Source organism: Acidobacteriota bacterium, from assembly GCA_016716715.1.
In the GTDB taxonomy this organism is placed as follows: domain Bacteria; phylum Acidobacteriota; class Thermoanaerobaculia; order UBA5066; family UBA5066; genus Fen-183.
Window position 1 is genome coordinate 1 of record JADJVE010000004.1, and the last position, 55537, is coordinate 55537.

54 protein-coding genes and 2 pseudogenes (1 of these 56 cut by a window edge) are annotated in these 55537 nt (G+C 68.5%); 24 read left to right on the forward strand and 32 right to left on the reverse strand.

Annotation, left to right across the window (positions count from 1 at the left end):
• On the reverse strand, window positions 1-746 hold a 746-nt coding region (locus tag IPL89_07220; protein MBK9062972.1), incomplete at its 3' end, for an NYN domain-containing protein.
• 300 nt (window positions 747-1046) lie between these two features.
• Here IPL89_07220 and IPL89_07225 point away from each other — a divergent pair.
• The 3 genes from IPL89_07225 to IPL89_07235 all read left to right on the forward strand — a co-directional run bounded on the left by IPL89_07225 (window position 1047) and on the right by IPL89_07235 (window position 6951).
• The gene (locus tag IPL89_07225) at window positions 1047-2054 is read left to right on the forward strand and encodes a hypothetical protein (protein ID MBK9062973.1); all 1008 of its coding nucleotides are present in this window, start codon (window positions 1047-1049) and stop codon (window positions 2052-2054) included.
• A complete protein-coding gene (locus IPL89_07230; GenBank protein ID MBK9062974.1) occupies window positions 2047-2973 on the forward strand; it encodes a DMT family transporter in 927 nt (308 codons plus the stop codon). Before IPL89_07225 ends, IPL89_07230 begins: the two co-directional genes overlap by 8 nt.
• Before the next feature lie 171 nt (window positions 2974-3144).
• On the forward strand, window positions 3145-6951 hold the full coding sequence (locus IPL89_07235) for a DUF642 domain-containing protein (protein MBK9062975.1): 3807 nt from the start codon (window positions 3145-3147) through the stop codon (window positions 6949-6951).
• A 7-nt stretch (window positions 6952-6958) separates the two neighbouring features.
• On the opposite strand, the gene IPL89_07240 is transcribed toward IPL89_07235, so the two are convergent.
• The 9 genes from IPL89_07240 to nifJ form a co-directional block, all read right to left on the reverse strand.
• Window positions 6959-9952, reverse strand: a complete 2994-nt coding sequence (locus tag IPL89_07240; GenBank protein MBK9062976.1) for a protein kinase — start codon at window positions 9950-9952, stop codon at window positions 6959-6961.
• Between the two features lie 35 nt (window positions 9953-9987).
• Window positions 9988-11640, reverse strand: coding sequence for an EAL domain-containing protein (locus IPL89_07245; GenBank protein ID MBK9062977.1), 1653 nt, complete (start codon window positions 11638-11640; stop codon window positions 9988-9990).
• A gap of 23 nt (window positions 11641-11663) precedes the next feature.
• Window positions 11664-11975: an acylphosphatase gene (locus IPL89_07250; GenBank protein MBK9062978.1), complete on the reverse strand. Its 312-nt coding sequence runs from the start codon at window positions 11973-11975 to the stop codon at window positions 11664-11666.
• Window positions 11975-12775, reverse strand: coding sequence for a protein-L-isoaspartate(D-aspartate) O-methyltransferase (locus IPL89_07255; GenBank protein ID MBK9062979.1), 801 nt, complete (start codon window positions 12773-12775; stop codon window positions 11975-11977). The genes IPL89_07250 and IPL89_07255 overlap by 1 nt, the downstream gene beginning before the upstream one ends.
• Window positions 12667-13542, reverse strand: coding sequence for a 5'/3'-nucleotidase SurE (gene surE, locus IPL89_07260; protein MBK9062980.1), 876 nt, complete (start codon window positions 13540-13542; stop codon window positions 12667-12669). Before surE ends, IPL89_07255 begins: the two co-directional genes overlap by 109 nt.
• Window positions 13440-13883, reverse strand: coding sequence for a 6-carboxytetrahydropterin synthase (locus tag IPL89_07265; GenBank protein ID MBK9062981.1), 444 nt, complete (start codon window positions 13881-13883; stop codon window positions 13440-13442). The genes surE and IPL89_07265 overlap by 103 nt, the downstream gene beginning before the upstream one ends.
• Complete coding sequence (locus IPL89_07270) at window positions 13880-14281, reverse strand: hypothetical protein (GenBank protein MBK9062982.1); 402 nt, start codon at window positions 14279-14281, stop codon at window positions 13880-13882. Before IPL89_07270 ends, IPL89_07265 begins: the two co-directional genes overlap by 4 nt.
• A gap of 277 nt (window positions 14282-14558) precedes the next feature.
• Window positions 14559-15557 (reverse strand): dihydroorotate dehydrogenase-like protein, encoded by a 999-nt coding sequence (locus tag IPL89_07275; protein MBK9062983.1) that lies wholly within the window; start codon window positions 15555-15557, stop codon window positions 14559-14561.
• An 11-nt stretch (window positions 15558-15568) separates the two neighbouring features.
• Window positions 15569-19150 (reverse strand): pyruvate:ferredoxin (flavodoxin) oxidoreductase, encoded by a 3582-nt coding sequence (nifJ, locus tag IPL89_07280; protein MBK9062984.1) that lies wholly within the window; start codon window positions 19148-19150, stop codon window positions 15569-15571.
• Between the two features lie 162 nt (window positions 19151-19312).
• Here nifJ and IPL89_07285 point away from each other — a divergent pair, with 162 nt between their 5' ends.
• A complete protein-coding gene (locus IPL89_07285) occupies window positions 19313-19747 on the forward strand; it encodes a hypothetical protein (protein ID MBK9062985.1) in 435 nt (144 codons plus the stop codon).
• A gap of 18 nt (window positions 19748-19765) precedes the next feature.
• On the opposite strand, the gene IPL89_07290 is transcribed toward IPL89_07285, so the two are convergent.
• Window positions 19766-20197: a hypothetical protein gene (locus IPL89_07290; GenBank protein ID MBK9062986.1), complete on the reverse strand. Its 432-nt coding sequence runs from the start codon at window positions 20195-20197 to the stop codon at window positions 19766-19768.
• 35 nt (window positions 20198-20232) lie between these two features.
• Between IPL89_07290 and IPL89_07295 the strand changes: the two genes are divergently transcribed.
• Window positions 20233-21909: a tetratricopeptide repeat protein gene (locus IPL89_07295; GenBank protein MBK9062987.1), complete on the forward strand. Its 1677-nt coding sequence runs from the start codon at window positions 20233-20235 to the stop codon at window positions 21907-21909.
• Window positions 21910-21913: 4 nt separating this feature from the next.
• On the opposite strand, the gene IPL89_07300 is transcribed toward IPL89_07295, so the two are convergent.
• The 4 genes from IPL89_07300 to IPL89_07315 form a co-directional block, all read right to left on the reverse strand.
• Window positions 21914-22447 (reverse strand): peroxiredoxin, encoded by a 534-nt coding sequence (locus IPL89_07300; protein MBK9062988.1) that lies wholly within the window; start codon window positions 22445-22447, stop codon window positions 21914-21916.
• Between the two features lie 42 nt (window positions 22448-22489).
• The gene (locus IPL89_07305; GenBank protein ID MBK9062989.1) at window positions 22490-22975 is read right to left on the reverse strand and encodes a hypothetical protein; all 486 of its coding nucleotides are present in this window, start codon (window positions 22973-22975) and stop codon (window positions 22490-22492) included.
• A gap of 70 nt (window positions 22976-23045) precedes the next feature.
• A complete protein-coding gene (locus IPL89_07310) occupies window positions 23046-24725 on the reverse strand; it encodes a M28 family peptidase (GenBank protein MBK9062990.1) in 1680 nt (559 codons plus the stop codon).
• A gap of 43 nt (window positions 24726-24768) precedes the next feature.
• A complete protein-coding gene (locus IPL89_07315) occupies window positions 24769-25416 on the reverse strand; it encodes a hemerythrin domain-containing protein (protein ID MBK9062991.1) in 648 nt (215 codons plus the stop codon).
• Window positions 25417-25543: 127 nt separating this feature from the next.
• Between IPL89_07315 and IPL89_07320 the strand changes: the two genes are divergently transcribed.
• Window positions 25544-26794 carry an ammonium transporter gene (locus tag IPL89_07320; protein ID MBK9062992.1) on the forward strand — a complete coding sequence of 417 codons (1251 nt, stop codon included), beginning with the start codon at window positions 25544-25546 and terminating at the stop codon, window positions 26792-26794.
• 15 nt (window positions 26795-26809) lie between these two features.
• Here the strand turns inward: IPL89_07320 and IPL89_07325 are convergent, their stop codons facing one another.
• Window positions 26810-27091 (reverse strand): acyl-CoA-binding protein, encoded by a 282-nt coding sequence (locus IPL89_07325; GenBank protein ID MBK9062993.1) that lies wholly within the window; start codon window positions 27089-27091, stop codon window positions 26810-26812.
• A gap of 89 nt (window positions 27092-27180) precedes the next feature.
• Between IPL89_07325 and IPL89_07330 the strand changes: the two genes are divergently transcribed.
• The 3 genes from IPL89_07330 (at window position 27181) to IPL89_07340 (ending at window position 30441) form a co-directional block, all read left to right on the forward strand.
• Window positions 27181-28056, forward strand: a complete 876-nt coding sequence (locus tag IPL89_07330; protein MBK9062994.1) for a thiolase family protein — start codon at window positions 27181-27183, stop codon at window positions 28054-28056.
• The gene (locus IPL89_07335) at window positions 28053-28388 is read left to right on the forward strand and encodes a hypothetical protein (GenBank protein MBK9062995.1); all 336 of its coding nucleotides are present in this window, start codon (window positions 28053-28055) and stop codon (window positions 28386-28388) included. The genes IPL89_07330 and IPL89_07335 overlap by 4 nt, the downstream gene beginning before the upstream one ends.
• A gap of 139 nt (window positions 28389-28527) precedes the next feature.
• Window positions 28528-30441, forward strand: a complete 1914-nt coding sequence (locus IPL89_07340) for a carbon starvation protein A (protein ID MBK9062996.1) — start codon at window positions 28528-28530, stop codon at window positions 30439-30441.
• Window positions 30442-30504: 63 nt separating this feature from the next.
• Here the strand turns inward: IPL89_07340 and IPL89_07345 are convergent, their stop codons facing one another.
• Both IPL89_07345 and IPL89_07350 read right to left on the reverse strand, forming a co-directional pair.
• On the reverse strand, window positions 30505-30966 hold the full coding sequence (locus IPL89_07345; protein ID MBK9062997.1) for a hypothetical protein: 462 nt from the start codon (window positions 30964-30966) through the stop codon (window positions 30505-30507).
• Between the two features lie 13 nt (window positions 30967-30979).
• The gene (locus IPL89_07350; GenBank protein MBK9062998.1) at window positions 30980-31618 is read right to left on the reverse strand and encodes a hypothetical protein; all 639 of its coding nucleotides are present in this window, start codon (window positions 31616-31618) and stop codon (window positions 30980-30982) included.
• A gap of 43 nt (window positions 31619-31661) precedes the next feature.
• Here IPL89_07350 and IPL89_07355 point away from each other — a divergent pair, with 43 nt between their 5' ends.
• The 12 genes from IPL89_07355 (at window position 31662) to IPL89_07410 (ending at window position 41248) form a co-directional block, all read left to right on the forward strand.
• Window positions 31662-31964, forward strand: coding sequence for a hypothetical protein (locus IPL89_07355; protein ID MBK9062999.1), 303 nt, complete (start codon window positions 31662-31664; stop codon window positions 31962-31964).
• 88 nt (window positions 31965-32052) lie between these two features.
• Window positions 32053-32337: a hypothetical protein gene (locus IPL89_07360; GenBank protein MBK9063000.1), complete on the forward strand. Its 285-nt coding sequence runs from the start codon at window positions 32053-32055 to the stop codon at window positions 32335-32337.
• A 40-nt stretch (window positions 32338-32377) separates the two neighbouring features.
• On the forward strand, window positions 32378-33364 hold the full coding sequence (locus tag IPL89_07365; GenBank protein MBK9063001.1) for a TRC40/GET3/ArsA family transport-energizing ATPase: 987 nt from the start codon (window positions 32378-32380) through the stop codon (window positions 33362-33364).
• An 11-nt stretch (window positions 33365-33375) separates the two neighbouring features.
• Window positions 33376-34356 carry an ArsA family ATPase gene (locus tag IPL89_07370; GenBank protein MBK9063002.1) on the forward strand — a complete coding sequence of 327 codons (981 nt, stop codon included), beginning with the start codon at window positions 33376-33378 and terminating at the stop codon, window positions 34354-34356.
• 29 nt (window positions 34357-34385) lie between these two features.
• Window positions 34386-34805 (forward strand): DUF4019 domain-containing protein, encoded by a 420-nt coding sequence (locus IPL89_07375; GenBank protein ID MBK9063003.1) that lies wholly within the window; start codon window positions 34386-34388, stop codon window positions 34803-34805.
• A gap of 3 nt (window positions 34806-34808) precedes the next feature.
• Window positions 34809-35198, forward strand: a complete 390-nt coding sequence (locus IPL89_07380) for a hypothetical protein (GenBank protein ID MBK9063004.1) — start codon at window positions 34809-34811, stop codon at window positions 35196-35198.
• A 10-nt stretch (window positions 35199-35208) separates the two neighbouring features.
• Window positions 35209-35793, forward strand: a complete 585-nt coding sequence (locus IPL89_07385) for a lipid-binding SYLF domain-containing protein (protein ID MBK9063005.1) — start codon at window positions 35209-35211, stop codon at window positions 35791-35793.
• A 64-nt stretch (window positions 35794-35857) separates the two neighbouring features.
• The gene (locus tag IPL89_07390) at window positions 35858-36136 is read left to right on the forward strand and encodes a hypothetical protein (protein ID MBK9063006.1); all 279 of its coding nucleotides are present in this window, start codon (window positions 35858-35860) and stop codon (window positions 36134-36136) included.
• A gap of 70 nt (window positions 36137-36206) precedes the next feature.
• A complete protein-coding gene (locus tag IPL89_07395) occupies window positions 36207-37751 on the forward strand; it encodes a sigma 54-interacting transcriptional regulator (GenBank protein ID MBK9063007.1) in 1545 nt (514 codons plus the stop codon).
• Window positions 37752-38100: 349 nt separating this feature from the next.
• Window positions 38101-39690 carry an ammonium transporter gene (locus tag IPL89_07400; protein ID MBK9063008.1) on the forward strand — a complete coding sequence of 530 codons (1590 nt, stop codon included), beginning with the start codon at window positions 38101-38103 and terminating at the stop codon, window positions 39688-39690.
• Window positions 39691-39703: 13 nt separating this feature from the next.
• Window positions 39704-40069, forward strand: a complete 366-nt coding sequence (locus IPL89_07405; protein MBK9063009.1) for a P-II family nitrogen regulator — start codon at window positions 39704-39706, stop codon at window positions 40067-40069.
• Between the two features lie 9 nt (window positions 40070-40078).
• Window positions 40079-41248 carry a porin gene (locus IPL89_07410; protein ID MBK9063010.1) on the forward strand — a complete coding sequence of 390 codons (1170 nt, stop codon included), beginning with the start codon at window positions 40079-40081 and terminating at the stop codon, window positions 41246-41248.
• A 6-nt stretch (window positions 41249-41254) separates the two neighbouring features.
• Here IPL89_07410 and IPL89_07415 read toward each other — a convergent pair whose 3' ends face one another.
• The 6 genes from IPL89_07415 to IPL89_07440 all read right to left on the reverse strand — a co-directional run bounded on the left by IPL89_07415 (window position 41255) and on the right by IPL89_07440 (window position 47738).
• Complete coding sequence (locus tag IPL89_07415; protein ID MBK9063011.1) at window positions 41255-42196, reverse strand: ketopantoate reductase family protein; 942 nt, start codon at window positions 42194-42196, stop codon at window positions 41255-41257.
• Window positions 42197-42218: 22 nt separating this feature from the next.
• A complete protein-coding gene (locus IPL89_07420; GenBank protein MBK9063012.1) occupies window positions 42219-42407 on the reverse strand; it encodes a hypothetical protein in 189 nt (62 codons plus the stop codon).
• Window positions 42408-42587: 180 nt separating this feature from the next.
• Window positions 42588-44390 (reverse strand): ScyD/ScyE family protein, encoded by a 1803-nt coding sequence (locus tag IPL89_07425; GenBank protein ID MBK9063013.1) that lies wholly within the window; start codon window positions 44388-44390, stop codon window positions 42588-42590.
• Between the two features lie 94 nt (window positions 44391-44484).
• On the reverse strand, window positions 44485-45855 hold the full coding sequence (locus IPL89_07430) for a pyridoxal-phosphate dependent enzyme (GenBank protein MBK9063014.1): 1371 nt from the start codon (window positions 45853-45855) through the stop codon (window positions 44485-44487).
• Window positions 45856-45860: 5 nt separating this feature from the next.
• A complete protein-coding gene (moeB, locus tag IPL89_07435) occupies window positions 45861-46997 on the reverse strand; it encodes a molybdopterin-synthase adenylyltransferase MoeB (protein ID MBK9063015.1) in 1137 nt (378 codons plus the stop codon).
• Between the two features lie 39 nt (window positions 46998-47036).
• Window positions 47037-47738, reverse strand: a complete 702-nt coding sequence (locus IPL89_07440) for a CPBP family intramembrane metalloprotease (GenBank protein MBK9063016.1) — start codon at window positions 47736-47738, stop codon at window positions 47037-47039.
• Window positions 47739-47799: 61 nt separating this feature from the next.
• Between IPL89_07440 and IPL89_07445 the strand changes: the two genes are divergently transcribed.
• Complete coding sequence (locus tag IPL89_07445) at window positions 47800-48504, forward strand: SDR family oxidoreductase (protein ID MBK9063017.1); 705 nt, start codon at window positions 47800-47802, stop codon at window positions 48502-48504.
• Between the two features lie 10 nt (window positions 48505-48514).
• Here the strand turns inward: IPL89_07445 and IPL89_07450 are convergent, their stop codons facing one another.
• The 3 genes from IPL89_07450 to IPL89_07460 form a co-directional block, all read right to left on the reverse strand.
• Window positions 48515-49405 carry a hypothetical protein gene (locus IPL89_07450; GenBank protein MBK9063018.1) on the reverse strand — a complete coding sequence of 297 codons (891 nt, stop codon included), beginning with the start codon at window positions 49403-49405 and terminating at the stop codon, window positions 48515-48517.
• Between the two features lie 71 nt (window positions 49406-49476).
• Entirely contained in the window at window positions 49477-50523 is a 1047-nt protein-coding gene (locus IPL89_07455; GenBank protein MBK9063019.1) for an aspartate/glutamate racemase family protein, read from the reverse strand.
• Between the two features lie 27 nt (window positions 50524-50550).
• Window positions 50551-51501 carry an NmrA/HSCARG family protein gene (locus IPL89_07460; protein MBK9063020.1) on the reverse strand — a complete coding sequence of 317 codons (951 nt, stop codon included), beginning with the start codon at window positions 51499-51501 and terminating at the stop codon, window positions 50551-50553.
• Window positions 51502-51610: 109 nt separating this feature from the next.
• Between IPL89_07460 and IPL89_07465 the strand changes: the two genes are divergently transcribed.
• Complete coding sequence (locus IPL89_07465) at window positions 51611-52870, forward strand: hypothetical protein (protein MBK9063021.1); 1260 nt, start codon at window positions 51611-51613, stop codon at window positions 52868-52870.
• Here IPL89_07465 and IPL89_07470 read toward each other — a convergent pair.
• Both IPL89_07470 and IPL89_07475 read right to left on the reverse strand, forming a co-directional pair.
• Entirely contained in the window at window positions 52867-53364 is a 498-nt protein-coding gene (locus IPL89_07470) for a VOC family protein (protein MBK9063022.1), read from the reverse strand. The two genes, IPL89_07465 and IPL89_07470, sit on opposite strands and share 4 nt — an antisense overlap.
• 3 nt (window positions 53365-53367) lie before the next feature.
• A pseudogene (locus IPL89_07475) lies at window positions 53368-53740 on the reverse strand (DoxX family protein).
• On the opposite strand from IPL89_07475, the gene IPL89_07480 reads away from it, so the two are divergent.
• Window positions 53730-54062 (forward strand): hypothetical protein, encoded by a 333-nt coding sequence (locus IPL89_07480; GenBank protein MBK9063023.1) that lies wholly within the window; start codon window positions 53730-53732, stop codon window positions 54060-54062. The pseudogene IPL89_07475 and the gene IPL89_07480 sit on opposite strands and share 11 nt — an antisense overlap.
• Before the next feature lie 101 nt (window positions 54063-54163).
• Here IPL89_07480 and IPL89_07485 read toward each other — a convergent pair.
• The 3 genes and pseudogenes from IPL89_07485 to IPL89_07495 all read right to left on the reverse strand — a co-directional run.
• Window positions 54164-54538 (reverse strand): annotated as a pseudogene (locus IPL89_07485) (VOC family protein).
• A gap of 52 nt (window positions 54539-54590) precedes the next feature.
• Complete coding sequence (locus tag IPL89_07490; GenBank protein MBK9063024.1) at window positions 54591-54890, reverse strand: SRPBCC domain-containing protein; 300 nt, start codon at window positions 54888-54890, stop codon at window positions 54591-54593.
• Window positions 54803-55537, reverse strand: the 3' portion of a protein-coding gene (locus tag IPL89_07495; GenBank protein ID MBK9063025.1) for an SRPBCC family protein. It continues 87 nt past the right edge of the window; only the last 735 of its 822 coding nucleotides appear in the window; the start codon falls outside the window, past its right edge; its stop codon occupies window positions 54803-54805. The genes IPL89_07490 and IPL89_07495 overlap by 88 nt, the downstream gene beginning before the upstream one ends.

The window sequence follows — 55537 nt, forward strand, 5'->3', positions numbered from 1 at the left end:
CCAAAGCCGGTCACGATGTACGAGCCGCTCTTCGCGTCCCGCTTCAACGTGATGACCTTCGCCTTCTCGGCGGCCTCGAGCAGCTCGGAGAACGCGCGGAATCCGTAGTAGCTCTCGTTGAACGACGGGTACTTGCGCTGCATCGTCTGCTTGACCATCGAGCCCCAGAGGACTTCCTTGTTCTCGCGCTTGAGCGCGAGCATGGAGTCGATGAGGAGCGAGAAGGCCTCGGCGGTCTTCTCGGGGAGCCCTTGCAGGGACGGCGCCTTCGTCTTCTCGCGGATGAGGTCCTCGTAGTAGAGGAACTCGTCGCAGTTGTCGATCAGGAGCTCGGAGGTCGAGCCCTTCACGCCGAAGCCGAGGACCTGCTTGTTGTTCTCCTTCAGCTTCGAGACGAGCGGCGAGAAGTCGGAGTCGCCCGAGCCGATCACGAACGTCGTGATGTGGGCCTTGTTCGAGGCAAGATCCATCGCGTCCACGACCATCCGAATGTCGGCGGAGTTCTTGCCCGTCATGCGGTGCTGCGGGATGTCGATCAGCTCGAACGCGGCCTCGTGGAAGGCGCGCTTGTACTCGAGATAGCGGCTCCAGTCCGCGTACGCGCGCTTGTAGACGATCTTCCCCTTCTCGAGCAGGCGCGAGATCAGGAGCTTGACGTCGAACTTCGGATGGCCGGTCTCGCGGAGGCCGATCAGAAGGTTGTCGATGTCGATGAAGAGGGCGAGGTTCTGTTCTTCGGTATTCATGGCGGAAGAAGGGGGCGGGCCGCCGACTCCCTCGCCGAACCCCGCGGGCACCCAGCCCGGGGCGAACGGCAGGGCCAGAACGGCCGGCATCGGCGGGGGCGGAGGGGGAATGGGCGAAGGCTCCGCCTCGGGGAACGGCAGGTCGGTGGCGTCCGCGGCGGGCTTCTTGGCGGTTGTCCGGCCGCGTCCGCCTCGGCGGCGCCGCCGGACGGCGCCCGCCTTCGGGGCGGCTTCGTGTTCGGTCACGGGAGCGCATTGTCGCACGGATCGGCGGCCCGCGCCGGGTGCGACAATCGTGCCGTGAGCGCCGCTCCCCTCCTGTTCGACCTTGCGAACCGCGGGACCGTCGTCCTGACCGGCAAGGACCGCGCGACGTTCCTCCACGGCCTCGTCACGAACGACGTGAAGAAGCTGACGCCCGGGCAGGGCTGCGCGGCGGCGTTCCTGACGGCGAAGGGCAGGATGCTCGCGGAGTGCGTCGTCCTCTGCGAGGCCGAGCGCCTCGTCCTCGACACGCCGCCCGAGCTCTCGGCGACGGTGGAGAGCCTCCTCAGGACCTACCTCGTGTTCAACGACGTGACGATCACGAACGAGACGGAGGAGATAGCTGTCCTTCACCTCACGGGCGAAGACGGGGGAAACGCCGTTGAAGATTTTCTTAGAAGGTTGATTGGGCATGGCGCGGGCGGCCCCTTGCCGCTAGAACCCCACGCAAGCCACGCCGCGCAATTCACTTTCAAAGAAATCTCTTCCTCGTCTTCTCTTTCTCTCCTCCTCGTCCGCGAGAACCGCACGGGCGTCCCCGGCTGGGACCTCCGCGTCCCCTCTTCACTTTCAAAAGAAATCTTCTCTTCTCTACTCTTCTCCGGAGCACGCCCCGCGACGCCTGCCGAATTCGAGAGCCGCCGCATCGCCGCCGGCATTCCGCTCTGGGGCGCGGAGCTGACGGAGGCCGTCCTGCCCGACGAGGCCGGACTGCGCGAACGCGGCTTCATCTCGGAGAACAAGGGCTGCTACGTCGGCCAGGAGATCGTCGCGCGCATCAAGACGTACGGACACGTCAATCGCAAGCTCGTCCGGCTCGCCGTGACCGGGGGAATTCCGAGGGCCGGAGAGAAGATCTTCTTTGAAGGTGAAGAGTGCGGCGTCATCACGAGTGCGACCGCCGGCGGCGCTCCGGGCGGCGCCGTGGCCCTCGCGTACGTGAAGCGGGACCGCGCGGCGGCGGGTACTGCCTTGACCGTCTCTTCACTTGCAGGAACTCTCTCCGCGTCCGTCGCCCCCGGCGCGCCCGTGCCGCTTGGCTGAGCCCCTTCCCTCCGGGCGGCCGCGGGACTTCCGCCCCTACATCGCGCTCCTCGCCGTCCAGCTGTGCTTCGGCAGCTTCCCCATCTTCGGGAAGCTGGCACTCGCGGAAACGGCGCCGCTCGTCCTCGCCGCGTTTCGCGCCGTTGCGGGCGCCGTGGCCCTCACGCTGCTCGCCCGGATCCTCGACCCCGGCGGCGGAGCCTTCGACGCGAAGGACCGGCGCAGGCTGATCCTGCTCTCGTTTTTCGGCATCGTCGCAAACCAGGTTCTCTTCATCTTCGGTCTTTCGAAGACGACCGCCACGAACGCGACGCTCCTGACCGCGATGACGCCGATCCTGACGCTCGGAGTCGCGTCTTTCCTGTCCGAGCAGCGGCTTCCGATCCGCCGCCTTCTCGGAATTCCCGTCGCACTCGCCGGGCTCCTGTGGCTTCTCGACCTGTCCCGCCTCGACTTCGGCGACCGGACCTTCCTCGGGAACGCCCTCATCCTGACGAACGCTCTGTCGTACTCGGTCTTTCTCGTCCTCGCCCGCGACATCCTGAGGCGCCACTCGGCCATCCGGGTCACCGCGGCGATCTTCCGGTACGCGGCGCTCCCGATCGTCCTCGTCGCGCTCCCCGACCTGCTGCACTTCCGGCCCGCGGCCCTGACGTCCCGCGCATGGACGGGCATCGCCGGCACCGTCATCCTCGCGACCATCGTCTCGTACGCCCTGAACGCGTGGGCCCTCGCGCGCACGGGCGCCGCCACGACCGCGATGTTCATCTACGTGCAGCCCCTCGTCGCGATGACGCTCGCGAAGGTCGTCCTCGGCGAGTCCCCCTCGCCGCGCACGGCGGCCGCGGCGGTGCTGATCTTCGCGGGAATCGCGCTCGTGACGTGGCCGGGCGGCCGAACGCGACCCGCTGTGCCCTGATTTCGGCGCTGCGCTGGAATAGGACTGAGTCTCCGTCTTGACAGGTTCGGCCCGCGGCCCAAGAATGACGACGCGACTTTTCAGGAAACCGCATCGACCGCCTGTCCGGGAGTTCCTCCCAGCGCCTGGCCCAACTACTGGCCGATGCCCGCAACCTTTCGAAGGAGCCTCATGAACCGACGTCAGTCCATCGTCCGGCAGCTGCGCAGCGCGTCCGCCCTGTTCGTTCTGCTCTCAGCCGGCGCCCCGGCCGGCTTGCTCGCCCAGATCGCGGGCCAGAACGTCAACATGGTCTCGGGGACGCAGTGGCCCGGAGGCGATCCCTTCCTCCAGCGCCAGAACGAGCCGTCCCTCGACGTCTCGACGCGGAACCCGCTCCACCTCCTCGCGGGCGCGAACGACTACCGGACGGTCGACATCCCGTTCGACGCCGCGCTTCCCGGTGAAACGAACGCCGGCGACGCCTGGCTCGGGCTCTTCAAGTCGTTCGACGGCGGCCGCACGTGGCAGAGCGTCCTCCTCCCCGGCTACCCGCAGGACCGCTCGGCCGACGGCCTCGCGTCTCCGCTGAAAGGCTTCGCCGCCGCGGCCGACGCGACGGTTCGGGCCGGCGCCAACGGCGTCTTCCTCTACAGCGGCATCGCCTTCAACCGGGGAAACAACGCGCCCGGCGTCCTCTTCGTCGCCCGATTCATCGACAACAACAACAAGGAAAACGGCGAGGCCGTGCAGGGGCGCGACCCGATCAAGTACGCCGGCACCGTCGTCGTCGACACCGGAAACGCGGGCCAGTTCCTGGACAAGCCGACCCTCGTCATCGACGTCCCCCGGCCGGGCGACAAGGCCTGCACGTTCCGGACACCGAAGGACGGCGGCGGCACGCTCACACAGACGTTCGTGGGCGGCCGGGCCTACCTCGCCTACACCGTCTTCGTCGGCGGCAACAAGAACCTCCACACGAAGCTCCTCGTTGCGTCGTCCACGGACTGCGGCTCGACGTGGGGAAACCCCGTGAAGGTGACCGAAGGCAGCCACATCAACCAGGGCGCGGCCCTCGCGATCGACCCCGGCACGGGCGCCCTCACGGTCGCCTGGCGCCGGTTCGCGAACAGCAAGGACCCGAACGGAATCCTCGTCGCGCGCTCGACCGACGGCGGGAAGAAGTGGTCGGGCGAGACGGCCGTGGTCTCGCTGCCGTCCTTCAACGCCGCCAATCCAGGAGCGAAGACGCTCTTCGACCAGGGCACGACGTCGGGTTCGTTCCGGACGAACGCGTATCCCGCCCTCGCCGCCGACGGCTCCGGGCGCCTCTATCTCGCCTGGTCGATGCGCGGCGTCGGGCCCGGCGGGGATGCTCGCGTCGTCGTTTCGACGTCGGCGAACGGCACGACGTGGTCGGCGGCCATGCCGGTCGACAACGGCGCTGTCGCAGATGACGAGGGCAATCCGTTCTTCGGCCTCACCGGCCGCGGCCACCAGCTCATGCCCGCGCTGCGATTCGCCGCGGGCAAGCTCATGGTCCTCTACTACGACCTCAGGCTCGACCATACGGTCGGCGTCTTTACGCCGTTCAGGCCCGCACCGAACGCGTTTGGGCTCTTCTTCTCCGAGGCTCGCCAGCCGGCAGGCGAGTCGCTCTCGGATCCGAGGGTCTTCACGCCGTTCATCACCGACACGGGTCTCACGTCCCGGCGCCATACGCTCGACGTCCGCGTCGCACTGGCGAGCCCGGCAGCCTCCCCCGCCTTCACGTCCGCTCGTGTCTCGCGCTACGTCTTCGGGAGCCGCCCCAACACGACCACCATCGAGCAGCTCCAGATCAACCCGCCAAACCTGCCGATGTTCGTGCAGGGCACGGCGCCCTTCATGGGCGACTACATCGACATTGCCGGCCCGCCGCCGTTCGTCCCGCTGCCGAACGGCACCTGGGCGTACAACACGACGCCGTCCAGCGACGCTGTCTTCCACGCGGCCTGGACCGACAACCGCGACGTGCGCCCCCCGAAGGACTACAACTGGGCGAACTACACGCCCGTGGGCAGCACCGGCGGGGCCAGCGTGTTCGACCCCACGCAGAACAAGCCCGTTTGCGCCGAAGGACAGACCGGGATGCGCAACCAGAACATCTACACGGCGAAGGTGAACTCCGGGCTCGTCGTCTCGACCCCTTCGAACGCGAAGCCTTTGACCACGGGCTTCCCGCGCGTCTTCGCGGCGGTCGTCCAGAACACGACGGAGAAGTCGAAGAGCTACAGGCTCATTATCGCGAACCAGCCGCCCGGCGGCACGGCCTCGTTCCTGAGGGACGGCGCGACTCTCACGACGGTCGACGTCTCGCTAGCTCCGCGGTCCAGCGCGTCCCGCCCGGTCTTCATCACGTCCAGCGACCCCAAGGCGTCCGTGAAGGTGAACGTCGTGGAGATCTCCGCGCCTTCCGCGCCGCCGCTCGCGGGCGGCCTCACGGGCGCCGTGATCTTCAATCCCGACGTGTCGAATCCGGACGTCTCCAACCCGGACGTCTCCAACCCGGACGTCTCGAACCCCGACGTCTCGAACGTCGAGGTCTACACGCCCGACGTGTCGAACCCGGACGTGTCGAACCCCGACGTCTCGAACCCCGACGTCTCGAATCCGGACGTGTCCAACCCCGACGTCTCGAACCCTGACGTCTCGAACCCTGACGTCTCGAATATCGGCGTCGCCACGCCGGACGTTTCGAACCCGGACGTGTCGAACCCCGATGTCTCGAACCCCGACGTTTCGAACCCGGATGTCTCGAACACCGGTCTGACCGACGCGAACTACCGGATCACGAACACGGGCAACACGTCGGCCACGTACCGGATCCGCCTCATCGGCAACCCGCCGGCGAGCGCCAAGCTCCAGCTCATCCTCTCGAAGGTCTACGCCACGCCGGTCGCGGTCGGGTGCACGCTGACGCAGCAGCCGCAGAACACGCTCGTTGCGAACATCACGCGGCCCGTCTTCACGACGGACCTCACGACGCTGGCCGACCCGGGCACTCAGAACCCCGACGTGAGCAACGCCACGATGTCGCTTGCTCCGGGCGAGACGGGCCTCATCACGCTGCGCGGCACCCTCGCCAAGGGCCCGGCCGGAATCGAGCAGATGAAGGACCTCATCACGCAGAACGCTCCGGTCATCGTCCCCCATGCGCCACGCTCGGACGCGCCGCCGAACACCGCCCCGACCGTCGTCGCGCCGCTCTTCATCACGACGGCGACTCTTCCGGGCGGCGCCGTGGCCGTTCCGTACGCGGCGGCAGTAGAGGCCATCGGAGGCAAAGCGCCGGTGGCGTTCGCGCTCGCGTCGGGGAGCCTGCCTCCGGGCGTCGCCCTCCTGCCGTCGGGCTCACTCTCGGGGACGCCCACGGCGAGCGGCGCCTACGCCTTCACGGTCCAGGTCACGGACTCCTCGACGCCCACGCCGCGCGTCGCGACGCGCGCTCTCTCGATCCAGGTTGCCGCCGCTTCGAACCTGAACATCGTCACGAACGGAGACTTCGAGGACCCGGTCGTTCCATCGGGTTCCTTCCGGACCTTTGCCTTTATTTCCGGCTGGACGTCGACCACGCCGGGCTGCGGGATCGAGATTCAGAACCACACGGCCGGCTCGCCCAAGGCCGGCAACGGCGATCAGTTCATCGAACTGGATTCGGACTGCTCGAGCACCATCGCGCAGACCTTGCCAACGGTTGCCGGCGCGACCTACAGGATCCAGTTCGATTACTCGGCCCGGCCCGGCGTGGCCGACAACGGTGTCCAGGTCCGGTGGAACGGAGCGGTCGTCGCCGACCTGGCTGCGAGCGGAACTGGGCACGCCGACACGCAGTGGACGACGTACTCCTACACCGTCATCGCGACGGGTTCCTCCACGACGCTCTCCTTCGCGGACACCTCAGTCTCGGATTCTCTCGGCGGATACATCGACAACGTGAGGGTCGTGGCCGCCCCCTAGGGCCGCGCTACTTCGTCAATCCCAGGCGCCGCCGGGCGTCCGCGACGAGCGGATCCCCGGCGGCGTTTCCCTTGATGGCAAGGAACGCCTTGAACGAGTCGGCCGCCGCCGGGCTCTTGATCCCTTCCTGCGCGCGGCCGAGCGCGTGGAGCGCCGGAGGGAAGTAGCGCCAGCTCGGGACGTCGTCGAGGAAGACGGCCGTCGCCTCGCCGCGGCGCTTCACGCAGGCCTCGAGCTCCGTGTGGGCCTCCGTGAAGGCGCCGAGCTCGACGTACGCGCGGCCGAGGTCGTAGCGGCCCAGCCACGTGTCCGCGATCTTCCTGGCCTCCTCGAAGTCCGCGATCGCCTCGCGCGCCTTGCCCCGGTGGAGCTTCGCCTCGCCGCGGATCAGGCGCGCGTAGGCCTGCGCGTCGGGCTCGAGGCGCGCGGCGAGCTCGTCCGCAAGGGCGAGCGCCTTCGGCTCGCGGCCGGCCGCGAGGTAGATGCGCGCGACCGGGAACGCGACGCTGAGGTTCCGGCTCGCGGCGAGAGCGCGCTCGGCGGACGCGAGCGCGTCGGCGCTCTTCCCCGTGGCGAGCTGCGCATCCGCGAGCGCCGCGAGCTTCGCGCCCGCGGCCTCGGCGCTCTTGCCTTCGAGATCCGCCGCGCTTCCGGCGAGGAGAAGCGGGACCGCGTCGACCGGCCTGCCCTCGACGAGCGCGAGATCCGCAAGGCCCATGGCGGCGTACGAGGCGCCGCGCGTCCCCGTCGCTTCGAGCTTGCGGTAAGTCGAGGCGGCGTCCTCGCGCCGCCCGAGCGCCGCCTCGGAGAGCGCCTGCGCGACGAAGGCCTTCGGGAAGGCCGGGTTCATCGCGAGGACGGCCGCGCTCTCCTTGAGCGCCGTGTCGAACTCCCCCGCGTACATCGCGTAGAGCGCGACGTTGTTCCGCTGGATCACGTTCTTCGGATAGATCTCGATCGCGCGCCGCCCCTCGGCGAGCGCGCGCGGCATGTCGCGCCGGTAGAACTGCGCGAGCGCGAGGTTCGCCATTCCCGCGGTGTCCGCCGGGTAGAGCTTCACGAGCTGCTCGAGCTGCTCGATGGCCTTGTCGGGCTGCCGCATCACGATGTAGTAGGCGCCGCGCGTGCGGTACTTCTCGCGCTCGCTCATCCGGTCGATGCGCGCCATCGCCTCGCGGTAGGCCTTCTCCGAGTCGGACGCCTTGCCCTGGTTCGCGTACACGGCGGCGAGGCCCGCCCAGGCGCGGCCCATGTTCGCGTCCATCTCGGCGGCCCGCGTGTACGCTTTCCCGGCGTCGTCCCACTTGCCCGCCCACTGGAGCTCCTGCGCCTGCGCGTACTCGTGAGCGGCCGCGATCGACCCGGCCGAGTACGTCTCGGCGGCCGCGAGCTGGAGCGAGGCCGGGGTCGAGTCGCCGAGGGACGTCCGGACCGCGGCGGCGGCCTTCGCGATCGCGCCGAGGACGGCCTCCTTGCCCGCTGCCTGGACCTTCGCCGTCTCGATCACGCGGCCCGTCACCGCGTCGACCGCCCGGACCTCCACGACGTAGCCGCTCCCCGCGCTCGCGACGGACCCCGAGGCGACGACCTGCACGCCTTCGCGGACGGCGACGAGCCGCGCAACCGCGTCCGGGAGCCCCTCGGTGCCGGGCTGGAGCTGGACGGCGACTTTCCGCGCGGACGCGCGGCTGAACGTCGTGACGAAGGACGCGCCCTCGAGGGCGATTCCGAACGCCGACTCGAGCGTGCCGCTGAAGACGGGCTCGCCGGTCCTGTTCTCGAAGTCCGCGATGAGGATGGATTGCGCCTTCGGCGCCTCGGCGGGAGCGGCGACGGGTCGCCTCTTCATCAGCCAGAGGACGCCCCCCACCGCGATTGCGGCCACGACCACGGCCGCGGCCGCCATGAGCACCCACCGCTTCTGGAGCAGCTCGAAGCGGACATTGGTGGAAAACGTTCCCGTCGCGAGGTCGGCGAGCACCTCGTCCACGCTCGGGTAGCGCGCGGCCGGTTCCAGGGCCAGGCAGCGCTCGATGATCTTCTGGAGGAACGGCGGGATCTCCGGGTTCAGCTCCGCGGCCGGCTTCGGCTTGTGCGAAAGCCGCCGCATCATGACCTGGTAGGCCGAGTCCCCCGTGAAGGGCACGACGCCCGTCACCATCTCGTAGAGGATCACGCCGAGCGAGTAGATGTCCGAGCCCGGTCCGGCCTTCTCACCCTTGACCTGCTCCGGGGACATGTAGAAGGGCGTTCCGAGGATCGCCCCCATCTCCGTCATGCCCGTGCCGGCGAGGCTCTTGGCGAGGCCGAAGTCCGTCACGTAGGCCGTGCCCGCCGCGTCCAGCATGATGTTCTGCGGCTTGAGGTCCCGGTGGACGACGCCCTGCTCGTGCGCGGCCGAGAGGCCCTTGCAGATCTCGCCGAAGATCGAGAGCACGCGCGGGACGGGGAGGCGGCCTTCGCGCTTTATGAGGCTCGCGAGGTCGTCCCCGTCCACGTACTGCATCGTGAGGAACCGGATGCCCTCGACCTCGCCGAGGTCGTACACCCGGAGAACGTTCCGGTGCGTCACCCGGCTCGAGAGCTGGATCTCGCGCCGGAACCGGTCCAGGGTGGCGGGGTCCTCGGCGATCTCGGGACGGATCAGCTTGAGGGCGACGTCCCGGTCCAGCTCGAGGTCGTGACACCGGTAGACCGCACCCATGCCTCCGCGGCCGAGGAGCTTCGCGACGCGGTAGCGATGCCCGATCTCGAACCCTTCCGGAAGCGTCGACGGTCCCGAGAAGGACGCGAGGCTGCTCGAAGGCGTGCGCCGGGAAATCCCGGGGCCCGAGGGAGCCCGTAACGGCGTCGTCCGGGCCGGCGCGATGGTGGGTGTCGCGGTCAGCCCCGCCGCTCCTGAGGGGGCGAGAGTCGCGCCCGACTCGTCGAGATTCTGGTGGCACTGCAGGCACGTTGGCGCCCCGTCGGGATTCGGGGTCTGACAGTGAGTGCAGAGCATCAGGATCAGCAGGGATGATACCCGGCGATGCGGTATCAGAGCGTCGCCGGCCGCCCCAGCAGGTAGCCCTGCCCGTACGTGACGCCGAGACGCTTGACGGCCTCGAGCTCTTCCTCGGTCTCGATCCCCTCGGCGACGGTCGCGGCGTCGATGCGCGAGGCCAGCCGGACGAGCATCTCGACGACGTCCCTCTTGATCGAGTCGTGGTGGAGGCCCGTCACGAGGTAGTTCGAGATCTTCAGGTAGTGCGGCTTCAGCTCCGCGATCGACTGCAGGGAGGCGTAGCCGGAGCCCGCGTCGTCGATCGCGATCTTGAACCCGAGCCCGCGCAGGACCTGGATGCTCTCGCGGAAGAGCTCGTAGTCGCGGATGGCGGCGCGCTCGGTGATCTCGAGGACGACTCCGCTCCGGATCGCGAGGAGCGGCTGCAGAACCTCGTGCCCGCGGAGCTTCAGGTCGTGGATGAGCTCGGTCTCCACGTTCACGAACAACTTGCCCTCGCGCTTGCCGTGGAAGCGCTCCGCCGAGAACTGCATGCAGATCTTCTCGAGAGCCCAGACCTGGTCCGACTTGAGCGCGTAGTCGAAGAGGACCTCCGGGTTCTCGAAGGGAGACTCGGCCGGCCCGCGGGAGAGGGCCTCGTGCGCGTAGACGCCGCCCGTCGCGAGATCCACGATCGGCTGGTACACGGTGCCGATCTGCCGGTGCACGAGGATGTCCTTGAACTGCTCGCGCAGGAGGGCGGCGCGCTCCCCTTCCTTCGTCGAGGCCATCGAGATCGCCTCGCGGAGCGACCGGTAGACGAGCCGCTCGAGGCGGACCTGCGGCCTGTGCAGCAGCTTCGACCACCCCACGAAGAGCGCGATTTTCCGCTGGATGCGGTCCCGGAACTTCTCGTTGAGCTGGGTCCGGAGCGACTCCTCGACCTGCCGCGCCTTGCGCTGGAGGCGCTCGAGAGCTTCCTCGCTCCGGAGGCCGGGCGGGATCGAGAGGAAGACGTAGAACTCGGAGCCCGACGGCCGGTTCACGGCGATGAGGTCCTCCGCCGAGAACAGCGTCCCGAGGAGGCGCTTCAGCGCACGGGACGCCTCGCGCAGGACGTCGTCGAAGACCTCCCAGCCGTAGAAGTCCTCGATGTGGGCGTAGTTCTCGAAGTCCACGAAGAGGACGCCGACTTCCTGGTCCACGAGGAGCCACTCGCGCAGCGCGTCCACGATCACGGGGATCGTCGGCAGGCCCGTGACGCTGTCGAAGAGGAGGTTGCGCGTCCGGACGTCGCCCGACTCCTTCGGCAGGAACGCCGACCGCGGGCCCTCGCGCGGCTCGAGGAGGCGCTCGACGGTCTCGAGGAGGTGCCGCTTCGTGAACGGCTTCGTGATGTAGTCGTCGGCGCCCACCTGCATGCCCGTGATGAGGTCCTTGATCTCGGACTTCACCGTGAGCATCACGATCGGGATCGAGGCGGTCTCCGGCAGGTTCTTGAGCGTCGCGCAGACCTCCCAGCCCGAAACCTCCGGCATCGTGACGTCGAGGAGGATCACGTCCGGCTGGACCGCCGCGGCCTGGTCGATCCCCTCCTTGCCGTTGCGCGCGACGACCGTCGAATACCCGGCGTTGCCGAGCAGGGTCTGGACGATGAGGAGGATGTCCTCGTCATCGTCGACGATCAGGACCTTTCGTTCGTTCACGGAGACCCGATCTTAAACGCCCGTCAGAAATCCACGTCCCAGGAGGCGTCCGCGGGCAGCGCCGCGAGAGCCTCGACCTCCACGCGGTCGACGCGCGCGACGCGCGACCCCTCGGCCAGCGCGGCCTCCAGGCGGTCGAGGGCGTGCTGGGGCCCCTGGGCGACGATCTCCACGCGGCCGTCGTCGAGGTTCGCGGCGCCGCCCGCCAGGCGCAGGGTGCGGGCCACCCGCGCGGCGAACGCCCGGTAGCCGACGCCCTGGACGCGGCCGGTCACGAGGAAGCGGCGCACCGAGAGGTTCCACCCGCCGGACTCGTCGACGTCGCGGTCCCGCATCATCGCGTGGGCTCCTTCGCCGCGAAACCGAACCGGCCCACGAGCGGGACGTACGCGACCTCGCCGGCGTCTTCCGTGCGGACGCGGCCGTTCGGGAGCCTCTTGACGACGAGAAGGCGCTGCCGGCCCGGCGCCCCGACCGGCACGACGAGGCGCCCCGTCGGCGTCAGCTGCGCGACGAGAGTCTCGGGCACCTCGGGCGCGGCCGCGGCGACGACGATGGCGTCGTACGGGGCGTGCTCGCTCCAGCCGTACGAACCGTCGAAGACCTTCACGGAGACGTTCTCGACGCCGAGCCCCTTGAGCAGGGTCTGCGCTCCCCGCGCCAGCTCGGCGATGCGCTCGAGCGTGAAGACCCACCGCGCGAGACGCGCGAGGACGGCCGCCTGGTAGCCCGACCCCGTCCCGATCTCGAGGACGCGCGCGCCGGGCGACAGGGCCGCGAGCTCGGCCGAGCGGGCGACGTTCGCCGCCTGCGTGATCGTCTGCCCGTGGCCGATCGGGAGCGCGTGGTCGCCGTAGGCCTCGCCGGCGAGGGCCGCCGGGACGAAGAGGTGGCGCGGAACGGCGGCGAGCGCGTCCATGACGCGCGGATCCGACACGAGGCCGGCGGCGCGCAGGCGCTCCACGAGAGCCCGCCGGTCCGCGGCGAGGGCCCGGGCCTCGCGCTGCACCCGGGAGTCCTCCGGCGTCACCCCTTCGTCTCCCCCCGCGGCCCGTGCTTCGTTGCGAGGCCGTCGAGATCGGCGAGGGCGCGGTAGTCCGTCATGTCCATGTGAAGAGGCGTCACGGAGACCCATCCCTCGGCCACGGCCAGAAGGTCCGTCCCCTCGGCTTTCGTGTCCACGAACGTCCCGCCGATCCAGTAGTAGGGCTTGCCGCGCGGGTCGATCTTCTCGACGATGTTCTCGCCGTAACGGCGCCGTCCCATGCGCGTCGGCCGGAATCCCTTCGGCGCCCCCGCGGGGATGTTCACGTTCCAGAGCGTGTCCTTCGCCGGCGGATGGTCCTTTGCCCACGCGATGAGCTCCCGGGCGGCGGACTCGGCGCCCGACCAGTCGACCGTGCCGACCGCGTCGCGCACGTAGTCGAGCGAGAACGCGATGGAGGTGACGCCGAGAAGCGTGCCCTCGAACGCGCACGCCACCGTGCCGGAATACGTCACGTCGTCGCCGAGGTTCGGGCCCGCGTTGATCCCGGAGAACACGAAGTCCGGCGGGTCCGCCTTCAGGATCGAGCAGAGCGCGATGTTGACGCAGTCCGTGGGCGTCCCGTCGACGATCCACGTCCGTTCGTCCTTCTGGCGCACGCGAAGTGGGCGGTGCATCGTGAGCGCGTGTGACGAGGCGCTCTGCTCGCGGTCGGGCGCCACGACGAACGTCTCGAACCCGGCCGCGCGGGCGGCGCGCTCGAGCGCCGCGAGGCCTTCGCTGTGGACGCCGTCGTCGTTCGAGATGAGGGCTTTCACGCGCGGGGCCCCTCGTAGACGACCTTGTTGCGTTCGGTCTCGTGGAGGACGACGCGCACGAGCCGCGCGGGCGCGACCGCGGGGGCGAGCTCGTCCCAGATCCTGACGGCGATGTTCTCGGCCGTGGGGTTCACGCCGGCGAGGAACGGGACGTCCACGTTCAGGTTCCGCCGGTCGCAGCGCCTGACGACGCGTTCGGACACGACCCGCTTGAGGTCCCCGAAGTCCATGACCCAGCCCGTCTCGGGCTGGACGGGTCCCTCGACGGTGACCTCGAGCTCGTACGTGTGCCCGTGGCCGTGAGGGTTGTTGCACTTGCCGAATATGCGGCGGTTCCACTCCTCGTCGCGCCCGTCCGTGTGGAGGCGGTGAGCCGCCGAGAAATGGGTCAGCGTCGTGATCCGGACGGCCGGGGCGCCGGTTCCGGCCGCCGCCGTCATCGGGTCCACCGCTCGCGCGCGCTCTCCCAGAGGCGCATCCGGCGGTAGACCTCGTCGGGCGTCGCGTCCACCCAGACCGTCTGCGAGTACGCAATCCCGCGGGCGCGCTGGCTCTCGCGCACGATGTGGTCGACCGCGTGCACCGCCGTGCAGGGCCGCGTCTCGAAGACCGGCGTCCCGTCGATGACGTCCCCGACCATGACGGCCAGCGCGGACACGCCGAGGAGCGTGAGGCACGAGGCGAGCTCCTCCTTCCCGTGCGCGACGGACTGGACCTCGGATGCACCGCCCGCCTCGAAACCCGCGGGGACGAACCAGCGAACCGAGAAGGCGAGCGGATCGCCCTCGTGTCCCCCCCGCAGATAGATCCTCTGTCCGTTCTCGATGGCGCCGGTCATGCCCGGAGTTTACGAGACGAACCCCTTTTCGAGCGTCCCTTGACGTTCGGCGTTTTCGGACCCATATCTTGATTGGCCCTGCGCGCCGGTCACGGCGGGGTTGGACGGGAGGAGGACGAAGGCAGGCGAAAGCCGGTTCCCGACGAACGACGGCCGACGGTCGACGCCGTTTCAAGGACACGCGCCGATTGGCGCAAGCCAACAAGGAATTCTCCTGATCCCCCCGACGCGGGGCGTAGCGAGCCCGAGGGAGCCGGTGCCCTCGGGCTCACGTGTTTTACGCCGGGACGCGGAAGCTCTGGAGCACCTTCATGTAGTTCGCGCGCTCGAAGGCCGCCGGGTCCGCGCTCGTGCGGTGGCTGACGGCGCCGGTCATCTGCGCGACGGACTCGTACTCGTGCTTCTCCATCCACTCGGCGAGCCCCTGCTTGAGCGCCGTGATCTGGCGCGGGCCGTGCCGGAGGATCGAAGAGACGATCTGGACGGCGTGAGCGCCCGCCATGATCGCCTTCACGAGGTCGATCGGCGTGTGGACGCCGCCCGTCTCCGCGAGAGAGCACCGTACGCGTCCCGACAGGATCGCGAGCCAGCGGAGCCTCAGGAGGAGGTCCGACGAGTCGGAGAGCTGCAGGGCCGGCACCGGCTCGAGGAGCTCGACGTCGATGTCGGGCTGGTAGAAGCGGTTGAAGAGGACGAGCCCGTCCACGCCCAGGTCGTCGAGCTGGCGTGCGACGTTCGCGAACGAGGAGAAGAACGGCCCCACTTTCATCGCGACGGGAATTCCAAGGCCGCGCTTGACGGTCCGGAGGATGTTCTCGACCTCGTGGTCGATCGCCGTGCCCGAAATGTTGGGGTCGGCGGCGATCCTGTAGACGTTCAGCTCGAGGGCGTGCGCACCGGCGTCCTGCATGAGCTTCGCGTAGCTCAGCCAGCCGGAGTCCGTCACGCCGTTCAGCGAGGCGATGACGGGAACCGAGACCGTCGCGCGGATCTTGCGGATCTGCTCGAGGTAGCGGTCCGGGCCGAGGTGGAACTCCTCCGGCGCCGGGAAGTACGACATCGCTTCCGCGAACGACTCCGCGTGGATGTCCATCGCGCGGTGGATGCCCTCGCGCTCGTGCGTGATCTGCTCCTCGAAGAGCGAGTGCATGACGATCGCGGACGCGCCCGCGTCCTCGAGGCGCTTGACCGTGTCGAGGTCGTCGACGAGCGGCGAGGCGCCCGGCATGAGCGGGTGGGCGAGGGGAAGGCCGAGGTAGGTCGTTCTCAGGTCCATGTGCGGCGTCCTCAGTTCCCGGGCCGGGTCACGGCCTCGGCGACGTGCTTCTTGGCGAGCTGCTCGTAGAGAAGGACTTTGTCGGCGGCCTCGCGGCGGGCCCGCGCGACGACCCCCTTGTAGAGCTCGGGGTCGCGCTCCTCGGCCACGCGGAAGCGGGCCTCGTTGCGCATGAAGGCCCCGATGTCGCCCTTGAGCGTGCCCGTGTCGATCACGAGCGGGGTCTCCCCCGCCGCCGTGCGGCGCGGGTCGAAGCGGTAGAGCGGCCAGTAGCCGGACTGCACGGCCTTCGTCTGCTGGTCCAGCTGGAAGGCCATGTCGTAACCGTGCGCGATGCACGGGCTGTACGCGAGGATGATCGAGGTCCCCGGGTAGGACTCGGCTTCCTGGAACGCCTTGACCGTCTGGGCGTCCTTCGCGCCGAACGCGACCCGCGCCACGTAGACCGAGCCGTAGCCCATCGCCATGAGGCCGAGGTCCTTCTTCGAGACGGCCTTGCCGGCCGTCGCGAACTTCGCCGAGGCGCCGAGCGGCGTCGCCTTGGAGGACTGGCCGCCCGTGTTCGAGTAGACCTCCGTGTCGAGGACGAGAATGTTCACGTCCCGCCCGACGGCCATGACGTGGTCGAGGCCGCCGAACCCGATGTCGTAGGCCCAGCCGTCGCCTCCCACGATCCAGACGCTCTTCTTGACGAGGTAGTCCGCGAGAGACGCGAGGCGCTTCGCCTCGGGCTTCGGGCTTCCCGCGAGGCGCTTCCTCAGCTCGGCGACGCGCGCGCGCTGCGCGGCGATGCCGGCCTCGCCGGACTGGTCCGCGCCGAGGATCTCGTCGACGAGCTGCTGACCGATCTCGGCGGCATGCAGCTTGAGCGCCGTCCGCGCCGTGAGGTCGTGATGGTCGACTCCGAGGCGCATCCCGAGACCGAACTCGGCGTTGTCCTCGAAGAGCGAGTTCGACCACGCCGGGCCGCGCCCGTCGGCGTTGGTCGTGTACGGCGTCGTCGGGAGGTTGCCGCCGTAGATCGACGAGCAGCCGGTCGCGTTCGCGACGACCATCCGGTCGCCGAAGAGCTGGGTCAGGAGCTTGATGTACGGCGTCTCGCCGCAGCCCGCGCACGCGCCCGAGTACTCGAAGAGGGGCTCGAGGAACTGGGCGGACTTCACGTCCGCGATGCGGAGCTTCGTGCGGTCGGCCTCGGGCAGGTCGAGGAAGAACTCGTAGTTCGCGCGCTCCGGCTCGCGGAGCGGGGCCTGCGGCACCATGTCGAGCGCCTTGTGCTTCGGGTTCGACTTGTCCTTCGCCGGGCAGACCATCATGCAGAGCGTGCAGCCCGTGCAGTCTTCCGGCGCTACCTGGATCGTGTACTTCTGGCCCTGCCACTCCGTCGACTTGAAGTCGACGGACTTGAACGTCGCCGGGGCGCCCGCGAGGGCCGCCGGCTCGTAGAGCTTGGCGCGGATGGCCGCGTGCGGGCAGACCATCGCGCACTTGTTGCACTGGATGCAGAGCTTCTCGTCCCATACCGGGATGTCCTGCGCGATGTTCCGCTTCTCCCACTTCGCGGTGCCGGTCGGCCACGTGCCGTCCGGAGGGAACGCGCTGACGGGCAGGAGATCGCCCTTGCCCGAGAGAAGGACGCCCGAGACGCGCTGGACGAAGTCCGGCGCTTCCGTCGAGACCGGGGGCGGCATGTGCCGCTGAGTCGTCACGCCGGACGGGACCTTCACTTCCTTGAGGCCCGCTGCGGCGCCGTCCACGGCCGCAAAGTTCTTCTGGAGAACCTCCTCGCCGCGGCGGGCGTAGCTCTTGCGGATGCCCTTCTTGATCCGCTCGAGAGCTTCCTCGGCCGGCAGGACGCCGGAGAGCTTGAAGAAGCAGGCCTGCATGATCGTGTTGATGCGGCCGCCGAGCCCGATCTCCTTGGCGAGGCCGTATGCGTCGACGATGAAGAAGCGGAGCTTCTTCTTCACGATCTGGTCCTGGACCTCGAACGGCAGCTGGTCCCAGACCTCGTCGGGCCCGAACGGCGCATTCAGGAGGAAGACGCCGCCGCTCTTGACGCAGGACAGCATGTCCTGCTTGTCGAGCAGCGAGAACTGGTGGCACGCCACGAGATCCGCGTTCGAGACGAGCCACGCGGCCCGGATCGGCGCCTCGCCGAAGCGGAGGTGCGACGTCGTGACGGCGCCCGCCTTCTTCGAGTCGTAGACGAAGTAGGCCTGCGCCTCCTTGCCCGCGTCCTCGCCGATGATCTGGATCGAGTTCTTGTTCGCGCTGACCGTGCCGTCCGAGCCGAGGCCGAAGAAGACGGCCTTCTTGCGGTCGGCGGGCTCGATGTCGATCGAGTCGTCCCACGGGAGCGAGGTGTGCGTCACGTCGTCGACGATGCCGATCGTGAACTGCCGCTTCGGGGCGGCCTTCGCCATCTCGGCGTAGACGGACGCGACCATCGCGGGCGTGAATTCCTTCGAGGAGAGGCCGTACCGCCCCGCGACGACGCGCGGCTCGGAGGCGAATTTCGAGACCCCTGTCGTGCGGGCCTCGGCGAGCGCCGCGACCACGTCCAGCCAGAGCGGGTCGCCGGGGGCGCCGGGCTCCTTCGTGCGGTCGAGGACCGCGATCGTCTTGACGGTCGTCGGCAGGGCCGAGATGAAGTGCGCGAGGGACCATGGGCGGTAGAGGCGCACCTTGAGGACGCCCACCTTCTCGCCCTTCGCGTTCAGCCACTTCGCGGTCTCGTCGCAGGTCTCGGCGCCCGAGCCCATCACGACGAGCACGCGCTCGGCGTCCTTCGCGCCCACGTAGTCGAACAGGTCGTAGGCGCGGCCCGTGAGCTTCCCGAACTTCGCCATCGCGTCGACCACGAAGCCGGCGCACGCGTCGTAGAACGGGTTGCAGGCCTCGCGCGCCTGGAAGAACGCGTCGGGGTTCTGGGCCGTGCCGCGCAGGAGCGGCCGGTCGGGGCTGAGCGCGCGGGCGCGGTGCGCATCGATCTTCGACTCGTCGAGCAGCGCGCGCAGATCGTCGTCCGTGAGCTCCTCGATCTTCGCGAGCTCGTGCGACGTGCGGAACCCGTCGAAGAAGTGCAGGAACGGGATGCGCGAGGCGAGCGTCGCGATGTGCGCGATGGCCGCGAGGTCCTGCGCCTCCTGGACGGAGGCCGAAGCGAGCAGGGCGAAGCCCGTCTGGCGGCAGGCCATCACGTCCGAGTGGTCGCCGAAGATGGACAGCGCGTGCGTCGCGAGCGTGCGGGCCGACACGTGCATCGCGTAGGAGGTGAGCTCCCCCGCGATCTTGTACATGTTCGGGATCATCAGGAGCAGGCCCTGCGAGGCCGTGAACGTCGTCGTGAGCGCTCCGGCCTGGAGCGAGCCGTGGACCGCGCCGGCGGCGCCGCCCTCGGACTGCATCTCGATGACCTGCGGAATCGTTCCCCATACGTTCTTCAGGCCCTTGGCCATCCACTCGTCGGAGAGCTCGCCCATCGTGGAGGAAGGAGTGATCGGATAGACGGCCACCACCTCGCTCAGGCGGTAGGCCACGGAAGCGGCGGCGGTGTTGCCGTCGCACACGAGTCGGCGTCGATTTCCCATGCGCCGGAGCTTAGAGACGGAGTCTCTCCGGAGACATGATGCAAACGGACCAAAGCTCCGCGCTCCGGGCGTCGGCTGGGGCATCCGGCTCCCTTGCGGGAGGCGGGGGCGGGGCCTAGGTTGTTACCAGGACCGGATTTCTACCCGGCCCCGGAGGGTGCCATGCAGAAGAGTCATTTCCGGCTCTGGGCGCTCCTGGGCGGCGGAGTCATCCTCGTGCTCGCCCTCGGAGGCCTCTGGAAGGTCCAGACCGCCCCGGTCGACATGAGCCTGACCCCGGCGCACCTGGCGCAACCCCTGACGTCGACCACCGATCGCTTCGAAGTTCTCGTGGCTTCCGTGCCCCTGCAGAAGGCCATCGCCGACAAGCGGCTGATGCTCGCCGGCGAGAACGGCGCGGCGGCGATCGTCGTGCCGGAGGCGACCGTACGGACGAACGACGCCGACCGGGTGCGCGCCCAGCGCGTCCCGTCCCTGCTCGCCCTCTCGGCGATGGCGGGCGGCGGGTTCGTGCTCTTCCTGATCGGCCTCTTCACTCCGCGGATCGGGGCCTTCAAGCAGCACGGCCTGATCGACATGCACCTCGAGTCCATGTAGCGCCGGACTCGAGTCGACTCAGACCATCCGGAGGAGGGACGCCTTCCGCCGCTCGTAGGGCGTCCCGAGGCCGAGCCCGAGCGCCACGTCGCACAGGCGCACGGCCTCCTCGAACTCGGCGCGGTCGCTCCGCAGGGAGATGCCGCGCTCGAGGAAGCGCAGATCCGCGATTTCCTTCGTGAACCGCCGCCCGAGGTCCTGCCGCGCGACGTCGAGGTAGCCCTCCGCTTCGGCGAGCGCGGCAAGCGCCTCGTCCTCGTCCGGGGCGTCCGCCGCCAGCAGCGCCCACGCGAAGAACTTGACGCCGTTCGGGAGGGAGTCCGACTGCTCGATCGCGCGGCGGGCGTACTTGGCGCCCTCGTTCCGCAGCGTCGCCTCGCGATGCCCCGTGAGGAGGTCGTCCAGCCGCTCCTCGGGGCTCTTCCGGCTGGGTTCAACGCGACGCGCCATGACGGGCCGGATTCTAGAGGCCTTATCCTCCCGCCGTGCCGAAGAAGGCCCTCCTCGCCCTCGGGTCCCTGCTCGTTCTCGCGACGCTCGCGGCATACGTCCCCGCGCTGAAGGCCGGGTTCGTCTGGAACGACGACACGTACGTCACGGAGAACCCGACGCTGGACGGCCTCGCCGGCCTCCACCTCATCTGGACCGACACGAAGGCGAACGAGCAGTACTACCCGATGGTCTTCACGTCCTACTGGATCGAGAAGCGCCTCTGGGGACTCGCGCCCCTCGGCTACCACCTCGTGAACGTCCTCCTCCACGCGGCCAATGCGCTGCTGCTGTGGATCCTGCTCGCGCGGCTCGGCCTGCCGGGTCCGGGCTGGGCCGCGGCGCTCTTCGCGCTGCATCCGATGTGCGTCGAATCCGTCGCGTGGGTCGCGGAGCGCAAGAACACGCTGTCTCTCTTCCTGTCCCTCCTCGCGATGCTCGCGTACCTATCGTCACGGGAGGCAAAAGAGAGAAAGACCGGGGGATTCTTCCTCTTCGTCCTCGCCCTCTTCGCGAAGACGACCGCGGTGGTCGTCCCGGCCGTGCTCCTCGTCCTCGTCTGGTGGAAGCGCGGGGAGATCCGCGGGAAGGACGCCGGGCCGCTGGTTCCGTGGTTCGCCGCCGGAATCGCTCTCGCCGCGCACACCGCATGGCTCGAGCGGACGGTCGTCGCCGCGAGCGGAAAGGAGTGGTCGCTGGGCCTGGCGGGCCGCCTGGTCCTCGCCGGAGAAGTGGTCCTCTTCTATTCGAAGAAATTCTTCATCCCCCTCGATCTCTCCTTCTTCTACGAGCGTTGGACGGTCGACGCGCGCGCGATGGTTCAGTGGCTGCCGTCGCTCGGCGCGCTCGCTCTCCTCGTCCTCGCGTGGCGATTCCGGGAGCGCCTCGGCCGCGGCCCGCTCGCGTTCCTGCTGCTTTTCGGCGGCGTCCTCTTCCCCGCGATGGGTTTCTTCAACGTCTACGCGATGCGGTACTCCTGGGTGGCGGACCATTTCGCCTACCAGGCAGTCGCCGTGGCGTCGGCGGGGCTTGCCTGCGGTGCGGCGTTGGCACTCGCCAAGGCGCCGCCGCTCTGGCGGCGCGCCGCGGCTGCGGCCGGCGCCGGAATCCTCGTTTTCCTCGGCGTCCTCACCTTCCGCCAGGCCCGCATCTACGAGGGAGAAGAAACTCTCTGGAAAGACACACTTTCCAAGAACTCTTCGTGCTTCTCCTGCGAGACGAACTACGGGTTCTTCCTCGTCAACGCCGGCCGCACGTCCGAGGGCGTCGCGCACTTCGAGGCGTCGCTGAAGCTCAAGCCCGACAACGTCCCGGCGCTCCTCAACCTCGGGCGCGCCGCCGAACAGCGCGGGAGCCTCGGCGAGGCCGCGGCGCGTCTCCGGGAGGCTTACGCGATCGACCCCTCGGACGGGGCCGTCCTCGTCAACCTCGCCACGGTCGAGGTGAAGCTCGGGCGGGCCGCCGAGGCGATCCCCCTCTACGAGGCGGCATTGCGCCTCGGGACCGCCGACGCGCACCTCGCACACAACGGGCTCGGGGTCGCCTTCATGAGGCAGGGCCGGGTGGCCGAAGCCGCAGGGCAGTTCCGCGAGGCCCTCCGCCTGAGGCCGGACTACGACTTCGCGCGCGCGAACCTCGAACGGGCGCTCGCCGCCCTCGGCGCGGCTCCCTGACGGCTTACTTCGCGGCCTGGAGCTGAGCGAGGTCGGCGAGCACGTCGTCGCTGTGCGTCGAGGGATTGACCTTCAGGTAGGTCTTCCGGATCACGCCCGCCGGGTCGATCAGGAACGTGTTGCGCGCCGAGTACGTCTTGCCGTCGCGCACCACGGCGGAATCGTAGGCCTTCGTGACGGCGCCTTCCGTGTCGGCGAGCAGCTTGAAGCTCAACGCTTCCTTGGTGCAGAAGCTCCTGTGCGAATCCACGGTGTCGACGCTGACGCCGAGGATCACGGCGTTCGCCTTCTCGTACTTCGCGAGGTCGCGCTGGAAGTTGTGCGCCTCCATCGTGCAGCCCGACGTGAAGTCCTTCGGGTAGAAGTAGAGGACGACCCACTTGCCCTTGTTCTGCTCGAGGGTCACCGTCTGCCCTTCCTGGCTCGGAAGTGAGACGGCCGGGGCCTTCGCGCCGGCGGCCGGAGGCTCGGCGGCGGAGGGACGCGCGGCGGAAAGCACGAGGGCAGCGGCCGCGATGGAGCGGAGGAAGATCTTCATGCCGGAGAGCCTAGCAGACCGAGTCTCAGCGCCGGGGGTGCGTTACTGGCCCGGATCGTCAGCCGAAGGACCGTAGATCGACGGCACCTTCGCGCCCATGGGCCGCAGGTACGTCGAGAGCTGACCGCGGTGGTGGATCGCGTCGAAGAGGAAGCCCCACAGCATGTCGCCGAGGGCCGTCTCCCACGCGACTTTTCCGTCCATGAGGAAGCGCGCCTTCTTCTTCCAGGCTGCGTCCTTGACCCTCGCGAGACGCCGCTTGAGCAGCGCCGCGTTCTTCTCGTAGGCCGCGACGCTGACCGTGACGTCTGCCGGCGCCGGCTTCTGGACGAAGTTCACCTCCCCCTTGGCCAGGAGGACGCACGCGTCGTCGAGCTCGTTCGCGAGCAGCGAAACGATCTCGGCGGCGGACATCGACCGCGGGTGCGGGCGGTAGCCCGCACCGGCCGGGGGCACGGCCTTCAGCACGCGGACGAACTTCGGGATTTCCGACTTGAAGCACTGGACGAGGTGTTCACGGTTGTTCACGATTTCCTCCCTTTCGTCTGTGAGTTGAGCCTCGCTGCCTTGCGGATGCAGCCGACACCCGCGTCTCTCTTCATTTGGCCTCCGCGAGCGCCTTCAAACGCGCCGCCTCGAACTCGTCGCCCTTGTTCCAGCGCGGCATCTCGGGCGCGTCCGCGGTTCGGCAGCCGAGCCAGAACGCGAGGCGCATGTCCTCGACGGCCCCGGAGAAGTCCCAGCTCTCCCGGAAATCGTCCGAGGGCTGGTGGTAGTCGGTCTTCACGTAAGCCTCTTCCTGGGCCCTGCCCCAGCCCGGCGCCTTTCCGACCACGTCCGTCCCCTTCTTCAAGTACGCGGCCGGGACGCCGATCCTCGCGAAGTTGAACTGGTCCGAACGGTAAAAGGTCCCCTTCTCCGGGGACTCGTCGCCATGTGTGACCCGTCCCTGCATCGCGGCCAGCGCCGTGAAGTCCGCGTCGAGCGAGGACTTCCCGAGGCCGATCATCCCGACGTCCCGCGTTTTTCCGTAGACGCCGATCACGTCGACGTTCACGTTCGCAGCGATCCGGCCGGCGGGAACGGGGGGATGCTTCGCGAGCCACTCCGACCCGAGCAGTCCCTGCTCCTCCCCCGCAACGAGCGCGAAGTAGACGCTCCGGGCCGGCCTCTCCTTCAGCGAGGCAAACGCCTGCGCGATCGCGAGGATTCCCGCCACGCCCGACGCGTTGTCGAGGGCGCCGTTGTAGATCGCGTCGCCGCCCGGCGTCGCCGCGGGCTTGATTCCGAGGTGGTCGTGGTGCGCCGTGTAGATCACGGCCTCGCCCGCGCGCTGCGGATCCGCGCCGCGGAGCAGGCCGATCACGTTGCCGGATTCCTTCTTCGATACGGTGCTCGTGAAGGCGAGCGACATCGTGACGCCCAGCGGCACCGGTTTGAAGGCGCGCGTCTCGGCCGCGGCCCTGAGCGCGTCGAGGTCCTTGCCGCCGAGCGCGGCGAGCTTCTTCGCCAGCTCGTCGGTCGCCCACATCTTCATCGCCACGCGGGGGCTGCCGTCCTCGGGCAGCTCGAAGAGCTCGCCCTTCCACGACGTCTGGATCACCTGCCAGCCGTAACCGGCCGACGGCGTCGTGTGGATCACGATCGCGCCCGCGGCGCCGGCCTTCGCGGCCATGAGGTACTTGTAGTCCCAGCGCCCGTACCAGAGGCGCGTCTTCCCGGCAAAGAGGTTCGGCTCGGCAGGCGTGCCCTCCGGATCGTTGTTCATCATCAGGAGGACCTTGCCTCTCAGGTCGGCTCCCTTGTAGTCGTCCCACTTGTATTCGGGCGCGACGATCCCGTAACCGACGAAGACGATCTCGGCGTTTTCGATCTTCGACGCGGTCTTCTGGTCGCCCGCCACCGCGACGAAGTTCTCGCCGGGGACTCCCGGGGCCGTCCCCTTCGGCGACGCGAAGGCCGCGGGGACCGTGTACGTCGGCCGGATGCCGACGAGCGGGACCTTCTGGATCCATCCTCCGCCGGGGACGCCGGGTTCGAGGCCGAGGGCCTCCAGCCGCGCCTGGATGTAGGCCTCGGCCAGCGCGTCGCCGCGGGACGCGGGCCCGCGGCCTTCGAGAAGGTCGGACGAGAGGAACCGGATGTCGGCCTTGAGGCCGTCGGCGGTGATTTTGCCGGCGGCGTCTTTCTGCGCCGGCGTCACGAGGTCGGCGGCGAAGAGCGCAGGCGCTGCGAACACCGCGAGGGCGGCGGCGAGGAAGACAAGGCGGTTTCTCATGGCGGGAAACCTAGCAAGCCGCCCCGCCCGGCGCAACGCCCGTCTAGCCGTCCCGCTCGCGGAAGTCGTCCCACTCCTGCTCGCTCCACCACTCGCGCTCGAGGCCCTCGCACGACAGCCCGTAGGACGGGCAGATGACGCAGCCCTCCCCGCGGATCGCGCCCGCGTCCTCGCTGGGCGGGTAGAGAGCGAAGAGCCGCTCGGCCCCGTCCCGCGCGGCGCGCTCCTCGGCGTCGGGCGGGCGGCCCTCGAGATCCGGGGCGCCCGCGCGGCGCAGGCGGGCCTCGGCCTCCGGCAGGAGAACCGAGTTCTCGGCGTCGATGTGCGCGAGGAGGTCGCGCCGGTAGCGCGTCGAGAGGTCGAGCAGCCGTCCGCCCTGCCCCTCCGGCCTCGCGAGCAGCGGCGCGAACTCCTCGAGCGTCTTCGCCATCGCCGCGTGCTGGTCGAAGAGGGAGCGCACCGGCCCGGAGTCGGGGCGGATGGGCAGGTGCGCGAGCAGCGCCGGGAAGAGCGTGTCCTCCTCGCGCGCGTGGTGGTAGCGCCCGGCGAAGAGCCGGAAGAACGCAAGGAACGCGCCCGCGTCCGCGGGTTCGCCCCGCCCCCCGAGACGCGCCTCGACGTACGTGCGCAGCGCGCCGAGCGTCCGCTCGATGAAGACGTGCTCGGAGCGAAGCTCGTCGATCAGGCTCATGTCGTGAAGATCTGGTCCATTTGCCTCATTTACGCTGTCCGTCCGCGGCCCTAGTTTCTCCTGAAAGGCGGGAACGACTTCTCGCTTCAGGGCGCGCGTTCCCCCCGGCGCGACGAAGGAGAATCTCATGCCGCCGCTCCACCTCGACACCGGAAACACCGGGTTCATGCTTCTTTGCTGCAGCCTCGTCATGCTGATGACGCCAGGCCTGGCGTTCTTCTACGGTGGCCTGGTCGGCCGCAAAAACGTCCTCGGGATCATGATCCAGAGCTTCGTCTCGATGGGCTGGACGACGGTCCTCTGGTGGCTCTGCGGGTTCTCGATGTGCTTCAGCGGAGACCTCAAGAGCGGAACCGACTATTTCGGGATCGTCGGGAACTTCGACTGGAGGTTCCTCAGGAACATCACCCTGGACACGCCGAGCCCGAACGACACGATCCCCATGATCGTCTTCTGCGCCTATCAGATGATGTTCGCGATCATCACGCCGGCTCTCATCACCGGCGCGTTCGCGAACCGGGTCACGTTCAAGGCCTACATGGCGTTCCTGACCGGGTGGCTTCTCTTCGTGTACTTCCCGTTCGTCCACATGGTGTGGGGCGGCGGAATTCTCGCGAAGTGGGGCGTTCTCGACTTCGCGGGCGGCATCGTCGTCCACAACATCGCCGGCATCGCCGCCCTCGCCTCCGTCCTCTACGTCGGCAAGCGCAAGATCGTCGACCGCGGGCCCCACAGCATCCCGCTCGTCGCTCTCGGCACCGGGCTTCTCTGGTTCGGCTGGTACGGCTTCAACGCCGGCAGCGAGTTCCGGGTCGACTCCGTCACCGCGGTCGCGTTCCTCAACACCGACCTCGCCGCGTCGTTCGCGGCCATCGCATGGCTCGGGATGGACTGGATCACCTCGAAGAAGCCGAAGTTCCTGGGGCTCCTCACGGGCGCCGTGGCGGGCCTCGCCACGATCACTCCCGCGGCCGGCTACGTCTCGCCGTCGACCGCCTGCCTCATCGGCGTCATCGCCGGAATCGTCTGCTTCTATGCGGTCGCGCTCAAGAACAAGCTCGGGTGGGACGACGCGCTCGACGTCTGGGGCGTCCACGGCGTGGGCGGCTTCCTCGGGATCGTGCTCCTCGGCGTCTTCGCGACGACGAGCTTCAACCCGAACGGCGTCAACGGGCTTCTCCACGGAAACCCTCGCTTCTTCTTCGTTCAGGTCGGGGCCGTCCTCTTCTCCTCGGTCTGGGCTTTCGTCTTCACGCTCGGCATGCTCTGGGCGATCAACAAGTTCACCCCCGTCCACGTCGAGGACGAGACCGAGCAGTCGGGTCTCGACGAGGGGCTGCACGGCGAGCGCGCCTATCTGGAGGACGGCGCGGCCTGAGAGAGGCCGGCCGGCTCAGCCCAGTTCTTCAGCGAGGGAGTCCACGAGGGCTGCGTACTTCTTCATCGCGTCGTCCTTCGAGGCGCCCTTCCGCTTCGCCCACGCGTCGTACTTCGCCCGGCCCTTGAGATCGAAGAGGCCCGGCCGCTCGCCCGAGACGTCGCCGTCCGTGGCCTGCTTGTAGAGGCCGTAGAGGTCCAGGAGCTGGTCGTTGGACGGGCGGGACGGGAGCTTCTCGACCCGCGCCTTGGCGTCCTTGAACTGGTCGGCGACGGATTTCGCCTTCTTGGCCGGCATGCGTTGTCCTCCGTGCGCGCGATTCTGCGGCGAAGCCCGCCGATCCTGCAAACGTTGCCGATTCTCCCGGGCGGCTCTAGATTCGATGGATGACGCAGCCTCTCTACATCGCCGCCTACCACCAGTCGAAGTTCGGAAAGCTCATGGGGCTCACGGTTCCCGAGATCGTCTCGCGCGCCGTGACGGAGACGGCCGGCTCGATCCCGGCCGACCCCTCCCTGTTCGACGTCGCCTCGATCGGAGCCACCTGCAACTTCACGCTCAACGAGCAGGGCCTCCTCGCGGGCCTCGTCGCGATGGCCCCCGGCATGGCGGCCAAGCCCATCGAGGCCGTGGAGAACGCCTGCGCGTCCGGCGGCGAAGCGATCCTCTCGGTCGCGCGCAAGCTTCTCCTCGGCGAGGGTGACACGGGCATCGCCGTCGGCTTCGAGAAGATGCGCGACGCCGAGGGCAAGATGGACGGGAAGCTCATCGGCAAGGTGCTCGGGTACTTTTCGCACCCCGACGAGCGCGCCGGGAAGACGTTCGTCTTTCCCCACCTCTTCGCCGAGGTGATGGATCTCTACCTGAAGGAGCACGGCGTCACCGAGGCCGACCTCGCGGCGATCGCCGTCCAGGAGTACGCGAACGCGCGGCACAACCCCTTCGCCCAGATGCAGAAGAACGACGTCACGCTCGAGAAAGCGCTCGCGATCGAGGGCATCAACCGGTACGTCGTGGACGGCCTGCCGCTCAAGACGCTGGATTGCTCGCAGATCACGGACGGCTACGCCGGCCTCGTCCTCGCGACCGAGAAGGGGCTCGCGAAGCTGGGCGTCGCGAAGAAGGACGCCGTCCGCCTCGCCGGTTTCGGCCAGGCGACGGACCCGCTCCTGAAGGCCGGACGGGACGTCCTCCACCCCTGCGGCGCGAAGACCGCGATGGCGAAAGCGTACGCGCGGGCGGGGTCGACCCCAAGGACGTGAACGTCGCCGAGGTGCACGACTGCTTCACCGTGATGGGCGCGATCGGGACCGAGGTGATCGGCAAGGCGCCCGCGGGCAAGGGCGCCGCGTACTGGGTGGACGGCAAGGCGCGGCCCGACGGCGAGTGCGGGATCAACACGTCGGGCGGCCTGATCGCGAAGGGCCACCCCATCGGGGCGACCGGCATCGCCATGGTGGGCTGGGCGGCCTGGCAGCTCCTCGGGAAGGTCCCCGAAAAGCTGCAGGTCCCGAACGCCCGGGCCGCGGCGACATTCAACATCGGCGGTCCGATCTGCGCGTCCGTATGCACGGTGCTGACGCCGGCGGCCTGAGCCCCGTCCCCGGCCAACTTTCGCGCTCTCTGCCACTTCCCCGCCGCATTTGCATCATGGCCGGCGGCGGCTGCCGGCCCTAGCTTTCGGCCAAATCGGGGGGGAATCTCGTCCGAAAAGTCCGAAAGGAGCCCGTCTGATGAATACCCTGTGGATGGTCCTGATTGCCGTCCTCGTCATCTACGCGGCCTACAACTACGCGCGGCGCGTGGATAAAAACGTCATCCAGGCGGACGTCAAGAGGGCGACTCCCGCGAAAATGTACATGGACGGCGTGGACTTCATGCCCACGTCCCGGAACGTCCTGTACGGCTACCACTTCAAATCGATCGCGGCGGCAGGTCCGATCGTCGGTCCCATCACCGCGGCGAACATCTGGGGCTGGGGGCCGTCCCTCCTCTGGCTCGTCATCGGCGTGAGCCTGATCGGCTGGGCGAGCGACTACTCCGCGATCATGGTGGCCGTCCGGAACGACGGCAACAGCCTGAGCGCGATCTCGCACAAGCTCATCGCGCCGCGCACGCGCCGCATCCTGTTCGTCTTCATCTTCTTCTACCTCATGCTCCTCGCCGGCGCCTTCGTCGGCATCCTCGCGGCCATCCTCTCGGCGCGGCCGGACGTCCCGTTCGGGATCATCATGCTGGCGCTCATGGGCCTTCTCGCGGGCCAGATGATGTACCGCTGGAAGATGGACCTCGTCCTCGTAACGCTGATCGTCGTCGTCGCGACGATCGCCGCGATGGCGCTCGGCCCGTGGGGCCAGCACAAGGACGACAAGGGCAAGCTCGTGCAGGGGCCGGTCGGAAGCGCGATCGTGTCGATCAACGCCTCCGTCGACGACCTCACGGGCAAGCAGCCCCTCATGCAGCTCGTGGATCCGACGAACGCCGACCCGCGCATCCCGGCGCCCGGCCCCGACGGCAAGCGGCCCACGACCGCCGCCTACGACGCCGCCACGTCCCAGGTGAAGACGCTCCCGAACTACCTCCTCTGGATGGCGTTCCTCTTCGTCTTCTCGTACTGCGGCGCGAACATGCCGATCTGGCGTTTCGCGCAGCCCGTCAACTACATCGGCTTCTGGATCATGCTCATCACGATCGTCCTGTCGGCCGTCGGCATGATCGTCGCGCCGCTCAGCGGCGTGAAGGACGCAGCCGGGAACGTCATCGGCGCCTTCGCGCTCACGGCCGTCAAGGACCTCGGCTTTGCGCTGCCGCTGGCCGGCAAGGCCTGGCAGCCGCTGTGGCCCATGCTGTTCGTGACGATCGCCTGCGGGGCGATCTCGGGCTGGCATGCGCTCGTAGGCTCCGTCGGCACCGCCCGGCAGCTCGAGTACGAGACCGATTGCCTGCCCGTGGGCGCCGGCTCGATGCTCGGCGAGTACTCCCTCGCCACCCTGTCCCTCACCGCGGTCTCCATCGCGGGGGTCGGCGGCGGCGGCGGCCGGTTCGCGGCGGGCGTCGGCAAGCTCATCTTCGCCGGGACCTTCGGGATCATCCCCGAGGTGTTCGGCACGGCGCTCGGCTTCGGCGCCTTCGTCATGATCGTCCTCACCGTGACCCAGCTCGTCTTCCGCGTCATGCGCGTGACGCTGGCCGAGTGGATGGGCGACACCGTTCCTCTGTTCCGCAACATGCACGTGTCCAGCATCATCTCGATGGCGCTCACGGCGGCGCTCGTCCTCACGGGCACGTGGGTCTACCTCTGGCAGATGTTCGGCGCGTCGAACCAGCTCATGGCGGCGCTCTCGCTCCTCGTCGTCACGGTCTGGCTGAAGTCCGAAAAGCGCAACCCGAGCTACGCCCTCTACCCGATGCTCTTCATGTACTTCACGACGCTCTTCGCGACGTGCGTGACGGCCCGGAACCTCTACGTCACGATCGCCGCGAACCCCGCGATGAGCGGGCTGCCGGTCGCGGGCGCCTGGGCCATGATCATCGTGGCGGCGCTGCTCCTCGTCGCGTCCCTCGTCATCGGGTGGGACGGCCTCAAGGCCTACCGGAAGTACTCCGCACAGCCGCCCGCCGGCAAGCCGGCCGTGGCCAGGGCCTGACCGCCGCGCCTCCTCGCCGCGTTCTCCGCGCCGCCGCGACACCCGTCGCGGCGGCTTTTTCGTTCAGCGCCCGTTCTTCGAGAACTCGAGGACCATCTTCTTGCGCTCCGGCTCGAAGTTCACCGGACGGCCGGAGGTGCCGTCGAAGAAGGCGATGGTCAGCCGGCCCCCTTCGAGCCGAAAGAGCATCGAGATCGCTCTCTCGGTCGAAGGCGGAACCGGATCGATGCGGAACGCATCCGGCGCGCCGGGGTCTGCCGCCAGCGTGAAGCGGGCCGACGTCCCTTCTCCGTTCGTCGCGGAAAGGGCGCCGCTCGAGAACGTCCACGTCCCGCTCGAGAACTTCCGGTCCGGGACCGGCTGGCCGTTGAACCTGGCGCTCCGCAGAATCCAGGTTCCATCGAGGGCACGCAGGGAGGCGCCTGCACGAGCGGCGTCCGGCGGGGCGGGAGCGACGTCCACGGGCGCGGCCGCGGCGGCGCTGAACGAAGCGGAGAGAAGCACGATCAGGAGGGCCTTCTCCATGGTGTGCGTCCTCCTAGCGCCGGGAGGCGATCTCAGCGAGCGCGCGCACGGAGCGGAAGAAACCCGCGGAGTCGAGGGACTCGGCGGGCAGATCCACGTGGAATTCCAGGTGCGTCTCGCTCCGCCGCACGGACAGCCGCCGCACGGTCGCGCCGGTTGTCCGGGCTTCCTGCCAGAGCGCGTCCGCCCGCGCGAGAGCCTCGTCGAACCGGGTGAAGACCGCGAGAGCCCCGGGCTGAGACGGCTCGCGCACGGACCAGCGCTCGTCCTTCATCCGGCGCAGCGCGTCGCGCCCGGACCAGCTCGCACGGTCGAGCATCTCGACGTCCGCGAGCGGGGGCTTCTCGAGCCGCGCCCGGACGATGAGCGTGTCGCGCCGCCCGCGCGCGCGGGAGATCGCCCACAGCCACGGCAGGTCCCTCGGGGCGAGAAAAACGACGAGGGAAGCGGACTCGAACGGCGCCTTCGCGTTCGCGAGGCCGAGGTCCACCGCCGTCGTCCCGATCCAGCGCACGGTGGCCTTGTCGCCCAGAGCCTTGAGGCCGCCCTGCAGCCAGTTCAGCGCCCGATTCCCCCGCTTCACGTTCGCGCCGCTCCCCAGCGCGAACCAGCCGAGGACGAAGGCCACGAGGGCCAGGAGGGCCTGCGACATCTCGATCGTGCGACTTCCAAAAGACGATAACAGACGCGGCCGCGTGCTAGCGTCACTTCCGGGAGGGCTCGTGGAGACGGCCCCATGGCGCAAAGCGGTCCGGGAGTTCCTCTACGGGATGTTCCTGCACGAGCACGTCGAGCAGGCACGCGACGCCCGCGCCTCGCTCGAGAGCCTCTTCCTCGTCGTCGTGTTCGGCGACATGGTGGGACTGCCCGTCCTGCCGCCGTATTACGCGCTCCGCCTCCTCCCCCACACGCTCGGCGCCGTGCCGGGCTGGAAGCGCCGGATCCTCCGCGAGCGGGGCCTCGGCGACGAGCACGAGCACCACCTTCACGGCATCTGAGGCTTTTTCCTGCCCGATTTGATGCATCTGCATCGGGCCGACGCGTCCGCGAGCCCCTAGGTTCTAGGAGGCGGAAAAGGAGGGCCGGATGGTCGAGAAGCGCTCTGAACGGGCCGGCGGCGTCAGGGGCCTCTGGCAGGGCTTCAAGGAGACGATCTACGGGATGTCGGCTCACGACATGAGCCGCGCGGCGCTCCGGACCCGGGCGTCCATGGAGCACCTCTTCATCCTGATCACGATGGGCGACCTTCTCGGGATCCCGATCCTCCCGCCGTACTACAGCCTCCGGCTCCTTCCGCACGTGGTCCCCCAGATCGCGACGTGGAAGCGCCGGATGCTGCGCGAGAAGGACGTCTCGGACGCGATGTTCTGAGCCTGGTCTCGTCCTTCAGGCGATCTGAACGGGAGGCACCATGGGCATGAAGGAAGTCTTCGACCAGAACCCCGGCCGCCGCTACATCATGTTCGGCGGAAAGGGCGGGCTCGGAAAGACCACGTTTTCGGCCGCGACGGCTTACTGGCTCGCGTCCCAGGGGAAGAAAGTCCTCGTCTTCTCCGTCGACCCGCAGGCCTCCCTGACGGACATCTTCCAGAAGGACATCTTCGGGAAGGGCCCGGTCAAGATCATGGAGAACCTGTGGGCGCAGGAGATCGACGCCGACAGCCACATCAAGGCCTACCAGGACGAGATCCGCAAGAAGATCCGCGACATGTACGGCCTCGCGGAGGTGCCCGAGGAGATCGAGAGCTACATCCAGGCCGCGAGCGCCGAGCCCGCCATGGAGGAGAGCGCGATCTTCGACGCCGTCGTGGACGTCGTCGTCCAGAAGGACTACGACTACTACATCTACGACCTCGTGCCGCTCGGCCACGCCCTCTACTACCTCTCGATGGCCAAGGTCTACGACGAGTGGATCAACAAGGTCACGAAGCTCCGCGAGGACATGCGCGAGTACGAGGAGATGGTCAGCCGCCTGAAGCGCGAGAAGGAGACCGAGCAGGACGAGATCCTCAAGGAGCTCATCTACATCAAGGGGCGGATCAACGCGTCCTCGAAGATCCTCACGGACAAGGACATGACGGCGTTCTTCTTCGTCGTGACGCCCGAGGACATGATCATCCGGGACACGGAGAAGGCCGCGAAGCTCTTCGCCCAGTTCGACGTCCCGATCGGCGGCTACGTCGTCAACCGCGTCATCCCGCACGAGCTGATCGACCAGAACATCCCCGACTACCTGCGCAACCGGATCCAGATGCAGGACAAGTACATCGGGAACATCAAGACGACGTTCGGCAAGGACGTGCTCGCCTACGTCCCGGAGCTCGAGCGCGACGTCACGGGCCTTCCGATGATCGAGAAGCTCGCGAAGATCATGTACGGCGACCAGAAGCTCGGCTGAGAGGAAGCGCCATGCCCGAAATCCAGACCTCCATGAGCGCCTACATCAAGGAGCACGCCGGCCTGAAGTACATCTTCTTCGGCGGCAAGGGCGGCGTCGGCAAGACGGTGTTCGCCGCCGCGACCGCGGTGCACAACGCCCAGCTGGGCCGCCGGACGATCCTCGCGTCCACGAACCCCGTGCACAGCCTCTCGAGCCTCCTCGGCCAGAACGTCCTTGGCAAGCACACGCCGGTCGACGGCGTCCCGAACCTCTGGGCGTACGAGATCGAGACGAAGGAGACGATCGAGCGCAGCAAGGTCGAGATCCGCGAAAAGATCCAGTGGTTCCTGAAGTTCGCCGACATCTCGACCAAGGCCGAGGACTTCGTCGAGTCCGCGACGATGAACCCCGCCTTCGAGGAGTCGGCGATGTTCGAGAACATGATCGACCTCATGTTCAAGGACGAGTACGACGTCTACGTCTTCGACACCGCGCCCACCGCAAACGCGCGGCGGCTGCTCGGGATGTCGAAGGTGTACGGGCTGTGGGTCAACAAGATGCTCAAGAGCCGTGAGGAAGCGAAGACTCTGCGCGAGCTGCTTTCGTTCACGAAGAAGAAGGAGGTGGACCCGCTCATGGCCTACCTCATCTCCTTCCGCGAGCGGATGGAGCACGGCCGCGTCCTCCTCACGGACCCCGAGAAGACGTCGTTCTTCTTCGTCACGCTCCCCGAGGCGCTCCCGATCGCTGTCATCACGCGGTTCATCCAGTGGTTCCACGACTTCGGGATCCCGGTCGGCGGCGTCCTCGTGAACATGCTGATCGACAAGAAGTCCCTCGACGCCGGAGCGGCCGACTTCGTGAAGAACCGCGTCGCGATGCAGGACGAGCACATGAAGACCGTCTGGCAGAAGTTCGACGGCAGCGTCCGGGCGATCGTGCCGCTCTACGAGACGGAGATCCGCGGCATCCCGATGCTCAAGAGGCTCGGCGACGCGATGTTCGCGTAGGAGCGCACCACCGACGGACAGGAGACGCCATGAAAACGTTGGTATCCGTTGCTGCCGCGACCCTTTTTCTCGTCGGCTTCTCGACCTCAGCGGATGACAGCGCTGCCGTCGCTCAGGCCCAGGTTGCAGCGAGGAGCTGGCTTGCCCTCACGGATAGCGGGAAGTACGGCGAGAGCTGGGACAACGCGTCGTCCTTCTCCAAGAGCGCCGTCACAAGGGCAGACTGGGAGAAGGCCATCAAGGGCGGCCGCTCGCCACTCGGCGCCATGAAGGCCCGAAAGGTCAAGTCGGCCACCTTCACGCGCACTCTTCCGGGCGCGCCGGATGGAGAGTACGTCGTCATTCAGTTCGAATCGCAGTTCGAGAACAAGGCGGCCGCGATCGAGACGGTCACACCCATGCATGAAAAGGACGGCGCCTGGAGGGTTTCGGGCTACTACATAAAATAGGACATGCGGACGGTTCCGATCCTCTGCGCCGCGGCCCTCGCGATCTGTCTCGCGGGTTGCGCCACGGTGGGGCGGGTCGACCTGTCGTCGCCGCGCTGCGGGGACGACCTCGCCCGGCAGCTCGGCGACGTCATCTTCGAACAGGGAGAATCGCGGCTCATCGCGGACGACCTCGCGAACGGCCTCACCGGCGACCTGAGCACGGGCGCCCTCAGCCCCGTTAGCTTCTTCGCCGACTCTCCCTCGGGATGCCAGTACGGCTTCGCGATCCACCACACGTCGGAGGGCTGCGTTCTCCGGCTTTACTACCGGAAGAGCCCCACGTCGACGGTCACGAACAACCTCACGTACATCGCCACAAGAGCACTCAAGGAGTGCACCTGCAGCCAATAGGAGGCGACCCATGAATCTTTCGTTGCGTCGCGCACTCGTCTTCTCCGTTCTCCTCGCTCTCGCGGCCTTCCCCGCCGCCCGGGTCCTCGCCGCGACCGACGCGGAGACCATCAAGGTGTTCAAGGACGCCGGCGAGAGCGGCCAGTTCTTCGACAAGAGCTATGGCTATGCCGTCTTCGCGAACGTCGGCAAGGGCGGCCTCGGCGTCGGGGCGGCGCACGGCACGGGCCGCGTCTACGAGAAGGGCAAGGTCGTGGGCGACGTCAAGATGAACCAGGTCTCGATCGGCGCCCAGCTCGGCGGGCAGTCCTACAGCGAGATCATTTTCTTCGAGGACAAGCGCGCCTTCGACGAGTTCACGAGCGGCAGCTTCGAGTTCGGCGCGGAAGTGTCGGCCGTGGCGATCACGGCAGGCGCGTCTGCCTCGGCCGGCAGCGGCGGCTCGAAGGCGGGCGCCAGCGGCGGGAAACACGACGCGACGACGGCCGGCGGCTACCACAAGGGAATCGCGGTCTTCACGGTCGCCAAGGGCGGGCTGATGTACCAGGCCGCCGTCGGCGGGCAGAAGTTCAAATACACGCCGAAGAAGAAGTAGCGGCTCCCGCCACTTCCCGTTCGACCGGGCTTCGGGCATTCTTCGGTGAAGGAGATCGCTGACGATGCCGAGGTTCCTGATCGAGGTTCCGCACGAAGCGAGCACCCTGGCCTGCGCCCGGGCCGTTGAGGTGTTCCTCAAGTCCGGGTCCCACTACCTGACTCACGCCGACTGGGGATGCCGGGACGGGGACCACAGGTCGTGGATCGTGGTGGAGGTCGACGGCAAGGACGCCGCCCGGGGCATCCTGCCTCCGGCGTTCCGGTCCCAGGCGAAGATTGTCCAGCTCAACCCGTTTTCGATGCCGGAAATCGAAGAGATCATCCGCCAGCACACGCCCTGACGGATCGGCGTTCCTCGAGTTCCTGCGACACGATATCAACGGGTCCGCGGAGTAGGCTTCCGGCGCAGGAATGCCGATGCCGTCCCTCCATCCGAGCGAGCTGACCATGCTGCTGGACCTGAGCGAAGCGCTTGGGTCGCCGCTGAACCTCCGGGCGTCGTTCGCGCGGGCCCTCGAGATCCTCGAGACCGACCTGAGGGCGGTCTTCGGGATGGTCGCGCTCTTCGAGGCCGAGACCGGGGAACTCAAGGTGGAGGCCGTCACGGGCCGGCACGACGCGGCCGCCCGGAAGGCGCGCTACCGGCTCGGCGAAGGCATCTCGACGCGCGTGGTCAAGACGGGCAAGCCGATCGCGGTGCCGCACGCGAGCCAGGAGCCGCTGTTCCGGGACCAGCTCGGCCTTCTCGCGTCGAGGACGACGTCAAAGGACGACCTGTCGTACACCTCGGTCCCGATCCGGATCGACGGCAAGAGCGCCGGCGCCCTCGCCGTCGCCTTCGTCTACGACAAGAACCGCGACCTCGGGCACCTCGTGAAAGTGCTCGGGATCGCCGCCTCGATGCTGGGGCAGGCGGTGCGCGTGCACCGCCTCCTGGAGGGCAAGCGCGATCGGCTCATGGAGGAGAACCGGCAGCTCAAGGAGAAGCTCCGCGAGCGGTACGACGTCGGAAACCTCGTCGGGACGAGCCACCCGATGCAGAAGCTCTTCGAGGAGGTCGCGCAGGCGGCCCCCGCGAACACGACCGTCCTGATCCGGGGCGAATCGGGGACCGGCAAGGAGCTGGTCGCCCATGCGATCCACTACAACTCCCCGCGCGCGGGCAAGCCGTTCATCAAGGTCAGCTGCGCGGCGTTGCCGGAGAGCCTGATCGAGTCCGAGCTCTTCGGGTACGAGCCGGGCGCCTTCACGGGCGCCGAGAGGCAGAAGAAGGGGCGGTTCGAGCTGGCGCACGGCGGAACCCTTTTTCTCGACGAGGTGGGCGACCTGCCTGCCTCGACGCAGGTGAAGCTCCTCCGCGTCCTGCAGGAACGGGAGTTCGAGAGGCTCGGCGGCGTCAAGCCGGTCCGGGTCGACGTCCGGCTGATCACCGCCACGAACATCGACCTCGACTCGGCGATGAAGGAAGGCCGTTTCCGGGAAGACCTCTACTACCGGTTGAACGTCTTCGGACTCTTCGTGCCGCCGCTCCGCGAGCGCCGGTCGGACATCCTTCTCCTCGCCGACCACTTCGTCGAGAAGTACGCCGCGGCCCACGGAAAGAGCGTCCGGAGGATCTCCACTTCGGCGATCGACATGCTCATGAGCTACCACTGGCCGGGCAACGTGCGGGAGCTCGAGAATTGCATCGAGCGCGCCGTGCTCATCTGCGAGGGCGGCGTGATCCACGCCCACCACCTCCCTCCCACACTCCAGACGGCGGAGGTCTCCAACACGCTCCCCGGGCAGGCGCTCGCGGACGCGGTCTCGGGGTTCGAGAAGGACCTGATCCTCGACGGGCTGAAGATCGCGCGCGGCAACCGGGCCAAGGCCGCGAGGCTCCTCCGGACGACGGAGAGGATCCTCAACTACAAGATCCGAAAGCTCGGCATCGACGCCTCCCGCTTCCGGCCCTGAAGAACGGAAGAGGAAAGAGAAGAAGAGAATAGATTCCTACGAATGTGTAGGACTTGCCAAGGGCGCCGACAGATTCGTTGCCGCAATCGGCTCGGAACCCGCACCCGCCCCGAAGAACCGCTCCTGTCGCGCGGCCTCTTCGGCCAACTCCGCCTTCACATGATGCTGTTTGATACACTCTCGTAACGCTTCTTCTAATTTCTGACAATCTCGTAACCATCGCGGAGGCGCATCGAGACGGCGCCGTCGCCGCCTAAGCCACTCCCCGTCAATCACTTTCAAAGAATCTCTTCCTCCCCGTTCCCCCGGCACGCCCCGTGCGAGGGCGCTGCGCATCGGGAGGGCGACGATGAAGAAGAAACTGGTGACGGTCCTTTTCCTGGTCGGGCTGGTGGCGACCTCGTGGGCGCTCCTGGCCGCCGATCCGTCGGGAGCGAACACCGGCGGCATCTCGAACGTGCCGTCCAAGGTGGCCGGCAAGCCCACGCTCGAGGAAGTGGGGGCCGCCGTCGGCCAGACGCGGGTCGCTCTCAATTTCGTCTGGGTCCTGGTGGCGGGCTTCCTCGTCATGTTCATGCAGGCCGGCTTCGCGCTCGCGGAGACCGGCTTCACGCGCGCGAAGAACGCCGCCCACACGATGACGATGAACTTCATGGTCTACGGCATCGGGATCCTCGGCTTCTGGATCGCGGGCTTCGCCCTACAGATGGGGGGCTCCGGCGCCGCGATGGGCGCGGCGCTCTCGGTCCCCGCCGAGATGGGCAAGCTGATCGGTCCGACGATCGGCGGCAACCTGTGGGGCCTCTTCGGCGGAACCGGGTTCTTCCTGAGCGGCGTCTCGTACGACGTCGCCGCGTTCGCGATCTTCCTCTTCCAGATGGTCTTCATGGACACGGCCCTGACGATCCCGACGGGCTCGATGGCCGAGCGGTGGAAGCTCTCGGCGTTCGTGATCTACGCCTTCGTCGCGTCCGCGGTGATCTATCCCCTGTTCGCGAACTGGGCGTGGGGCGGCGGCTGGCTCTCGACGCTCGGCAAGTACACCGGCCTCGGCCACGGCTACGTCGACTTCGCGGGCTCGGGCGTCGTCCACCTGACCGGCGGCGTCATGGCGTTCGTCGGCGCGAAGATCCTCGGGCCGCGCATCGGCAAGTACGTCAAGGGCGAGGTCCGGGCGATTCCCGGCCACAACCTCCCGATGGCGCTTCTCGGCTGCTTCATCCTCGCGTTCGGCTGGTTCGGATTCAACGCGGGCTCGACGCTCGCGGGCACCGACCTGAGGATTTCGGTCGTCGCGACGAACACGATGCTGGCATCCGCCTCTGGTGCCCTCCTCGCGTTTCTCGTGACCTGGAAGAAGTACGGGCGGCCCGACCCGTCGATGAGCGCGAACGGGATGCTCGCGGGCCTCGTCGCCATCACCGCACCGTGCGCGTTCGTCAACGCCCCGGTTTCCGTACTGATCGGCGCGATCTCCGGCGTCCTCGTCGTCTACGCCGCGCTCTACATCGAGAACACGCTCAAGATCGACGATCCGGTCGGCGCGATCGCGGTCCACGGCTTCAACGGCGCCTGGGGCCTGATCGCCCTCGGCCTCTTCGCCGACGGAACGTACGGCGGCGGACTGAACGGCGGGCCCGAGGCCGGGGTCGCGGGCCTCTTCTACGGGGACGGCAAACAACTCGTCGCCCAGTTGATCGGGATCGGCGCGAACCTGGTCTGGGTCGGCCTGTCGAGCCTCGTGCTCTTCAAGATCCTCGACGCCACGGTCGGGATGCGCGTCACCCCCGAGCAGGAGATCCAGGGCCTCGACTTCAACGAGGTCTCCGCCCCTGCGTACCCCGGGGACCGTCCGTCCGTGAACACGCCGGTCGTCGTGTCCCGGCCGGCAGCCGCGGCCGTCGCCGTCCTGAAGCCGGCCCCGGCCGGCGGGAAGTGAAGGGAGCGCCGTTATGAAACTGATCACCGCCATCATCCGCCCCGAGAAGCTCGAAGACGTCAAGATCGCGCTCTTCGCTGCCGAGGTCGAAGGACTCACGATTCAGCAGGTCTCCGGCCACGGCGGAGAGAAGGCCGTCATGGAGAGCTACCGCGGCCATCCGCTCCTCTACGAGTTCCACGACAAGGTGCGGCTCGACATCGCCGTCTCCGAGCCGTTCGTGCAGCTCACGGTCAAGGCCATCGCCGACGCGGCAAGGACCGGCCAGGTGGGCGACGGGAAGATCTTCGTCCAGCAACTCGATCACGTCGTGAGAATTCGCACCGGTGAAGCCGACGTCGAGGCACTGACGCCCGTCACCGTAAGCGCGAAAACCTAGGGAGACGCCATGAAAACGCCCTTTTCGCGCGGCCTTCGGGCCGCACTCGCGGGAGCCCTGTCCCTTCTGTCCGCTCTGGCCGCGAACGCGCAGGCTCCTCCGCCTACGCCGACGCCCGTCGCGGCTGCTCCGGCGGCCCCGGCGCCGCCGCCGGTCAAGGCCTGGTACGAAGAGCTCTCGGTCAACGCCTTCGTCTCCGCCAGCTACTCGTACAACTTCAACCGCCCGGCCACCGGGACGAATCAGCTCCGGGTTTTCGATTTCGACGACAACACCTTCAAGGTGGACGTCGCCGAGATCGTCCTCCAGAAGGCCGTGAGCAAGCCGGGCGAGGCCGGGTTCCGCGTGGACTTCGTGGCGGGCTCCTCGATCCCGCGCGTCTCGTCGTCGTACGGCCTCCTCCAGGGACAGGACGTCGACCTCCAGCAGGCGTTCGTGAGCTGGATCGCGCCGGTCGGGAGCGGCCTGCGTCTCGACCTCGGGAAATTCGTCACGCACTTCGGGTACGAGGTGATCGAGGGATACGACGGCTGGAACGACAACGCGACCCGTTCGTTCGAGTTCGGCTTCGGGATGCCGTCCGCGCACACGGGCCTGAAGGCGTCGTACGCATTCAGCGATCAGCTGGCCGGGATGCTCGAGATCGTGAACGGCTGGGACGTCGCGCGCGACAACAACACCTCGAAGAGCATCGGCGTCCAGCTCACCTGGACGCCGTCGAAGTCCGTGACCGTGTTCGGGAACTTCATGACGGGCCCCGAAAGGGCGAACGTCAACTCCGATCCGCGCAACCTCTTCGACGTCGTGGCCCAGTGGAAGCTGAGCGACCTGACCGTTTTCACCGTCGACGCCCTGTACGCCAGCGAGAAGGGCGCCGTGGCGCCGGGCGAAACGGCCAGCTGGTGGGCGATCGCCGGCTACGCCCGCCTCGGGCTCAGTGATTCCTTCGCGTTCTGTTTGCGGGCCGAGTACTTCGACGACGCGGACGGCGCCCGGACGGGGGCGGCCCAGAAGCTGACCGAGGTGACCGTCACGCCCGAGTGGAAGGCGACGCCCCATCTCATCTTCCGCGCGGACCTGCGAGTCGACTGGTCCAACGCCGACGTCTTCGTCAAGAACGACGGCGCCTTCAAGGGAAACCAGGCGACCGTGTTGCTGAACGGAATCTACGTCTTCTAGGGCCCTCTAGCCCGATGGCTCCCGGCGCCGCGACCCGGCGCCGAGAGCCGCGACCGCCGTGTCGTGAACAGGCGTCTCGACGCCGGCCTCGCGCCCGAGGCGCGAGACCGCGCCGCTCAGGTCGTCCAGCTCGTTCGGGCCGCCGGACTCGAGGTCGAGGAGAAAGCTGGGCTTCATCCCGGCGCCGAGGCCGTCCATGAACAGGAGGATCTTCGCCTCCTCGTCGTCGGCCAGCGCGACGCCGCGCGCCCGCGCCACCGAGAGGACCTCGCGGACGGCACGCTCGAGGAGCAGCTTTCCGTAGAGGGCGTCGCGCACGGGGCCGATCGAGGTTCGAGCCAGCCCGCAGGCGGCCGCCATCGGCGCGATGAACGCGAACTTTCGCCAGAGGTCGGCCATGATGTCCTCCGACACCCGGGCCTGGGCTCCCGCGTCCCGGAACGCCTGCGCGATCTGCTCCGCCCGCGCGGACGGCCCGCCTCCGAGCTCCCCCACCGCAACGTTCTGGAACGGGCTCTTCCTCTCGACGATGCCCGGAGCCGCTTTCGCGACGCTGATCTGCGTCAGGCCGCCGAGGACGCTCGCCTTCGGCACGCCGCCCGCGACGAGCCGGTCCGCGGCCTCGACTCCGTTCAGAAGCGGGAGAACGACCGCTCCCGTCTTCGCCAGGAGCCGTGCCGCGGGCAGGACGTCCGCGAGGGAATACGTTTTCACCGCCACGATCGCGAGGTCGGCGGGACCGAGGGCGGTGACGTCGTCCGACGCCTCCACCGCCACGGTGAACGACCCCTCGGGCGTCCGGACCTCGAGCCCGCGCGCGCGGATCACCTCGAGATGCGCGCCCCGCGCGAGAAGGGCGACCGGATGGCCGGCCCGCGCGAGGGCGCCGCCGTAGTAGCCGCCGACGCCGCCGGCGCCGAGGATCGCGACGCGCAGCTTTCCGCCCATGCAGCGAGTCTAGCGCCGGGGCTCAGCGCCCTTCGATCCTCCGCTTGAACTCCTCGAGAACAGCCAGCGGGTCGCGCGGAGCGGGCATTTCCATGCACACGTCGCACGTCTGCACCTTGATTGCACGGACGTCCGCCTGCCCGAAGGCCTCGACGAGCTGCGAAAGCCAGAACGGGACGCGCTCGAGCACGGCGAAGTCGATGCGCTTCACGGAGCGGCACCGCCCGCAGAGAAGGGTCAGGACATCCCCCGGCACGCCCCGACGCTATTGAATCGGCGCGTCATGCGGCATGAAGCGCCTGCATCAGGGGCGGCGCCGCCTCCCGAATCGGGCCGCGGGAAGACCCGCGCCGGTCGTGGCGGACCGGCGCGGGCAAAGCGAGCCGGGGGCTCAGCGCGGCAGGATCGTGCGCGCGTCGCCCGAGTCGTTCTCGATCACCGACGCCACGGCGGCGAACGCGCCGTCCGTCGTCGGCGTCGAGACGACGACGCGGCCTCCCGTGAGCGCGCCGGAGGCTCCGAGCATCCGGGCGACCCCGTTGAGCTGCTTCATCCCGAGCGGCGGAAGAGTGACGGTCGCGGACCCCAGCGCCGCTCCCGCTTCGGAGACGAGCGTGAGGGTCACGTCGAGGCTCGCCGACGTCGCGTTCGCGAGGACGAGGTTCGTCCGGGCGCCGGCGTCCTCGCGGATCGCGAGGAGAGAACGGGCCTGGCCCGGTCGCACGAGGCTCGAGTCCGAAAAGGCCGGAAGGCCCTGGCCCAGGTGTCCCGCCGCCGTCGCGGCCAGGACCTCGCCGTAGACCGCGAGTTCCGGAGTCGAGGCGGTGACGAGGATGGCGCCCCACGCGTCCGTCAGGCCGAAGACCGACGACAGAACGTCGTGGTAAGTGGCCGACTTCCCGGCCCCCAGCGTGAAGCTCTTCGCGGGTCCGGACCGGCCGTCGGCGTCGTGCCCGAGGTAGCGCAGCGTGTATGCGGCTTCGGCGTTGCCGGGATTCCCGACGGTCACGTCGGTCGTGTAGCGCACGCCCGACGCACCCGACACGAGGCTCGCGCTCGTCGGGAGGACCCACGAGGAGTCGCCCAGCTGAATCTTCACGACCTGGCCGAGCCCCACCGGCGGAGGGCCGAACCCGACGTTCGACACATAGAGCGCCCCGTCGGGCCCGAACGTCATGCCGGTCGGCAGGAAGAGCCCCGTCGCGACGACCTCGAGCTCCCCCGACGCCTTCACGCGCACCACCCGCCCGGTCTCCGGCGTCGGGAACGCGTTGCCGGTCGTGTTCTCCAGGACGTACATCCGCCCCTGGGCGTCGAAGGCGACTCCGAGAACCGTGGTCAGGCCTTCGACCACGATGGAGATCGAGCCGTCCATCCCGACCCGGTAGATCTTCGACGAGCCCTGGACGATCGGGAACGGGTTCAGGTTGCCGACGTAGAAGGCGCCGTCGTGGTACGCGATCGCCGACGGCACGACGTGGCCCTGGCTCGCGGAGACGTCGATCAGCCGGCGGATCGCTCCGTTCTGCGGCGAAACCACGTCGATCTCGCCGTGATTCGGCTCGACGGCGTAGAGCGCCCCCTGTGCCTCGACGAGGCCGTACCAGCTTCCGTCGGGCTCGAAGTCGTCCTCTTCCGGGTGCGCGACCGGGTGAGCCCGCAGGAAGGCGCTCAGGTCGGCCACCATTTCCCACGTCCCGTCGTGGCGCACGCGGATGATCCCGTTCGGGAAGTTCGTCACGCCGTGGGAGCAGCCAGCGCCCGCGATCAGCGCGTACAGCGTGTCGCCCACGAACGCCACATCGGCGACGCCGCTCACGAGGCTGCCCTCGGACGTCTGGCTGGACGGGAGGTTCCCGACGACCGTCGTGCGCGCGCCGGTGCGGTCGATTCTCGAAATCCGGGCGCCCGTCTGGCTGCCGAGATACGGCCCGATGGGCGGGATGACCGCGGCGCATCCCGACGGCGCGGGGTTCGTGCCGCCGGTTCCGCCCTCGGCGACGTAGAGAAGCCCGTCCGGTCCGAACTTGAGTCCACGCGGGTTGTTCAGCCCGGTTGCGAAGACCGAAATCGTGGCGGTCTGGCCCGCGAGGCGGATCCGCCCGCTGGCGGCGGATCCCGGGCTGTCCGCAAGCGCCACGGAAGCCGGGAGAAGACACGCGAGGACGAGGGTATGGCCGCGACTGAATCTCATACGCACCTCCGCATTCAAGGTAGGTGCGGCGCGGCAGGGAATCCTCGGGGACTCCTCAGAAAATTGTCAGCGTCCCCGCGACGGTCTTCGTGGCTCAGCGCGCCGCGAAGCCGATGACGTCGATCCGCGTCAGGATGCCCACGGGCCGGCCCCTCTCCTCCACGAGCAGCGCGTGCGCGGACGTCAGCATCCGCGTCGCGGCGGCCACGGGCTCGTCGGCGGAGAGCCGCGGCAGCGGCGCCTCCATGGCGGACGAAACGGCGGCGTCGGGAGTCGCGCGGCCCTCGAGAACGGCCTCGAAGAGATGCGGCTCGACGACCGTGCCGACGACCTCACCCGAAGCGGACATCACCGGCAGCTGCGAGACGTGGTGCTTGCGGATGAGCGCGAGCGCCGCGCGCACGGGGTCTTCCGGCTTCAGCGTCAGGAGAGCCGGCAGGTCGCCTCCGGCCGCTTTCTGGCGCAGCAGGTCGCCCACGCGCATCTCCGCGGCGTCGAGCATCCCGTGGTCGGCGAGCCAGCCGTCGCTGTGGAACTTGCTCAGGTAGCGTTCGCCCGTGTCGGGGAGCATCACGACGACGACGTCGTCCTTCGTCATCCGCTCGGCGACCTTCAGCGCTCCCGCGAGCGCGGTTCCCGACGAGCCGCCGACGAAGATCCCCTCTTCGCGCGAGAGGCGCCGCATGAGATGGAACGACTCGCGGTCCGTGACGGTCAGGATCTCGTCGATGTACTGGAATTCGACGTTGCCCGGAATGATCTCCTGACCGATTCCCTCCACGAGGTACGGGGCCGAGTCGATCATCTTCCCGGTCCGCTGGAACTCTCCGAGGATCGACCCGACGGGCTCGACGCCGACGACGCGGACGGCGGGGTTCTGCTCCTTGAGGTAGCGCCCCGCGCCGCTCGTCGAGCCGCCCGTGCCGAGCGAGGCGACGTAGCAGGTCACGCGGCCTTCCGTGTCGCGCCAGATCTCCGGGCCTGTCGTGAGGTAGTGAATCCCGCGGTTGTGCGGGTTGAAGTACTGGTTCGCGAGGAACCCGCCGGGAGTCTCGGCCGCGATTCTCTTCGCCACCTCGGTGTACCGCTCGGGTGAGCCGGGAGGCGCGCTCGTCGGCGTGATCACCACGCGCGCGCCGTGCGACTTGAGGAGGTCGCGCTTCTCCTGCCCCACCTTGTCCGGCATCACGCAGATGCACTTGTAACCCTTGACGACGGCCGCGAGCGCGAGGCCGAGGCCCGTGTTGCCGGACGTCGCCTCCACGATCGTCCCGCCCGGCTTCAGCGTGCCGTCCTTCTCGGCCATCTCCACGATGTGGATCCCGACGCGGTCCTTGTTGCTCTTGCCGGGATTGAAGGACTCGAGCTTCGCGAGGACGAGGGGTTTCAGGCCCTTCGTGACGGAGTTCAGGCGGACGAGCGGCGTGTCGCCCACCGTTGCGAGAATGTCTTCGAAAAAGCGCATCGAGTTCAAAGCGAGAGGCCCGGGTCGACGTCGCGCGCCCAGGCGAGGATCCCGCCGGCGAGATTGTACGTGCGACTGAGTCCGGCCCCGCGCAGGAGCACGACGGCCCGCGCCGAGCGGACGCCCGAGCGGCAGTACACGACGACGGGGCGCGTCCGGTCCACCTCGTGGAGACGGGCCGGCAGCGAGCCGAGCGGCACGAGGACCGCACCGGCGATCGCCGCGAGCGCGGCCTCAGCCGGCTCGCGCACGTCGAGAAGCTGGAAGGGCTCCCCTCTCTCCTGCCACGCCCGCACGTCGGCCGGCGCCATCTCCGCGCCCTCCGGCAGGACGGGGGCGCCTGCGCCGCAGAGCGCGTCGTAGTCGACGAGGTCCGTGATCGTCGGATTGTCGCCGCAGAGGGGGCAGGCGGGATCCCGCGGCACGGCGATCTCCCGGAATGAGAGCGCAAGAGCGTCGTAGAGAAGCAGGCGGCCCGCGAGCGATCGGCCTATGCCGAGCAGGAGCTTCAGCGCTTCCGTCGCCTGCAGGGCCCCGACGACGCCGGGCAGGACGCCCAGCACTCCACCCTCGGCGCAGCTCGGGACGAGGCCGGGCTCCGGCGGCGACGGGTAGAGGCAGCGGTAGCACGGCCCCGCGCCGCGCTGGAAGACGCTCACCTGCCCCTCGAACCGGTAGATCGATCCGTAGACGTTCGGCTTGCCGAGGAGAAAGCAGGCGTCGTTCGTCAGGTACCGCGTCGCGAAGTTGTCCGTGCCGTCGAGGACGACGTCGAAGCCCTCGAATACGCTCCGCGCGTTGTCCCGCGTGAGGCGCTCCGGGAAGACGGCGACGTCCACGTGCGGGTTGAGGGCGGCGAGCCGCTCGCGCGCCCGGTCGACCTTAGGGCGGCCGACGTCGGCCGTGTCGTAGAGGACCTGCCGCTGGAGGTTCGAGACGTCCACCGCGTCGAAGTCCGCGAGGCCGATCTTCCCGACGCCCGCGGCCGCGAGGTAAAGCGCCGCCGGCGAGCCGAGGCCCCCGGCACCCACGATGAGGAAGCGCCCCGCGCTCAGCCGTTCCTGGCCTTGTTTCCCCACCTCCGGCAGGAGCAGGTGGCGCGAGTAGCGGGCGATCTCGTCGCGGGAAAGGGGCTCCGCCATGGCGCCCCAACCTTACACGCCCTGGGCCTCCCGGCTCCCTCAGGCCCTCCCGGCGTACAACGCGTACGCGGCCGCGATGCCCAGGAGGTCGAAGACCGCGTGGACGACCATCGAGTCCGCCGCCTTCCGCCGCCAGAGGAACACGAGGGCGAAGGCGAGGCCGGAGACGCCCGCCTGGACCGCTCCCAGGACGCCCTGATACAGATGGCCGAGCGAGAAGACCGCCGTATCCGCCACGACGGCGAAGACGAGACCGGGGCGCCCGAAGGCTCTCTCGAAACGCGTGAGGACGAAGGCGCGAACGAGCTCCTCGGCGAAACCGCCGCCGACGATCCCCGCGAAGACCCAGAAGAGCGCCTCGCGCGGGTCGCGGAAGAGCGCGCCGAGCCGCCCCTCCGCCGCCGGCAATCCGAGGGCCTTCAGGAGACTGCCGAGAAGGACGTTCACGAAGAGGAACACGCCGATCGCGACCGCGAGCCCGCGCACGGCCGCGCTCCGAAGCGCCCCGCCCGTCACGCCGAGGTCCTCGAGCGACTCGCCGTTCGCGCGAAGGAAGAAGAGGACGACCGCGAGCACCAGAATGGCCTTGATCGCGACGAAGCCCGCGATGCTCCTGACACTCGGCGGCGCCGAGTTGCCGCCGGGCTTGAGGAGGTGCGTGTACGCGGAGTATCCCCACGAGACGCCGACGAGACACACGGACGCCGGAAGCGCCCAGGCTTTCGCAGTGGCGGACGTCACCCCCTTCTTACGGGGCCCTGCCGCCCGGAGTTCTGGTAGCGTTGCGGCGGCCGGAGGGTCCATGCCGTCGTTCGAAGGCGCCTCGGTCCTCGTGGCGGGCGGAACGGGCGGTCTCGGCCGCGCCATCGCGCTCGCCTTCCTCGCGGAGGGCGCTCGCGTCTCCGTCACCCTTCGCAATCCCGCCGAGCTCGGCGAACTGCAGCGTGGGGCCGGTGCAGGCGCGGCCCGCCTCGAAGGCCACGAGTCCGACGTGACGGACGAGCAGGCTGCCCGGAAGCTCGTCGACGAAGTCCGGAAGAGGCAGGGACGTCTGGACGTCCTCGTGAACGCCGTCGGGGGTTTCACGGGAGGCAAGCCGCTCTGGGAGGCGAACGCCGACACCCTCGACAAGATGCTCGCGCTGAATCTGCGCTCGGGCTGGGCGCTGACCCGCGCGGCGGCGCCGGTGATGATTGCCCAGGGCCACGGCGCGATCGTGAACGTCGCCGCGCAGGCGGCCCTCGCTCCCCCAGCCGGCCTCGGCGCCTACACGGCGTCGAAGGCGGCCGCGATCGCGCTCCTCGCGTCGCTCGCTGCGGACCTCAAGGGCACGGGCGTGAGGGCGAACACCATCCTCCCGTCGATCATCGACACGCCGGCGAACCGCACGTCGATGCCGGATGCCGACTTCTCGAAATGGCCGAAGCCCGAGGAGATCGCCCGCGTCGTCCTTTTCCTTTGCAGCGACGAGGCGAAGCTCGTGAACGGCGCCGCGATCCCGGTGTAAGGGCAAGCCTTCAGTAGGCGGTGCCCTTCGGCCCCATGACCCAGACGGACGCGTAGTACGACATCGTGCCCCACCACGCGACGTGGAGATCGGGCAGCACGCTCTTGCCGAGCTGGAAGCCCGACTTGTCGGGCTGCGTGCCATTCAGGGCGCCGCACGGGCCTGGACAGATCGTGTCGAACGAGAGGGAGTGAAAAGCCCAGTGGTTCTTGAGCGTGCGCGCGAACTTCAGCGTATCCGTTCCCGCCTTCGGGCAGCTCGAGCTCGAGTCCGCGCCGTGGTGCACGATTCCCCACTCCAGAAACTTCGTGCAGCCCTGCAGGTCCGCCGCGGTCGCCACGATCTCCTTGAGGTCGAGCGACGGCTGGAGCGTGAGCGGCTTCGAGGGGGCGGACTTTCCAGCCTCGACCGTCACGACCTTGAGGGTCACGCTCTTCGGGTCCGCGAAGCCCTGCAGGTCGGGCACGACGGATTCGATCGAGGTGTCCGACCACGACCCGATCGACATCTGCGTGTTCCCGTCCGACAGGAGGAGCATTCCCCTTGCGTCCCTGAAGCCGCACCCCGTCACGAGAACCGGGTCGCCCGGCTGGAAGACGTTCGGCGTCACCGCGTCGATGCGAAGGCTCGCCAGGCAGGCGGTCTTGTCGAGCGCCGCCTTCGAAACAGCCGCCGATTTGAGCGCCGTGAACGAGGCCTTGAGGGACTGCGCGCGGGCCGTCTTCCTCGCGGTCTCCTGGCTCAGAACCCGCTGCGACTCCTGGCCCGAGAACGCCTTGAACCGCGCCTGCACGTCGGGCGAGACGCGGACCGCGGTTTTCGGAACGTCGGCGGCGCCCCCCGAAGCGGCTGGAAGCAGAAGAGCTGCCGCGATCAGGGCGGATGTCGTTCGAAGCTGCATCGAAATCTCCTTGAAGAGGGTTTTCTCCAAGGTAGGTGGCCCCTTTCGCGACCGCAAGCCATGCAGATGGCTCAGCGCGGGATGACGCCCCCGGCCTCGACCACCGCCGGAAAGAGCGCGGAGTCGCGGCGGATGTTGAGGAGGGCGTCGGCCGTCTCCGGAGACGTCTTGCGGAGCAGCGCCGCAAGGTTCGCGCGCGCCCCCTCGTCCACAGGGACTTTCGACACGGCCTCGACGGTGACGGCCGTCTTCGGGAACCGCTTCCCGCCGCCTTCCTTGAGGACGACGTCCGCCATGAGGGGATTCGGGTCCAGGACCTTCACGCCCGGATGGCCGGCCGCCGCGAACGCCTGCTCCCAGAGGGGCTTCACGTAGCCGTAATGAGTGCAGTTGAGGCTCACGACGAGGGGGCCGCCCTTCGTCGTTTTCTTCTCCAGCGCCTCGGCGACGAACTTCTTCACGTAGCCGACCGTCTCGGCGCTGTCCGATCCGCGCTCGATGGCGCCCGCCAGCTTCGGACACGCTTCGCCCACGACGTGATCCGGCGCGACGCCCTGGGCGACGAGCAGCTTCTTGTGGGCCTCCGACTCGATCGTCGTCTTCGTCGCGAAGACGAGAGCCGTCGCATCGGGCTTCGACGCAAGTTCCTTGCGGATGAGGCCGGCGCCGAGGCCGACGATCTCGACGGTCTCGACACCGCCCGTCTTCGCGTGCTCCGTGCGCGGCCAGACCACGGACAGCGTGTTGCACGCGATCAGGATGAGGTCGGGCTTGAAGCGCGCCTCCATGGCCGTGAGTGCGCCGTCGAAGATGCGGACCTTGTCCGCGTCGTTTCTCAGATCGTTGTAGCCGAAGGCAGGGTCCGGCTCGGCGTTCACGAAGACGATGCGCGCGGACTTCACGATCCCGCTCGCGGGCAGGCGCGCCGCAAGGTCTGCCGCGACCGAGAGGCCGCCGAGGCCGGAGTCCGTGACGACGATCGTGACGTCGGCCTTCTTCTTCGCAATCTCGGCGAATGCGGCCGGGCTCCCGGCGCGCGCAACACCCGGGGCGAGCGCGAGCGGGAGGAGAAGAGCAGCGAGGAGCGGGAAGCGCCGGGGCGTATTTCGAATGGCCATACGCCCCGGAGCTTAAACCGTCGGGCCCTACTCGAGCGGGATGCGCTTCGCGTTACGCGAGAGCCACTGCTCGTAGGTCTGGAGTCCCGGGAAAAGGCTTCTCGAGAATTCGACGCTCCGGGCCGCGCAGAACTCGTCGCTGAAGTCCCGGTTGAACTGGAACATGTTGCCCATGTCGTCGGCGCCGGGGAATCCGAAGCCGCGGTAGACGTCGGGGGACACGGCGTTGTAGCCCACCTCGCGGCCGAGCGCCTTCGTGAGCCCGGCGGCCAGCTCGGCACCCGTCAGGTGCTGCCCGGCGATCCCGACGCTCTTCCCGATGTACATCGGGCCGGCCTTGAAGATCGCGTAGGCGCACGCGCCGATGTCCTCCGCGGCGATGCCGGGGAGCTTCTTGTCGCCCATGGGCATCGCGATGGCGAGCGAGCCGTCGGGGCCCTTCTTCGGGCCCGCCCCGAAGAAGATGAAGTTGTCCCAGTAGAACGACGTGTACAGGAACGTCGTCGGGACGCCGAGGTCGGTGAAGAAGTGGTTGGATTCGCCCTTCGCGTCGAAATGCGGGACCTTGTACTTGCCCTGAAGCGTCGGCATGCGGTTGTCCGAAAGCGGGATCCACTTCCGCGAGTCTTCCAGCGTGGACCAGATCGCATGCTTCACGCCGGCGTCCTTCGCCGCCTTCGCCATCGCCGCCGCGTGGGCCATCTCCTTCTCCGGGGAGAAGTGAGCCCAGAAGAACGTGACGCAGTACGCGCCGTATGCGCCCGTGAACGCTTTCTTCAGGCTCTCCGCGTCGTCCACGTCCCCCGCGACGACTTCGGCGCCGAGCTTCGCGAGCTCCTTCGCCTTGTCGGAATTGACGTCGCGTGTGATGGCCCGGGCGGCGAAACCGCCGCTGGGGTCCGCGAGGATCGCCCGGACGAGTCCGCTGCCCTGCGCGCCGGTGGCGCCGACGACGGCGATGATCTTCCTGTCTGCCATGGTGAGTCTCCTTGCGATAGCATCTCAATCCTAGAGGAAAAAGCCTATGAGAGAAACGCCGGCTCCGCGGGGAGTCCTACGCTCCGTGCTTCTTCTACGGATTCTCTTCGTGCTGGGTATCGGCTCTGCCAGCGCCCTGAAGGCACAGTCGCAGGCCGCGCCGCCTGCGCCGACGCTCAAGCCGGTCCGGCCCGGGCAGGCCCCGCCGAACCCGTATTCGAAGAAGCTGATTGCACGCGGAAAGCTCCTCGTCGTTTCCAGCGGCTGCAACGACTGCCACACGCCCTGGGTCTTCAACCCGGAGCTGGGAGTGCCCGCCCCCGACTGGACCCGCATGCTCTCCGGACATCCCGAGGGCGGGCCGGACCCGCAAGGCGAGGTCGGCCCGGCCGACATCGGCATCATCGGCCCGACGTTCACGAGCTTCAAGCTGCCCTTCGGCATCACGTACTCGCCGAACCTGACGCCCGACATCGACACGGGAACGGGGTCCTGGACCGAGAAGATGTTCATCGACGTCTTCCGGAAAGGCCGGCACCTCGGAGGCGACGGCAGGCCCGTCTATCCGCCGATGCCCTGGGATTCGTACCGGAACCGGTCGGACGAGGACCTCAGGGCGATGTTCGCCTACCTCAGGTCCATCCCGCCGCTGCGCAACCTGCCGCCCACCGAGAAGGTTCCGCCTCCGGTTGAAGGCGCCATCATCGAGCTGAACGACAAGGTCATCGCCCTGCAGGCGAACCCGAAGGTGAAGCTCGAGGCCCCGAAGAACGGGCCGCCGCCGCCTCCCCCCCTCGCCCTCAAGCCGATCGTTCGCGGCAAGGCGCCGAAACGATCCTATTCAGCCGAGCTGGTCGCGAGGGGCAAGATCATCGTGATGGCGGGCGCATGCAACCACTGCCACACGCCATGGGTTTACGACCCGGTGCTGGGCGCTCCCGCGCCCGACTGGTCGCGGATGCTCTCAGGACACCCCGAGGGCGCGCCCGATCCGCAGGGCAAGCCCGGCCCGCAGGACATCGCGCTCATCGGGCCGACGTTCACGAGCTTCCAGCTGGCCTTCGGCACCGTGTACTCGAAAAACCTCACGCCGGACGTCGAGACCGGGAGCGGAGGCTGGACCGAGGAGAAGTTCCTGAAGATCTTCCGAACGGCTCGCCATCCGGACGGCCGCGTCCTCCTGCCGCCCATGCCGTGGGACATGGTCCGGATCCTTCCCGACTCGGACCTCCGCGCGGTCTACGCATACCTGCAGTCGATTCCGCCGCTCCGGAACGAAGTCCCCGAATCCAAGGTCCCGCCGGAAGTGCAGAAGATGCTGGAGGGCGTGAACGCGAAAATGCTCCTGCACCCGCCCGGGCCGCACTAGCGCTTCTTCGTCACCTTCGCGATCGTGATCTTGAAGCCGTCCGGGTCGGTGAGGGAGAAGTCGCGCATGCCCCATGGCTGGTCCGTCGGCGGCTGGTCGAGCGTGCCGCCGCGGGCCACGATGCCCTTCGCCATCGCGTCGATGTCCCCCGTCGCCATGCAGTAGAGACGGAAGCCCTCGCCCTTCTTGCGGTCGCGGCCCTTCTTCCAGTCGTCCTGGCCGAGCATGAAGACGACACTGCCCGCCCGAAGCTGGGCGCCCGCCACCTTCCCGTCGTGCATCCACGTCTCCTCGACGACGAACCCGACGACGTCGCGGTACCAGACGAGGCTCTTCTCGAGGTCGTTCGCCGTGATGCCCGGCGCCACGCTGTCGAGCTTCCATCCCGGCTTCGCGGCCGGCGCGCGCCGTTTCGCGGGAGTCTTCTTCGCGGCCTTCGCTTTCTTCGGGGAGGACTTCGCGGCGGTCTTCTTCGCCTTCTTCTTCGTGGCCATGGTTCAACTCCTTCGCAGCGGGATGAGGTTCTTCAGACGGGGCTCTTGCAGATACACGCCCAGCCACGGAAAACGCCGAGGACGATCTGGACCCAGATCGGGTCGCCGACTCGCCAGTGCGTGCAGATCGCGCCGCCGACGTAGCCGGAGAGGAGGATGGCCCCGAGGATCGACGACGCCGGCACGAGGTAGAGCACGACGCACGCGGCCTCGAGGATGTCGAGCGGCGCCGCGATCGAGATCGGGAGCCCGAGTGCGCGAATCCCTTCTCGAGGTCCGGCCCGCCCTTGAGCTTCAGGATCGCGCTGAACAGGAACAGGAGGCTCGCGAGGACCGAGACCGCGCGCCCCACCCAGTCTGGTCTGATGTCCGCCATCGCCATCCCGGCATCCTCCGCCGGCCGCATCCTACTCGCGGTAGATCGCGAACGCCGCACCCTGCGGATCGGCCAGACGGCGAAGCGGCCCGTCCCCTCGATGGTCGGCGGTGGCACGTACGTTCTCGCGCCGAGCGATGCGGCCAGCGCCGCCGCCGCGTCGCAGTCGGCGACGGCGAAGTACGGCAGCCAGTGCGCGGCACGCGCACGCCGTCCGGAGGCGCCATCATTCCGCCGATCGGCCGCTCGCCCAACATCCTCCGTGTACGTCATGCCGCCGCCCGTGCCCGTCTTCGCCTTCCAGCCGAAGAGCGCCGTGTAGAACGCCTCGGCCTTCGCCGTTTCGTTCGTATTGAGCTGGCCCCAGCAGAAGCCGCCGGGCTCGTTGTGGATGCCGATGCCCCTGTTCTCCTTCGCCTCCCAGACGCAGAAGTTCGCGCCCGTCGGGTCGGCGAGGACCGCCATCTTCCCGAAGCTCCCGACCTCGAACGCCGGAGCGGTGATCTTTCCGCCCAGCTCGGCCGCGCGGCCGGCCGAAGCTTCGGCGTTCGCCGACGCGATGTAGAGCATCCAGTGCGGCGGCACGCCGGGCATCTTCGCGGCGTCCAGCGTGTAGCAGGCGGCCGCGTCGCGCCCCTTCAGCTTGAAGATCGTGTAGGTCATGCCGGGACCCATGTCGTTGTCCGCGGGCGACCAGCCGAAGAGCTTTCCGTAGAACTCCTTTGCCGCCTTCTGGTCCGTCGTCGCCAGCTCGATCCAGCAGAACGCTCCGGGGGCGTGAGTCGAAACCTCGGCCATGTGCGCACCTCCTGCGATTTCCTCTTGATACGGAGTCTCGACTGCCGGGGTTTCAGCCCTTCGCCAGGTACGCCACGAGCTGGTCCATCGTCCCGCCGAAGCCCTTCTCCATCGACCCGATGCCGCCTTCGAAGGCCTTGCGCTCGGCCTCCGCGGCGTGGAACGGGTACCCCTCCAGCGTGAGCGTCGTCTTCCCGCCCGCCTCCTCGAACGTGAGGACGTTCAGGACCTCCAGCGGCCAGTCGGCCGCCATCGGGTGGCGCGTCACGCCGCCGTTCTCGTCGGAGAAGGACACGACGAAGGCGAGGCGCGAGGGCTCGACGACCTCCCGGTAGACGAACCGGCCCCACATCGACGCCTTGCCGTCCGGGGCGGTCTGGCCGTAATGGAAGATGCCGCCGGGCCTGAGGTCCATCGTCCCACCCGCCCACGCGAACCCCTTCGGCCCCACCAGCAGGACAGCCGCGGGGCTTCGGTCCACGCCTTCCAGAGATCGCGCGGCGCGTCGAACGTGCGTGTCAGGACGAGCTTCGGCCCGCCCGCGAGCGCCGCGAGGTGATTCTCGAGTCGGTCCATCGTCTGGCGGTTGCCCTGGAGCGCCCCGAAAACGTTCACGAAGCGGTCGCGACTCTCCCGCGTCGCGCAGACCATCCGCATCGAGACGCGCGTCTTTCCGCTGCCCTCGTCCGTGAACGTGAGGGTCACGTCGAACCGGTCCTCGTCGCGGTCGGCCGAGCCGTGCTCGTAGACGAGGCGCTCGGGGCGGACGACCTCCACGTACCGGGTGAGGTTCGGGTAGTCGGTCCCGTCCGGGCCGTGCATGGTGAGGCGCCAGACGCCGCCGGGCCTCACGTCCATCTCGTGCGTCGTGACCGTGAAGCCGTTCGGCCCGTACCAGCGCGCCAGGTGTTTCGGGTCCGTCCACGCCTGCCAGACGAGGTCGCGCGGCGCGTCGAAGACGCGCGTCGTCGCGATCTCGCGGTCGGCGGTCGGGCTCGA

Excerpts from the sequence above, each read along its gene's own strand:
- IPL89_07235 (MBK9062975.1), top strand. The coding sequence starts at position 3,145 with ATGAACCGACGTCAGTCCATCGTCCGGCAGCTGCGCAGCGCGTCCGCC.
- IPL89_07240 (MBK9062976.1), bottom strand. The coding sequence starts at position 9,952 with ATGCTCTGCACTCACTGTCAGACCCCGAATCCCGACGGGGCGCCAACG.
- IPL89_07250 (MBK9062978.1), bottom strand. The coding sequence starts at position 11,975 with ATGCGGGACCGCGACGTCGACGAGTCCGGCGGGTGGAACCTCTCGGTG.
- IPL89_07255 (MBK9062979.1), bottom strand. The coding sequence starts at position 12,775 with ATGGGTCTCCGTGACGCCTCTTCACATGGACATGACGGACTACCGCGC.
- IPL89_07265 (MBK9062981.1), bottom strand. The coding sequence starts at position 13,883 with ATGACGGCGGCGGCCGGAACCGGCGCCCCGGCCGTCCGGATCACGACG.
- IPL89_07270 (MBK9062982.1), bottom strand. The coding sequence starts at position 14,281 with ATGACCGGCGCCATCGAGAACGGACAGAGGATCTATCTGCGGGGGGGA.
- IPL89_07275 (MBK9062983.1), bottom strand. The coding sequence starts at position 15,557 with ATGGACCTGAGAACGACCTACCTCGGCCTTCCCCTCGCCCACCCGCTC.
- nifJ (MBK9062984.1), bottom strand. The coding sequence starts at position 19,150 with ATGGGAAATCGACGCCGACTCGTGTGCGACGGCAACACCGCCGCCGCT.
- IPL89_07285 (MBK9062985.1), top strand. The coding sequence starts at position 19,313 with ATGCAGAAGAGTCATTTCCGGCTCTGGGCGCTCCTGGGCGGCGGAGTC.
- IPL89_07290 (MBK9062986.1), bottom strand. The coding sequence starts at position 20,197 with ATGGCGCGTCGCGTTGAACCCAGCCGGAAGAGCCCCGAGGAGCGGCTG.
- IPL89_07300 (MBK9062988.1), bottom strand. The coding sequence starts at position 22,447 with ATGAAGATCTTCCTCCGCTCCATCGCGGCCGCTGCCCTCGTGCTTTCC.
- IPL89_07310 (MBK9062990.1), bottom strand. The coding sequence starts at position 24,725 with ATGAGAAACCGCCTTGTCTTCCTCGCCGCCGCCCTCGCGGTGTTCGCA.
- IPL89_07315 (MBK9062991.1), bottom strand. The coding sequence starts at position 25,416 with ATGAGCCTGATCGACGAGCTTCGCTCCGAGCACGTCTTCATCGAGCGG.
- IPL89_07320 (MBK9062992.1), top strand. The coding sequence starts at position 25,544 with ATGCCGCCGCTCCACCTCGACACCGGAAACACCGGGTTCATGCTTCTT.
- IPL89_07325 (MBK9062993.1), bottom strand. The coding sequence starts at position 27,091 with ATGCCGGCCAAGAAGGCGAAATCCGTCGCCGACCAGTTCAAGGACGCC.
- IPL89_07330 (MBK9062994.1), top strand. The coding sequence starts at position 27,181 with ATGACGCAGCCTCTCTACATCGCCGCCTACCACCAGTCGAAGTTCGGA.
- IPL89_07340 (MBK9062996.1), top strand. The coding sequence starts at position 28,528 with ATGAATACCCTGTGGATGGTCCTGATTGCCGTCCTCGTCATCTACGCG.
- IPL89_07345 (MBK9062997.1), bottom strand. The coding sequence starts at position 30,966 with ATGGAGAAGGCCCTCCTGATCGTGCTTCTCTCCGCTTCGTTCAGCGCC.
- IPL89_07350 (MBK9062998.1), bottom strand. The coding sequence starts at position 31,618 with ATGTCGCAGGCCCTCCTGGCCCTCGTGGCCTTCGTCCTCGGCTGGTTC.
- IPL89_07360 (MBK9063000.1), top strand. The coding sequence starts at position 32,053 with ATGGTCGAGAAGCGCTCTGAACGGGCCGGCGGCGTCAGGGGCCTCTGG.
- IPL89_07365 (MBK9063001.1), top strand. The coding sequence starts at position 32,378 with ATGGGCATGAAGGAAGTCTTCGACCAGAACCCCGGCCGCCGCTACATC.
- IPL89_07370 (MBK9063002.1), top strand. The coding sequence starts at position 33,376 with ATGCCCGAAATCCAGACCTCCATGAGCGCCTACATCAAGGAGCACGCC.
- IPL89_07375 (MBK9063003.1), top strand. The coding sequence starts at position 34,386 with ATGAAAACGTTGGTATCCGTTGCTGCCGCGACCCTTTTTCTCGTCGGC.
- IPL89_07380 (MBK9063004.1), top strand. The coding sequence starts at position 34,809 with ATGCGGACGGTTCCGATCCTCTGCGCCGCGGCCCTCGCGATCTGTCTC.
- IPL89_07385 (MBK9063005.1), top strand. The coding sequence starts at position 35,209 with ATGAATCTTTCGTTGCGTCGCGCACTCGTCTTCTCCGTTCTCCTCGCT.
- IPL89_07390 (MBK9063006.1), top strand. The coding sequence starts at position 35,858 with ATGCCGAGGTTCCTGATCGAGGTTCCGCACGAAGCGAGCACCCTGGCC.
- IPL89_07395 (MBK9063007.1), top strand. The coding sequence starts at position 36,207 with ATGCCGATGCCGTCCCTCCATCCGAGCGAGCTGACCATGCTGCTGGAC.
- IPL89_07400 (MBK9063008.1), top strand. The coding sequence starts at position 38,101 with ATGAAGAAGAAACTGGTGACGGTCCTTTTCCTGGTCGGGCTGGTGGCG.
- IPL89_07405 (MBK9063009.1), top strand. The coding sequence starts at position 39,704 with ATGAAACTGATCACCGCCATCATCCGCCCCGAGAAGCTCGAAGACGTC.
- IPL89_07410 (MBK9063010.1), top strand. The coding sequence starts at position 40,079 with ATGAAAACGCCCTTTTCGCGCGGCCTTCGGGCCGCACTCGCGGGAGCC.
- IPL89_07415 (MBK9063011.1), bottom strand. The coding sequence starts at position 42,196 with ATGGGCGGAAAGCTGCGCGTCGCGATCCTCGGCGCCGGCGGCGTCGGC.
- IPL89_07425 (MBK9063013.1), bottom strand. The coding sequence starts at position 44,390 with ATGAGATTCAGTCGCGGCCATACCCTCGTCCTCGCGTGTCTTCTCCCG.
- IPL89_07430 (MBK9063014.1), bottom strand. The coding sequence starts at position 45,855 with ATGCGCTTTTTCGAAGACATTCTCGCAACGGTGGGCGACACGCCGCTC.
- moeB (MBK9063015.1), bottom strand. The coding sequence starts at position 46,997 with ATGGCGGAGCCCCTTTCCCGCGACGAGATCGCCCGCTACTCGCGCCAC.
- IPL89_07445 (MBK9063017.1), top strand. The coding sequence starts at position 47,800 with ATGCCGTCGTTCGAAGGCGCCTCGGTCCTCGTGGCGGGCGGAACGGGC.
- IPL89_07450 (MBK9063018.1), bottom strand. The coding sequence starts at position 49,405 with ATGCAGCTTCGAACGACATCCGCCCTGATCGCGGCAGCTCTTCTGCTT.
- IPL89_07455 (MBK9063019.1), bottom strand. The coding sequence starts at position 50,523 with ATGGCCATTCGAAATACGCCCCGGCGCTTCCCGCTCCTCGCTGCTCTT.
- IPL89_07460 (MBK9063020.1), bottom strand. The coding sequence starts at position 51,501 with ATGGCAGACAGGAAGATCATCGCCGTCGTCGGCGCCACCGGCGCGCAG.
- IPL89_07470 (MBK9063022.1), bottom strand. The coding sequence starts at position 53,364 with ATGGCCACGAAGAAGAAGGCGAAGAAGACCGCCGCGAAGTCCTCCCCG.
- IPL89_07480 (MBK9063023.1), top strand. The coding sequence starts at position 53,730 with ATGTCCGCCATCGCCATCCCGGCATCCTCCGCCGGCCGCATCCTACTC.
- IPL89_07490 (MBK9063024.1), bottom strand. The coding sequence starts at position 54,890 with ATGTGGGGCCGGTTCGTCTACCGGGAGGTCGTCGAGCCCTCGCGCCTC.